At 66.6% G+C, this 54,355-nt stretch carries 44 protein-coding genes and 1 pseudogene (1 of these 45 running past the window's edge); 27 read left to right on the forward strand and 18 right to left on the reverse strand.

Features of this window, described 5'->3' with window-relative positions; all coding sequences use genetic code 11:
- Positions 1 to 571: the 3' portion of a DUF5336 domain-containing protein gene (locus P3L18_RS22255; protein ID WP_276115251.1), read on the forward strand. It extends 77 nt beyond the left edge of the window; 571 of the gene's 648 nt are visible here — the last part of the coding sequence; its start codon lies off the left edge, out of view; the stop codon is at positions 569 to 571.
- A 303-nt stretch (positions 572 to 874) separates the two neighbouring features.
- Here the strand turns inward: P3L18_RS22255 and P3L18_RS22260 are convergent, their stop codons facing one another.
- From P3L18_RS22260 to mdo, 4 genes are all read right to left on the reverse strand, one after another.
- The gene (locus P3L18_RS22260) at positions 875 to 2,164 is read right to left on the reverse strand and encodes an HNH endonuclease signature motif containing protein (protein ID WP_276115252.1); all 1,290 of its coding nucleotides are present in this window, start codon (positions 2,162 to 2,164) and stop codon (positions 875 to 877) included.
- Positions 2,165 to 2,727: 563 nt separating this feature from the next.
- Positions 2,728 to 4,317 (reverse strand): VWA domain-containing protein, encoded by a 1,590-nt coding sequence (locus P3L18_RS22265; RefSeq protein WP_276115253.1) that lies wholly within the window; start codon positions 4,315 to 4,317, stop codon positions 2,728 to 2,730.
- Between the two features lie 13 nt (positions 4,318 to 4,330).
- On the reverse strand, positions 4,331 to 5,506 hold the full coding sequence (locus P3L18_RS22270; RefSeq protein ID WP_276115254.1) for a MoxR family ATPase: 1,176 nt from the start codon (positions 5,504 to 5,506) through the stop codon (positions 4,331 to 4,333).
- Between the two features lie 172 nt (positions 5,507 to 5,678).
- On the reverse strand, positions 5,679 to 6,950 hold the full coding sequence (gene mdo, locus P3L18_RS22275) for an NDMA-dependent methanol dehydrogenase (RefSeq protein ID WP_276115255.1): 1,272 nt from the start codon (positions 6,948 to 6,950) through the stop codon (positions 5,679 to 5,681).
- Positions 6,951 to 7,229: 279 nt separating this feature from the next.
- Between mdo and P3L18_RS22280 the strand changes: the two genes are divergently transcribed.
- Complete coding sequence (locus P3L18_RS22280; protein WP_276115256.1) at positions 7,230 to 8,183, forward strand: L-lactate dehydrogenase; 954 nt, start codon at positions 7,230 to 7,232, stop codon at positions 8,181 to 8,183.
- 31 nt (positions 8,184 to 8,214) lie between these two features.
- Here P3L18_RS22280 and P3L18_RS22285 read toward each other — a convergent pair whose 3' ends face one another.
- The 4 genes from P3L18_RS22285 to P3L18_RS22300 form a co-directional block, all read right to left on the reverse strand.
- Entirely contained in the window at positions 8,215 to 8,676 is a 462-nt protein-coding gene (locus P3L18_RS22285) for a hypothetical protein (RefSeq protein WP_276115257.1), read from the reverse strand.
- 75 nt (positions 8,677 to 8,751) lie between these two features.
- Complete coding sequence (locus tag P3L18_RS22290) at positions 8,752 to 10,320, reverse strand: amino acid permease (protein WP_276115258.1); 1,569 nt, start codon at positions 10,318 to 10,320, stop codon at positions 8,752 to 8,754.
- Positions 10,321 to 10,454: 134 nt separating this feature from the next.
- The gene (locus P3L18_RS22295) at positions 10,455 to 10,775 is read right to left on the reverse strand and encodes a transcriptional regulator (protein ID WP_276115259.1); all 321 of its coding nucleotides are present in this window, start codon (positions 10,773 to 10,775) and stop codon (positions 10,455 to 10,457) included.
- Positions 10,772 to 11,236: a hypothetical protein gene (locus tag P3L18_RS22300; RefSeq protein ID WP_079928952.1), complete on the reverse strand. Its 465-nt coding sequence runs from the start codon at positions 11,234 to 11,236 to the stop codon at positions 10,772 to 10,774. The genes P3L18_RS22295 and P3L18_RS22300 overlap by 4 nt, the downstream gene beginning before the upstream one ends.
- A gap of 141 nt (positions 11,237 to 11,377) precedes the next feature.
- Between P3L18_RS22300 and P3L18_RS22305 the strand changes: the two genes are divergently transcribed.
- Entirely contained in the window at positions 11,378 to 12,220 is an 843-nt protein-coding gene (locus P3L18_RS22305; protein WP_079928953.1) for a DUF2786 domain-containing protein, read from the forward strand.
- Between the two features lie 4 nt (positions 12,221 to 12,224).
- On the opposite strand, the gene P3L18_RS22310 is transcribed toward P3L18_RS22305, so the two are convergent.
- Entirely contained in the window at positions 12,225 to 13,178 is a 954-nt protein-coding gene (locus P3L18_RS22310; RefSeq protein WP_276115260.1) for a hypothetical protein, read from the reverse strand.
- A 75-nt stretch (positions 13,179 to 13,253) separates the two neighbouring features.
- Between P3L18_RS22310 and P3L18_RS22315 the strand changes: the two genes are divergently transcribed.
- From P3L18_RS22315 to P3L18_RS22355, 9 genes are all read left to right on the forward strand, one after another.
- Positions 13,254 to 13,781, forward strand: coding sequence for a TIGR04338 family metallohydrolase (locus P3L18_RS22315; RefSeq protein WP_079928955.1), 528 nt, complete (start codon positions 13,254 to 13,256; stop codon positions 13,779 to 13,781).
- A gap of 9 nt (positions 13,782 to 13,790) precedes the next feature.
- The gene (locus P3L18_RS22320; RefSeq protein ID WP_079928956.1) at positions 13,791 to 14,531 is read left to right on the forward strand and encodes a tyrosine-protein phosphatase; all 741 of its coding nucleotides are present in this window, start codon (positions 13,791 to 13,793) and stop codon (positions 14,529 to 14,531) included.
- Positions 14,532 to 14,640: 109 nt separating this feature from the next.
- Positions 14,641 to 15,561: a LysR family transcriptional regulator gene (locus P3L18_RS22325; RefSeq protein ID WP_079928961.1), complete on the forward strand. Its 921-nt coding sequence runs from the start codon at positions 14,641 to 14,643 to the stop codon at positions 15,559 to 15,561.
- Positions 15,562 to 15,647: 86 nt separating this feature from the next.
- On the forward strand, positions 15,648 to 17,249 hold the full coding sequence (locus tag P3L18_RS22330; protein ID WP_276115261.1) for an AMP-dependent synthetase/ligase: 1,602 nt from the start codon (positions 15,648 to 15,650) through the stop codon (positions 17,247 to 17,249).
- A 185-nt stretch (positions 17,250 to 17,434) separates the two neighbouring features.
- Positions 17,435 to 18,670: an NAD(P)/FAD-dependent oxidoreductase gene (locus tag P3L18_RS22335; RefSeq protein WP_079928958.1), complete on the forward strand. Its 1,236-nt coding sequence runs from the start codon at positions 17,435 to 17,437 to the stop codon at positions 18,668 to 18,670.
- Complete coding sequence (locus P3L18_RS22340; protein ID WP_079928959.1) at positions 18,667 to 19,278, forward strand: GDSL-type esterase/lipase family protein; 612 nt, start codon at positions 18,667 to 18,669, stop codon at positions 19,276 to 19,278. The genes P3L18_RS22335 and P3L18_RS22340 overlap by 4 nt, the downstream gene beginning before the upstream one ends.
- A gap of 68 nt (positions 19,279 to 19,346) precedes the next feature.
- Positions 19,347 to 26,024 carry a type I polyketide synthase gene (locus P3L18_RS22345; protein ID WP_276115263.1) on the forward strand — a complete coding sequence of 2,226 codons (6,678 nt, stop codon included), beginning with the start codon at positions 19,347 to 19,349 and terminating at the stop codon, positions 26,022 to 26,024.
- Complete coding sequence (locus P3L18_RS22350) at positions 26,021 to 28,189, forward strand: beta-ketoacyl synthase (protein WP_276115264.1); 2,169 nt, start codon at positions 26,021 to 26,023, stop codon at positions 28,187 to 28,189. The genes P3L18_RS22345 and P3L18_RS22350 overlap by 4 nt, the downstream gene beginning before the upstream one ends.
- The gene (locus P3L18_RS22355; protein WP_276115265.1) at positions 28,186 to 29,754 is read left to right on the forward strand and encodes a PfaD family polyunsaturated fatty acid/polyketide biosynthesis protein; all 1,569 of its coding nucleotides are present in this window, start codon (positions 28,186 to 28,188) and stop codon (positions 29,752 to 29,754) included. Before P3L18_RS22350 ends, P3L18_RS22355 begins: the two co-directional genes overlap by 4 nt.
- 40 nt (positions 29,755 to 29,794) lie before the next feature.
- Here P3L18_RS22355 and P3L18_RS22360 read toward each other — a convergent pair whose 3' ends face one another.
- From P3L18_RS22360 to P3L18_RS22390, 7 genes are all read right to left on the reverse strand, one after another.
- The gene (locus P3L18_RS22360; RefSeq protein ID WP_006368358.1) at positions 29,795 to 30,568 is read right to left on the reverse strand and encodes a carbohydrate ABC transporter permease; all 774 of its coding nucleotides are present in this window, start codon (positions 30,566 to 30,568) and stop codon (positions 29,795 to 29,797) included.
- A gap of 55 nt (positions 30,569 to 30,623) precedes the next feature.
- Positions 30,624 to 31,514 (reverse strand): sugar ABC transporter permease, encoded by an 891-nt coding sequence (locus P3L18_RS22365; RefSeq protein ID WP_079928965.1) that lies wholly within the window; start codon positions 31,512 to 31,514, stop codon positions 30,624 to 30,626.
- A gap of 152 nt (positions 31,515 to 31,666) precedes the next feature.
- The gene (locus P3L18_RS22370) at positions 31,667 to 32,527 is read right to left on the reverse strand and encodes a metallophosphoesterase (protein WP_276115266.1); all 861 of its coding nucleotides are present in this window, start codon (positions 32,525 to 32,527) and stop codon (positions 31,667 to 31,669) included.
- Positions 32,528 to 32,539: 12 nt separating this feature from the next.
- Positions 32,540 to 33,925 carry an ABC transporter substrate-binding protein gene (locus P3L18_RS22375; RefSeq protein WP_006368361.1) on the reverse strand — a complete coding sequence of 462 codons (1,386 nt, stop codon included), beginning with the start codon at positions 33,923 to 33,925 and terminating at the stop codon, positions 32,540 to 32,542.
- Complete coding sequence (locus tag P3L18_RS22380) at positions 33,922 to 35,103, reverse strand: ABC transporter ATP-binding protein (RefSeq protein WP_014361129.1); 1,182 nt, start codon at positions 35,101 to 35,103, stop codon at positions 33,922 to 33,924. The genes P3L18_RS22375 and P3L18_RS22380 overlap by 4 nt, the downstream gene beginning before the upstream one ends.
- Positions 35,100 to 35,984 (reverse strand): alpha/beta fold hydrolase, encoded by an 885-nt coding sequence (locus tag P3L18_RS22385; protein ID WP_006368363.1) that lies wholly within the window; start codon positions 35,982 to 35,984, stop codon positions 35,100 to 35,102. Before P3L18_RS22385 ends, P3L18_RS22380 begins: the two co-directional genes overlap by 4 nt.
- Positions 35,981 to 36,538 carry a DUF4442 domain-containing protein gene (locus tag P3L18_RS22390; protein ID WP_006368364.1) on the reverse strand — a complete coding sequence of 186 codons (558 nt, stop codon included), beginning with the start codon at positions 36,536 to 36,538 and terminating at the stop codon, positions 35,981 to 35,983. The genes P3L18_RS22385 and P3L18_RS22390 overlap by 4 nt, the downstream gene beginning before the upstream one ends.
- A 191-nt stretch (positions 36,539 to 36,729) precedes the next feature.
- Here P3L18_RS22390 and P3L18_RS22395 point away from each other — a divergent pair, with 191 nt between their 5' ends.
- The 10 genes from P3L18_RS22395 to P3L18_RS22440 all read left to right on the forward strand — a co-directional run bounded on the left by P3L18_RS22395 (position 36,730) and on the right by P3L18_RS22440 (position 46,182).
- On the forward strand, positions 36,730 to 37,686 hold the full coding sequence (locus P3L18_RS22395; protein WP_079928968.1) for a PDR/VanB family oxidoreductase: 957 nt from the start codon (positions 36,730 to 36,732) through the stop codon (positions 37,684 to 37,686).
- Positions 37,683 to 38,183: a DUF4442 domain-containing protein gene (locus tag P3L18_RS22400; RefSeq protein ID WP_079928969.1), complete on the forward strand. Its 501-nt coding sequence runs from the start codon at positions 37,683 to 37,685 to the stop codon at positions 38,181 to 38,183. Before P3L18_RS22395 ends, P3L18_RS22400 begins: the two co-directional genes overlap by 4 nt.
- 38 nt (positions 38,184 to 38,221) lie before the next feature.
- The gene (locus P3L18_RS22405) at positions 38,222 to 39,235 is read left to right on the forward strand and encodes a fatty acid desaturase (RefSeq protein ID WP_276115267.1); all 1,014 of its coding nucleotides are present in this window, start codon (positions 38,222 to 38,224) and stop codon (positions 39,233 to 39,235) included.
- A gap of 137 nt (positions 39,236 to 39,372) precedes the next feature.
- Positions 39,373 to 39,681 carry an acyl carrier protein gene (locus P3L18_RS22410; RefSeq protein WP_014361126.1) on the forward strand — a complete coding sequence of 103 codons (309 nt, stop codon included), beginning with the start codon at positions 39,373 to 39,375 and terminating at the stop codon, positions 39,679 to 39,681.
- A gap of 11 nt (positions 39,682 to 39,692) precedes the next feature.
- The gene (locus P3L18_RS22415) at positions 39,693 to 40,646 is read left to right on the forward strand and encodes a cyclopropane-fatty-acyl-phospholipid synthase family protein (protein WP_006368369.1); all 954 of its coding nucleotides are present in this window, start codon (positions 39,693 to 39,695) and stop codon (positions 40,644 to 40,646) included.
- Positions 40,643 to 41,899 (forward strand): cytochrome P450, encoded by a 1,257-nt coding sequence (locus tag P3L18_RS22420; RefSeq protein ID WP_276115268.1) that lies wholly within the window; start codon positions 40,643 to 40,645, stop codon positions 41,897 to 41,899. The genes P3L18_RS22415 and P3L18_RS22420 overlap by 4 nt, the downstream gene beginning before the upstream one ends.
- Entirely contained in the window at positions 41,896 to 42,720 is an 825-nt protein-coding gene (locus P3L18_RS22425) for an alpha/beta fold hydrolase (protein ID WP_276115269.1), read from the forward strand. Before P3L18_RS22420 ends, P3L18_RS22425 begins: the two co-directional genes overlap by 4 nt.
- Positions 42,717 to 44,531, forward strand: a complete 1,815-nt coding sequence (locus P3L18_RS22430; protein WP_276115270.1) for a fatty acyl-AMP ligase — start codon at positions 42,717 to 42,719, stop codon at positions 44,529 to 44,531. Before P3L18_RS22425 ends, P3L18_RS22430 begins: the two co-directional genes overlap by 4 nt.
- Positions 44,528 to 44,971 (forward strand): PaaI family thioesterase, encoded by a 444-nt coding sequence (locus P3L18_RS22435; RefSeq protein WP_079928973.1) that lies wholly within the window; start codon positions 44,528 to 44,530, stop codon positions 44,969 to 44,971. The genes P3L18_RS22430 and P3L18_RS22435 overlap by 4 nt, the downstream gene beginning before the upstream one ends.
- Positions 44,968 to 46,182 carry a cytochrome P450 gene (locus tag P3L18_RS22440; RefSeq protein ID WP_276115271.1) on the forward strand — a complete coding sequence of 405 codons (1,215 nt, stop codon included), beginning with the start codon at positions 44,968 to 44,970 and terminating at the stop codon, positions 46,180 to 46,182. The genes P3L18_RS22435 and P3L18_RS22440 overlap by 4 nt, the downstream gene beginning before the upstream one ends.
- Here the strand turns inward: P3L18_RS22440 and P3L18_RS22445 are convergent.
- Positions 46,175 to 47,017: an alpha/beta fold hydrolase gene (locus P3L18_RS22445; RefSeq protein ID WP_276115272.1), complete on the reverse strand. Its 843-nt coding sequence runs from the start codon at positions 47,015 to 47,017 to the stop codon at positions 46,175 to 46,177. The genes P3L18_RS22440 and P3L18_RS22445 overlap by 8 nt on opposite strands.
- Positions 47,018 to 47,221: 204 nt before the next feature.
- Between P3L18_RS22445 and P3L18_RS22450 the strand changes: the two genes are divergently transcribed.
- The gene (locus P3L18_RS22450) at positions 47,222 to 48,625 is read left to right on the forward strand and encodes an FAD-linked oxidase C-terminal domain-containing protein (RefSeq protein WP_276115274.1); all 1,404 of its coding nucleotides are present in this window, start codon (positions 47,222 to 47,224) and stop codon (positions 48,623 to 48,625) included.
- Between the two features lie 66 nt (positions 48,626 to 48,691).
- On the opposite strand, the gene P3L18_RS22455 is transcribed toward P3L18_RS22450, so the two are convergent.
- Positions 48,692 to 50,725 (reverse strand): CocE/NonD family hydrolase, encoded by a 2,034-nt coding sequence (locus P3L18_RS22455; protein ID WP_079928977.1) that lies wholly within the window; start codon positions 50,723 to 50,725, stop codon positions 48,692 to 48,694.
- A gap of 595 nt (positions 50,726 to 51,320) precedes the next feature.
- Between P3L18_RS22455 and rplJ the strand changes: the two genes are divergently transcribed.
- The 4 genes and pseudogenes from rplJ to P3L18_RS22475 all read left to right on the forward strand — a co-directional run.
- Positions 51,321 to 51,845: a 50S ribosomal protein L10 gene (gene rplJ / locus P3L18_RS22460; protein WP_006368378.1), complete on the forward strand. Its 525-nt coding sequence runs from the start codon at positions 51,321 to 51,323 to the stop codon at positions 51,843 to 51,845.
- A gap of 74 nt (positions 51,846 to 51,919) precedes the next feature.
- Complete coding sequence (rplL, locus tag P3L18_RS22465; protein WP_006368379.1) at positions 51,920 to 52,312, forward strand: 50S ribosomal protein L7/L12; 393 nt, start codon at positions 51,920 to 51,922, stop codon at positions 52,310 to 52,312.
- 224 nt (positions 52,313 to 52,536) lie between these two features.
- Positions 52,537 to 53,943, forward strand: coding sequence for a glycosyltransferase 87 family protein (locus P3L18_RS22470; RefSeq protein WP_276115273.1), 1,407 nt, complete (start codon positions 52,537 to 52,539; stop codon positions 53,941 to 53,943).
- A gap of 294 nt (positions 53,944 to 54,237) precedes the next feature.
- A pseudogene (locus P3L18_RS22475) lies at positions 54,238 to 54,355 on the forward strand (ABC transporter ATP-binding protein); the annotation flags it as partial.

Raw genomic sequence — 54,355 nt, forward strand, 5'->3', positions numbered from 1 at the left:
CCCGGCACCCACGCAGGGGTTCGGCCCGCAGCAGCCGGGAACGCCATCTGGGCAGTGGTCGACGCCGGGGCAGCAATGGGGTGCCCCGCCCGCTGCACCTCGCAGGCAATTCGACGCCCGCGCGCAGCTTCCCGCGATCTTGCTGGTGGCCGCTGCGGTGTCCGGGCTGATCACCTACCTCATGGGGTTTGTCAGTTGGGTTGTGGTCGACAACAACGTCACTGAGAATCAACTCGACAACTGGGGCCAGAACTTCGAAAACGGAAACTCCGGGGTGCCTGGCTTTGCTTCCTACGAGATCGTGCTCAATCCCGGCAAGTTCCTGATCATTCTGGGGGCGATCGGTGTCGCTGCAGCGGTGGTATTGGTGCCGCGATTCCGTAAGGCCGTGCCCTTTCTCGCCGTGATCGCGGCGGGTGCGTGGCTCGCCTTGTTCTCGGCCGCCGTGACCACGACGTCGGTGCCCGTCATCGGCGTCGGGGCCGGTGCCATCGTCGCGTTGATCTTCGGATTTCTTCAAGTGGCCTTCCTTCTCACCGCCGCGGTGCTCGGTGGTGTGAATCGGAGCTGAGCTTCTGAGGCACGGTGGTCCGAATCCAGCTTCGGCGCAACAGGTCTCGAGGCTCGCCGCACGCGGCTCACACCTCGACCAGCGGTTAATGATGCTCGGGCCGCTCCCCGCCCCGGTGGTCGAGGTGCCGAGGAGCGCCAGCGACGAGCCTCGAGACCCCTTGTGCCGAAAGCATTCCGGGCCACGGTGGCACGCGCACCTCGGCCATCGGGTGGGAACTATCTCTATGGAGTTCTCAAACAACAGATGCGGTCCCGGCCGGGCCGGGTGCAGGGAATCAGGCTTTAGTGGAGGCGCTTCGGGTCAGGCTGCGGTGTCGTCGAGTCGCATGGTGCGTCGGTGATACGACGGCACCGGCCGGCGTTTCGGGTCGATGCTGGCGGGTGGGATCAGCCAGGGGTGTCGGTCGAATCCCATGATGATGTCCCATCCGTGGTGGTGCACATCGTCGTGGCAACTGGTGCAGAGGAGGCAGCCGTTGTCGAGGTCGGTGGGCCCACCCTTACTCCAATGCTCGAGGTGGTGTCCTTGGCAGCGTCCGGCGTGGGCTCCGCATTTGATGCATCCGCGATCCCGCACGAGTAGGGCTTTGCGTTGGCCGGGGGTGAAGAAGCGTTTCGCCTCGCCAACACTGAGTGGTACACCGTTGGGATCGAGCATGATTTTCGTGATGGTGGTGTCACACGACAACATTTTGGCGGTGGCTTCGGTGATGGCACCCATGTTCTGCAAATCGCCGCCGAGCGCCGGGTTGTCGGCTGACCAGGTCCACAACAGTCCGTTGGTGGGTTTGGCCGAGAAGGTGGTGTCGGCCAATCCTTGTGCCGCCAACTCCACGATCGTTTCGAACGCGGCAGCACAGATTTGTTCGGGTGTCCGCGGATCCGGGGACCCATCGGGCTGAGGTTTCGGCGCCGACAAGGTTTCCATCAAAGTACGTGTTTTCTCGCCGGCGATGATGTCGAGGTTCGCCGAGATCTCCAACCGTCCGTCGTCGGTGATGCGGTCGGTGTAGGAGTTGATCGACTTGTCCTCGGCAGCCGGTAACCCACCGGGTGTCTCGGCCGCCAGCTCGTTCCCCAGCTGCCGCGAGTAGAGGTTGATCTCGGCGGGGGTGAAACCGGCGAAGTAGTGCGACAGCAGCTTCCGCAGGTATTCACACCGTTGCACGGTGTCGAGGGGTTCGGGGGAGCGGGTGTCGATGTGGGTCAATCCGCAGACGATGGCATCACTGTGTTCCGACGAGATGGACCCGTCCGCGGCATGTGCCATCAACAGGTCGACATCGGTGGTGGCGGCAACCCGCACGTACCGACCTGCGCCGGCCGGTGCGAAACCCATGCTGATCAACAACTCCCGAAGTCGGGTGGTCTTGTGGTCGGCCACTCCCAGCCGGTCCATCTCGCCGGTGAGGGTGGTGGCGTGGTGATCGACCAGATTGCGAAGCAGCAGGACTTGCTTCATCGCACCGAAAGCCTGCGGTCCGGTCATGTCGGGGTTCCATTGCAGGTCGCTGAGTTGGGTGACGATGTTGGCGAAGACTGCTTCGGCGTCAACGGATTCGGCGTCGAGAATGGTAGCGGTGTCGATCATGGGCCCCTCCCCGGTGGCTGATCGGTGTGATGGCTCCAGTGTACATCGCCAACGTGTTCGACGCAAGGGGTAGTTTGATCAATTCTGCTTGTGGACAACATGTTTCGGCGACGATTTTCTGTCGGTGGGGTGTGGTAGGAGGTGCGTTTTCGTTTGTCTTGCTCTCGATGTGGTTGGGAGGCTGGTTGTCTCACCGGGTCTCGAGGCCCGGCGCTTGGCGCGCCGTGCACCTCGACCATCGGGGGAAGGGCTGGCTTGGCCGTCGGAGTGATGAGTTCGCGGCTTCACTTTGCGGACGCGGCTGGTGCAGCGGGGGCGTCTGCGAGTTCGGCTCGCGGGCGGCGTCTGAGACGGTGGATGTGGTTGGGAGGCGTGTTGTCTCGCCGGGTCTCGAGGCTCGCCGCACGCGGCTCGCACCTCGACCATCGAGGGAAAAGTTCTTGGCCATCGAGGGGAAGGGTTCTCGAACAGCGGGGGGAAAGTTCTTGGCCATCGAGGGGCAGGGTTCTCGACGATCGGGGTCATCGATGGGGTGTCCCGGGAGGGAAGGGGCCTGATGGGTGTCAGCGAAGGGCTGCGGCGAGTTCGTCGACATGGTCGACGAGTTCGGCGCCGTCGCGGGCGCTGATGAAGGCATCGCAGTACTCGATGTAATCGGTCAGGGCGCAACCGGTTTGGTTCCAGTAGCGGCGCGGTTCGGGGGTGATCCAGGCGAGCCGGTGCACGCGGCGGCTCACCTCGGCGAGGAGGTCGGGGCGGGGGTCGAAACCGTTGCTGCGAGCGTCGCCGGCGACGATCACCGATGTGCGGGAGCCGAGCAGGTCGCCGTGGCGGCCGAGTAGTTCGGTCAGCATCGAGCCGTAGTCGCTGGTGGCCGCGAGGTCGAGATCGTCGTCGGCCAGTACTGCCGCGAGTGCGGAATCGTCGTTGCTGCGGCGCAGGGCGTCAGTGACCCGCACCGGCCGGTCGACGAAAGCGATGACCTCGCAGCGCTCGCCGTGACGATGCAGGGTCTGCGCGAGCCGCAACAGAAACCCCGCCACCGGTCGCACCGACAACGAGACATCCACCAGCAAGAGCAGACGGACGGGCCCGGCGTGGGTCGTGCGCCGCCAGAGTTGCACCGGCACACCATCGGTGGCCACAGCCGCACGCATGGTGCGACGCATGTCGAGGCCACCGTGATCGGTGCGTCGAACAAGTTTCCGGGGCGCGCCACGCATACGTTGGACGAGCCGATGACAGGCCCGATCGATGTCGGCTTGATCCGACCACAGGGGACCAGTGGGCGAATCGGCGGAATCGACATCGACACCCGATCGCGCCGCCAGGTCCAGTCGCGCCGCCAGGTCCAGTTGCGCCGCCAGCTCCAGTCGCGCCGCCAGGGCGTCGACAAACACCTCGAGTGCCCGCTCCAACTCGGCGCGTGCAGCTGCGTCGAGGCCGTCGGCGCCGTCGGTACCATAGGCGCGTCGTGCGTCGAAATCGGCGAGGGCGTCGAGGATCGCCTGCGCGCCGGCGACTCCCAGCGGGCTGCCATGTACCCGTGCGGCACTCCCGACGAGTTCACCGACGCTCGATGAATCAGCCTCATCCACCTCGATGGTGTAGGTGACCCCACCCGAGACGGACGCGGAATCCTGGTCGACGCCCAGTGATTCGGTACCCCCCGACACGGTGAAGTCGTTCTCCTCGCGGTGCGCGCTCTCACCGTGGCGTTGTCGGGCGTCGGGGTCGTCGACGAGGAGATCGCCGATGTCGTCGGTGTGCTCGTCCGCCCCGATCCGCCGGCCGGCTCCGGCGAAGTCCTCATCCCACTCGATGTCGTCGGGGAGGTCGGCGACGGCGCCACGCGGTCGGGGGAGCGCGTCGTCTCCGCCGTCGAGCCGCCGGCCGCCGAAGAAGGCGTCAAAGGCGTGATCGAATCCGTCTGTCTCGTAACCGTATTTGACGCTGACCGACCGCAGTGCCGTGCGGAGGCGATCGGTGTCTCCACCGACGATATCGAGTACTCGACGGATCTCGATGACCTCGGCCGGTGAGACTGCGACCCCGGATCCGCGCAGGACGCGGCCGAACAGGACCGCCAGCCGATCCAGCATGTCATCGCGCGGACCGGCCGGAACTCGCGGATGCCGTTGCGGGGAAACCATTGTCGTCGGCCGGTCAGGGGCGCTGAGAAGACTGGCGCTGAGAAGACTGGTGCTGGGAAGACTGGCGCGAGGACGTCTGGCGCTGGGATGTCTGGCGCGTGGAACTGCGGGCACGTCCGGCGCCGAATGCAGTGGCCGTGACCGACCCGGATGCCGCGGTTCCGTCGGTACGCACCTCTGCGTGATCGGAGTTCTCACCCGACGGGGAATCCAGTTCTCGTCGAGCGAGTTCGAGGTCGCTGCCGAATTTGACCAGTAACGACAGGAGTGCGCGATCGGCGACAGCTCGGTTGTCGTCACCGGTGCTGCCGAGCAGCGACGCGGCCCGCGCGGCGTCGATGACCTCGGCGATGGAGGGGCTCTTGCGCAGTGGGAGGTCACGCAGGCGGCGTGCGAGATCGACGACCTCGGCGATCACCGATTGCTCGACGTCGGGTGCGCGCACACCGACGATGCGGCATTCGCGGGCCACGTCGGGATAGCCGACCTGAAAGTGCAGGCATCGGCGTTTGAGAGCGGGCGAGAGTTCGCGAGTGTCGTTGGAGGTCAAGATCACCCACGGCGAGGAGCGTGAGATGAAGGTGCCGAGTTCGGGGACCGTCACCTGTCGTTCGGCGAGGACCTCGAGCATGACCGCCTCCATCGCCTCGTCGGTCCGGTCGACCTCATCGACGAGCAACACCGTCGGTGTTGCCGACCGGATCGCGGCGAGCAGCGGGCGGGCGACGAGGAAGTCCACGGTGTACACGCCGATGTCGGTGCGGGTCAACGCCGCCGAGGCGGCCGACAGATCGGGTTCGGCGGCCAGTTCGGCGCTGATGCGGTCGCGCAACATCTGCACATGTAACAGCTGCCGGGCATAGTCCCATTCGTAGAGTGCCCGGGCCTCGTCGAGTCCCTCATAACACTGTAGCCGGATCAGGTCCCGACCAGACGCTGCGGCAAGGGCTTTCGCGAGTTCGGTCTTGCCGACGCCGGCAGGTCCCTCGAGAAGCAACGGTCGGTCCAGCAGTGTTGCGAGATGGACCACCACCGCGAGATCGGAATCGATGACGTAGCCCTGCTCGTCGAGTCCACGGATGAGATCGTCGACGGTGTCGAAAGCGAGTTCCTCGACGGAGTCGACCGCGAGTTCCTCGACGGTGTCGAGGGAGACCGGTGTGGTGGGCAGGGCCGAGGGTTCGGACATGACTCCTCTTCGTGGATCGGGTTCGTCGATCAGCTTCGTGGGTCGGCTCGGTAGGGCGTGCGGGCGAGGTGCGGGTCGGCCCGGGCGAGGGGACAGGTCTCGTCCCCGCCCGGGCCGACCCACGGTGCGGGAGTTGCTCAGGCTCCCGGTCTGTGTGGCCGGCGACCGACGGTCAGTAGCTCCCCGTCATGGCGTGGGTGACCATCGGGATCAGCGACTCGACGGTGCACTCGCGCGGGTTGCCGGGTGTGCACCAGTCGTCCATCATGTGCTCGGCGATCGCCCGGATCTGCTTGTCGGAGGTGTCCATCGTGTCGCCGCGACCCTCGTACTTGCCGGTGTTCATCCGGTTCTTCTCGTAGCTGCCGACGCTGAGTTGGCCGAAATTGTCTGGGATGCCAAGGTCTTTGGAGAGCCGGATGGCCTCTTCGACGGCGGCGTCGGCGGCCTGCACCGTGGTCATGTTGGTGGTGTCGACGCCGAGCAGCGCGGCGATGTCGGCGTACCGCTCGTAGCGACTCGGCAGGTTGTACTCCCAGACGCGCGGCAACGCGATAGCGTTGTTGAGTCCGTGGTGGCTGTCGTAGAACGCCGAAACCGCATGTGAGAGCGAATGGATCAGCCCGAGACCGCCGGAGTTGAACGCCTGTGCCGCAATGTATTGCGCGTGCATCATGCCGGTCCGTGCTTCGAGATTGCGGGGCTCGTAGACGGCGGTGCGCAGGTGATCGCGAATGAGCTCGATGGAGTACTTGGCGTTGCCCAGCGACGGCGCGAAGTCCAGCCGCGAGACGTACGGTTCGGAGGCGTGTGCCAGCACGTCGAAACCGCAGAACGCGGTGAAATGCTCGGGGCAGCTGTAGTAGAGCAGCGGATCGTCCATGGCCAGATCGACCAGACAAGTGTCGTCGAAGGCCACCCACTTGTGCGGCTTGTTCATGTCGGAGGTGTCGGTGATGACATAGGCCCACGAGGTCTCCGACCCGGTGCCCGCGGTGGTGGAGACCGCGATGTGCTTGGGGTTCTCCTTGTTGGTGGCCTTCGAGAAGCCCTCGAACTCGTTGATGTTGCGGCCGTCGTGCGCGATGACCATCCGGGCACCCTTGGCGGCATCGTGACTCGAGCCGCCGCCGACGGAGATGATGCCGTCGCACTTCTCGCTCTGATAGAGCGCCGCGGCGTCCATGCAGTTGTAGTCCTTGGGGTTCGACTCGACCTTGTCGTAGAGGACGACGTCGACTCCTTGGTATTCGATCTTGCCGATGAGTTCTTCGATGATCCCGGACCCACGCAGACCAGTGGTCATCAGCAGGACACGGCTCATACCGAGGTTCTTGGCCTCGACTCCGAGCATGTCGTGGGCGCCGACGCCGAGTTTCGCGTTGGGGAAGGGATGGAAATCCTTGATCGGGAAGTCCCAGATCTGGTTCAGCTCGATGGCCATGACGGTCGATCTCCTTGCGTCGCTGTGGGGTGACACTTTCGAGGATGTCGTCGGCATCACACCTCACACAAGAACACCTGAACACATAATCAGATGTTCAGTCCAGCAGGTGAGTGGAGAACTGGCCGGACGGACAGGGCGAGCCAGCTGTCGTGGGTGAGTGACCTGCCGACGGGGTGAAGAGCCGATGACGGGTGTGGGCGTTGCACGGCGGCGTCGGGGCCGATGGGATAGGACTGGACACGTACGTTGCCGGGCCCGATCGACGCGGAGGTAGTGATGAACACACGAGGTACCAAGCTGGCGGTCATCGGGGCAGGCGCGGTGGGGACGGCGGTCGCCTACGCGTCGTTGATCCGCGGCGTGGCACGCACCATCGCGCTGATGGACATCAACACCGCCAAGGTCACCGCCGAGGTTCTGGACATGTCGCACGGACTCGAATTCGTCCCGCGCACCGACATCATCGGCGGCGACGCCATGGACGTCGTCGCCGACTCCGACGTCGTGGTGTTCACCGCGGGTGCGAAGCAGAAGCCCGGACAGTCGCGGCTCGAACTCGCCGAGGCGACCATCGGTCTGACGCGGGCGATCCTGCCCAAGGCCGTGGAGGCCGCGCCGAACGCGGTGTTCATCATGGTGACCAATCCGGTCGACATCGTCACCAATGCGGCCCTGAAGATCAGTGGGCTGCCCAACAATCAGTTGTTCGGGTCGGGCACGGTACTGGACTCGTCGCGCCTGCGGTTCCTCATCGCCCAGCACGCCGGAGTGGCCGTGCAGAACGTGCACGCCTACATCGCCGGCGAGCACGGCGATTCGGAGATCCCCCTGTGGAGTTCGGCGGCCATCGGTGGCGTCCCGCTGAGGGAATGGAAGCCGCTACCGGGCTACGAGCCGATCGATGAGGAGGTGCGTCGGCGCATCGCGCACGAGGTGGTGCACGCCGCGTACAAGATCATCGACGGCAAGGGTGCCACCAACTACGCGATCGGCCTGGCCACCACCCGCATCGTCGAGGCGGTGCTCAACAACGAACACCGGGTGCTGCCGGTGTCGACGCTGGCGACCGGATTCGAGGGACTCGACGACGTGTGCCTGTCGCTGCCGTCGCTGGTGGATCGCACCGGATGTGCGCAACGCCTCGACGTCAGCGTCGACGACACCGAGCGTGCGGGCCTGATGGCCTCGGCGGACACCCTGCGGAACATGCAGAAGCAGTTCGGTTTGTGACGGTCGCCGATCGGAAACGGCCAGACCGCGCTCAGGCGAGCGCGGTCTGGATGGCGTTCTGGTAGCGCTTCTGCTGGTCGGCGGAGGTGCCGGCGGGGAAGTCGACGACGACGTTGAGGACCTGGAACGACTGCAGGTGCGCGCCGAGATAGATCTCCGCGCGCCCGGTGGTCTGGAACTGCATCAGGGTGAACTGATCGGTGGCCAGGGCCGAGGTACACCCCGCGCCCGGGCAGACCTGTGCGGTCACATTGTGCTGATTGGTGACGGGTAGTCCCTGCCTCGACACCTCGTCGGCGGTGTTGGTGAGCGTGCGGGGATTGACGTTGTTGTCGACACTGCGCGAGGCGGTGTCGGCGCCCGTCGGGTCGTCAGGGCGCGCGCACGCCGCGGGTAGCAGGGCGCCGCAGCAGATCGCCAGCACGGCCACCGCACGCCGTATCGTCATCGACCCCATGTCGTGCTCCCGTCGTCGCATGCCTGTCTCGGCCACGACGTTACTGGTGCGGCGACGACGGACGGTCGGCGCCCGGGCCGGGCGCCCGGATTGTCGGGGCGGGTGGCCCGGTCAGGTCTCCTGCAGGAGGACCGGATCGGCGGTGACCTGTGTCACCGGTCCGGTGAACCACTTCTTGACCGACAGGTGCCAGTACACGTACAGCGCGACGAGGGCGCCGCCGACCAGCAGCGGCGTGTAGTTGACGTACTTCCATGCGAATCCCGGATCCCACGGCATGCCGCCCAACGACGTCGGGAACATGGCGATGATCGAGGTCAACACGATCTCGGCGAGTGCCAGCGGGGCGATCCACTTGTACTTCGAGCCCAGTGTCCACGAACCGGATTCGAAGGAATCACCTGCGCGCCAACGGAAATAGATGGGCACCGCGAAACACAGATACAGCCCGACGACGCCGATCGAGACCACCGCGAAGAACGCGACCGGGACCGGTGCACCGTTGATGTCGACGGCGACGAGGGCCGGAAGTGTGATGATCGCGGCCACCGCGGCGGTCACGATGACGGCGTATGCGGGAATCCCCTTGGCGTTCACCTGCTTCCAGATCCGGTGGCCGGGAACGGCGCCGTCGCGGCTGAAGGCGAACATCATCCGCGACGCACTCGTCTGGCAGGCGGCCGTGCAGAACAACTGGCCCGCGGTGGAGATCAGCAACACCACACCCGCCCACCGGGAGGTGAGGGCCTGGGTGAAGATCGTCGCCACCGCGCCGCCGCTCTTGGACACCCCGTCGGCGTCCTGTACCGCGAAGAGAAAGCTGAGCAACAGAATCCAGCCGCCGATCGCCGAATAGGCGATCGAGCGCCAGATGCCTTTGGCCGCAGCACCGGCGGCGCCCTTGGTCTCCTCGGAGATGTGGGCCGACGCGTCGTAGCCGGTGATCGTGTACTGCGTCAGGATCGCCGAGATCGGCAGGACGTACAGGATGAATCCGGCGTGTGAGGTGGCACCGCCGAAGATCCCGGAATTGTTGACGGTGCGGGCGAACACGTCGGAGAACGACGCGTGCTGATCCGGCACCAGGAAGAGGATGAGAATCACTGCCGCGGCACCGAAGACGTGCCACCACACCGACACGTTGTTGATCATCGACAGCAGATGCCCGGAGAAGATGTTGATCAGTGCCGCGGCGATGAGAATGATGACGAAGATGATGAACACCCGGGTGAGACTGTAACCGGCCAACCATGATTCGCTGAATGTGCCGATGGTGAGGTCGACGAAGGTCGCTGCGCCGTAGGCCACCGAGGCGAGGATGGCGACCAGACCGATGAGGTTGAGCCAACCGGTGTAGAAGCCGGCCTTGGAGCCGCCGAGTTTGGACGCCCACCAATAGATTCCGCCGGAGGTCGGATACGCCGAGACGAGTTCGGCCATGCAGAAGCCGATGAGCAGGATGAACACCGACACGATGGGCCAGCCCCATGCGATCGCCGCGGGGCCGCCGTTGTTCCAGCCCAACCCGAACGAGGTGAAACATCCGGACAGGATCGAGATGATGGAGAACGAGATCGCGAAGTTGGAAAAGCCCGACCACGAACGGTGCAGCTCCTGGGTGTAGCCGAGCCGGGCGAGGTGGGCCTCGTCCTCGTTGAGAATTTCGTGCCCTTCGGGCATGGCGCGCCTCCATCGTCTCGGCCGAGAGGTGAAGCGCCGTTGCTGCACTGGTGATCAGTGCAGACGATAAGCCCGGGAGTCGAGTACCGCTGCCCGATATCCGATAGATCCGATTTGCCGTTTATGGGGGAGACTCACCTGTCGGGTTCGGCGAGGGGGTCGGCACGCGGCTGGTCGACGATTGCGCGGAGTGCGGCGACGTGCCCGTCGAACGCCTCGCGTCCGGTCGGGGTGAGCCGGGCGCGCACAGTACGGCGTCGCCCCGTCGACGGTCGCTCGGTGCTGACGTAACCGGCTGACTCGAGAGTGGTGAGTTGTTTGGACAGTGCCGAATCTGACAGTGCCAGAAGCTCTTTCAGGTAGGAGAACTCGGCCCAGTCGGTGGCCGCGAGGGTCGCGACGAGGGACAGTCGGGTGCTGGGGTGGATGATCTCGTCGAAGCGTGGCACGGTCACGGCAACACCCGGTGACGGATCGTGGTGAAGATGGTGTTGCCGCCGAAGCCGATTGCGGCACCGACGATCACCGCGGCCCAGGTGGCGGCATGGGTGGCGCCGTCGGCGTCGAGGCCGAATCCGAGGCCGATGGTGCATGCCACGGCGACGAGCAGGATGGCGATGACGATCAGCGGAATGCGGCGGTCGGTGACGGAGCGGCGCAGTTGCACGGTGCGTCGCGCGCGTCGGCCGTCGAGCAGGCGGGAGGCGGCGATGGAGTGTCCCACGGCGAAGGCCACGGTGGCGACGGTGGCTACCCACACCGGGGAGAAGTCGGTCAGGATGCCGAGGACGATCCATCCGAGTCCCATGATCGACCAATAGATCTGCGGCAGGCCGACCTCGTCGGCGACGCGCCGACGAGCGGAATCGACGTCGGTGAGTGCAGCTCGTGCCTGCTCGGGAGTGATGTCGGACATGGCGGCCTGCTTTCGCTCATGGGTTTCCTGCCTGGAAAGTAGTTTCCACTTTCCTACTGGGAAAGTCAATGGGTGACCGACTCGACCGAAAAAACTCGGCGCCGAGTGGAACCGATCGGCCGTCGAAATAGTCTGATTCATATGCGCGACGACAAACTGCTCACCCGAATCGCGGGGCTCCTGCGGCAGGCGGAGAACACCGACAACCCACACGAGGCCGAGACGTTCATGGCTGCCGCACAGCGGCTGGCCACCGCCTCGGCGATCGACCTGGCGCTGGCGCGGGCCCACGACCCGGCCGCCCGAACCACGACCCCGATCTCGCGGCAGATCGCCATCGGCGAGACCGGCAAACGCGGACTGAAGACCTACGTGCAGTTGTTCGTGGCGATCGCGCGGGCCAACGATGTCACCGTAGACGTCGCCGGCAACTCGACGTTCGTCCTCGCGTACGGTTTCGAATCCGACATCGACACGTGTGAGGCCCTGTATACGTCCCTGGTGGTGCAGATGGTGACGGCCAGTGATGCCTACCTCCGCTCGGGCGACTACCGCAACGAGACGTCGGCCCGGGTGGTGCGGCGCGGTCAGGGCTGGCACACGCGGAAGGTGGTGGAGCGAAAGCCCTTGGCCCCCATCACCGCGCGGCTCAATTTCCAGTCGGCGTTCGCCGAGCGGATCGGCGTCAGGTTGGCGCAGGCGCGTGACGAACAGCGACAGGAGGCGATCGCCGCCGACGCGGAGTCGACGCCCCCGGGTGACGGCCGACCGTCGACGTCGACGGCCATCGTGTTGCGTAACAAGGAGATCGAGGTCACCGACTTCTACAAGAGTGCGTCCCAGGCGCGCGGCACGTGGCGTCCCACGAGTGCCTCGGCCGGATACTCCGAGGGCGCTCGGCGCGCCGGAGACCGAGCGGGACGGCGCGCCAAGATCGGCGCCGACCCCGAATTCGGGGCACCCCGAGGAGCTCTCGAACGATGACGCGTCACGGATGTCGATCTTCGGCTGCCGCCGGCTGATCGGGCAGGGCGAAGGGGCTCGGTGGCACGGGCACGGGGACGGGGACTCCGGTGAACGTTCCGACGCGTCTGCCCCAGACGCCGTCGTCGGTCGCGACGGCGTGCACGACGGTGGCGCTCACGACGAGGATCGCGGCGTAGAAATACAGCCAACTGATCGCGAGGAACACCATGCCCAGCGTGCCGAACCGATTGACTGTTGCGGGGACGGTCTCGGGCAACACGATTCGGCTGCCGATGAGGTACACCGTGATCAGCGCGCCGGTGAGGGCGCCGTTGACCGCGAGCAGACGCATCGGCACCTGATGCGACACCATCAGGCGCGGCACCACGGTCCACAGCGCCCACCACGTCACGAAGCTGGCGAGGACCACGATCGTCAGACCGAGCGGCCCGACACCGTGATAACGGACTCCGAAGATGCTGATGTCGCCGAGCGGGGTGATCAGACCCTGCACCATCACCGCGACCGGAATGAGGAAGATCACCGCGACCCACCGCCACCAGCCACGCCACGAGAGTTTGTTCACCCGGAAGGTTTGCATGTACATCCGCCCCAGAGCCCGGGCCAGCGACGTCGCACCGGCGATCGTCATCAGCGCGCCGATGACACCGAATGCGGTGGTCGTCGAGGTCGACAGAGAAGCATCGAGGCGAGTGGGGTTGACGCCCAGGTTGTTCAGGGCTTCGTCGAGATAGGTGCGCCCGACCGGCAGGGTGGTCAGCAGGATGACGATCGGCAGCACCGACGTGAACGCCTGCGCCGACAGCGTCATCGACCGATCCGACAGGCTCGCCGTCGCCAGCTCGCGCGTGATCCGCAGGATCACCGACGCGCCGGGCAGTGCGAGGGCCCGATCGGTGAGGTCGCCGGCACGCCCACGCCATCGCTCGTCGCGGCCGGACACCCCTGGCTTCATCGGCCGTCCTCCCTCATGTCGTGGCTGTGGAGATCGTAACCGTCGGCGTGCGGGGGTCCGGTTAGCATCGAGTCGATGACTGCGCGTGATTCGGGTCGGTCCCGACTGTATGAGGCCGAGCGGCTGGTGCACCGGATGTTCGATCGGGTGGGCTCGGCCCGAACCGTGCAGATCGCCGGCACCGAGCTGACCCTGCCCGCCGAGGCGCTGTTCTCCTCGGTGGAGTCGGTGCGCTCCTACGTCGAGCGGGTGTTGGCGATGAACTCGGTGCGACAACGCTTTCCGCGCGCATCGGAGCCGGTGACGGTCCGGGCCAGGGGAGGATACCGGGCGGCGGAATACCGGCGCGACATCGGTGAGATCGCCATCCCGGACTCCCGGGAAGGGCGCTGGGCGCTCCGGGAATTGGTCATCCTGCACGAGGTGGCACATCACCTCGACGACGCGACCGGACCGGCGCATGGCCGGGGTTTCGTGGTCACCCTCACCGACCTCGTCGGTGGGGTCCTCGGGCCGGAGGCGGCCTTCGTCTTTCGCGTGGTGCTGACCGACTCGGGTGTCGGCGCAGGACGCCGGAACGACAGCCCGCGGCGCATGCCTTAGCGTGAGTTCATGACGGTTTCTTCTCCCGGTCGGATCGAGCTGCCCGGTTCCTTCAACGTGCGCGACGTCGGGGGTCTGCCCACCGCTGACGGCCGCACGGTCAATGGCGGACTGTTGTTCCGCTCGGCGCATCTCGGCCGGCTCGACGACGCCGGCCGGGCAGCGTTGGACAGTCTCGGCGTCGACACGGTCATCGACCTGCGGTCGGGCCGAGAGTGTGAGGCAGAGGGCGCCGACGCGCTGCCCGATCACATCGAGGGGCTGGTTCTGCCGTTCCATCAGAATCCGGTCATCCCGACGTCGTCGCGGACCTTCTCGGCCGATGCTGCGCGCGAGCACCTGATCGAGGTCTACGGCACATACCCGACACTCGAGGGGGCCGGGCGGGCGATCCGAACGATCATCGGATCGGTCGCGCTCGGACGAACTGTCCTGGTGCACTGTTCGGCGGGCAAGGACCGCACCGGGTGGGCGGTGGCTGCCGCATTGCGTGCAGCGGGTGTCGTCGAGGACGCCATCGAATCCGACTACCTGCGCAGTAATGACGCGGTCGAGGATCTGCGGGCGATGCTCGCGCGCCGGTATCCCGACGCGGACATCCCCGCCGATTATCTGGGTGTGCGCACCGACTATCTGCGTGCGGCCGACGAGGCGATGATCGCCGCACATGGTGATCCGGCGGGCTACCTGGCTGCCTGTGGCGTCGACGCAGACACGCTCGGGCGGTATCGGGAGCGCGTGGTCATGTGACCTGAACCACGCGATATCCACCAGCTGTTGTGGCCTGCTGTTCACCGCACGTTACTACCTCTCGCTACGGTTGATCCGAATCGACTCCGGACACGTGAGGGGTGGCATCGTGGAGTTCAGACACCTGGCCTCGTTCATCGCCATCGCCGAAGAACTCCACTTCGGCAAAGCGGCAGCGCGCCTTCATCTCACGCAACCCTCACTGAGCGCTCAGCTCCAGAAACTGGAGAAGTCTCTGGGGGTGCAGCTCGTCGTTCGAAACTCGCACGAGGTCCGACTGACCTCCGCGGGCGAGGACTTCGAGGCGCACGCGCGACTCATCATGCGGCAGATGGAGCAGGCGGCCAGCTCGGCGCAGTCGACCGCGGCCGGACTGTGCGGCTCGTTGAACGTCGGCTACAACATGCCCGCGGGTCGCTACATCCTCCCGTACGCGATGGCACGGATGAGCAGGGAGCACCCCGACATCTCGATCTCGCTGTGGGAAAAGCGAACCGGGCCCCAACTCGCCGGTCTCGTGGACCGGTCGCTCGATCTGGCGCTGGCCTATGGGCGTCCGCACGGGGCGCACTTCCGGCACCGCCGACTTCTTGCGAACATCCCGATCGTGGCCATCGTCGGCCGCAGCCACCGCTGGGCCGGCCGCAAGGTGGTCCGCTTCTCCGATCTGGCCGGCGAACAGTGTTTGATGTTCGGCCGTGACCAGACCCCGGCGATGTACGACGCGATCTTCAATGCGGCCGCGGATTGCGGCATCGAGGTCAGCGTCGCCCAGTCGGCCGACGATCCGGGTGCCACCGCCCACATGGTCACCGCCAAACCCCTCGTGGGGTTCGCGTCGTTGCCTCGTGCTGTTGCGGTCGGGCTCGGTGCCACCGGACCGGACCCCGTTGCGGTGAAACTGGTCGATCCGGTTCCGGTGCTCGACCTGTATGCGGTGTGGCGTGCGGAGGAGACGAACGCTGCAGTGGCACATTTTCTGGATTGCATCGAGGTGAACGGTCCCGAAGAGCACCGCATGGTGGGCTGAATTCGTCCACGACGATAGGCGATTTCGTTCGCGCGGTAGCTGTTTGGCCGTTGCCCCACCGTCGGGATACGACGAAAATCGGTGGTATGAAACCTATTTCGTTCACCGGCCCGGGACTCGAATTACCCGACCCGTGCTCGTTGTATCCGATGGTCGCCAAGGTGTCCAGCCGTGGTCTGGATCAGCTGTCACTCGGTGACGGCCGGCGTCGTCACAGTCGCGCAGAAGTGATTGCCGACGTGGAGCGCGTCGCGAGCGCGCTGTTGCATTGCGGTGTCGGAGCGGGTGATCGGGTTGCGGTGCTGGGACGCACGGGACTCGACTGGGCGATCATCGATCTGGCGGTGCTCGCTGTCGGAGGCGTGATCGTGCCGATCTACCCCACTTCGTCGGCAGCGCAGATCGCGCACATCGTTGCCGACTCGGGGGCGACCGCGTTCTTCGGCGAGACCGACGACGATCTCGAACGGCTCAGGGTTGCCGGCGCCGGGCAACCGTGGCTGTTCGCCGAGGTCTCCGCCTGGAAGCCCACGCGGCATCCCGAACTGCTCGAACGGATCGGTGCGGTGCGCGCCGACGACCTCGCGATGATCGTCTACACCTCCGGGACCACGGGCGCGCCCAAGGGCGCAATGATCACACACCGAAACATGTATGCCTCCGCGGCAAACACCGTCAAGCAGACCGAGGGCATCTTCGACGGCGTGACCGCACTCGGACTCCCGCTGTCCCACGTATTCGGCCAGACGATCCTGTTCGCGTGTCTACTCGCGGGCACCTCGACTCATCTGTTTCCCGGAATTCCGCAACTGATCGCCGGGCTCGACTCGATTCGGCCCGATTTTCTCGCTCTCGTACCGTATGCGCTGGAGAAGATGCGCAAGGCCGACAACGGTACCCCGTCGACCGACCGATGGGGTTCTCGTTTGCGCTTCGTGATCTCCGGAGGTGCCTCGCTCGACGAGTCCACGGCGCGATTCTTCGCGCAGCACGGAGTCACGATACTCAACTGTTACGGCATGACCGAGGCGGCCACCGCTGTCACGGTCAGCGCACCGTCGACCAACAGGATCGGTACGGTGGGTCGCCCGATCCCCGGCACCGAGGTGGCGATCGCCGACGACGGCGAGGTGCTGGTTCGTGGCGCGAATGTGAGTCCCGGGTATTGGGGGTCGGCATCGGTGCAGCACATGGTGGATTCCGAGAAGTGGTTGCACACAGGTGATCTGGGTCGAATCGATGATGGCTATCTGCAGATCACGGGTCGGCGCAAGGAAATCCTGGTGACCTCCGGTGGCAAGAATGTTGCACCGACGGTCCTCGAGGACCGGGTCCGGCTGCATCGGCTCGTCAGCAATTGCATCGTGATCGGCGACGGCAAACCGTTCGTGACCGCTTTGATCACGCTCGACACCGCTGCGCACGAACGCTGGTGCGCGGCCACCGGCAGCGGTCCGGGCCTCGACGACGACGATCTGCGCGTCGAGCTGCAGCAGGGTGTCGACGACGCCAACTCGTTGGTGTCGCGGGCCGAGGCGATCCGTGGCTTTCTGGTCGTACCCGGTGATTTCACCGTGGAATCCGGTCTGCTGACGTCCTCGCTCAAGCTTCGGCGGGCGGCGATCGAGGCCGCGTACTCCGACGCCGTCGACGCCCTGTACGGGACGGCCACCGGACGGACGGCCTGACCGTCCGTGGTCGGGGCCACCGGGTGTCCTCCGAGGGAACGATAGAGCGCAGCAATGGTGCGATGGGCAAGCGTTGTTCGTCCGGGCCTGCCCATTCCGCCGGAGGCATGCTGTGGGCATCACCCTACCGGCCTGGACCGAACGAGCCGAGGGCGACCAAAACCGAACAGCGAAAGGACTTTCCGATGTATGACGTCATTGTGGTAGGCGCCCGGGCGGCAGGTGCACCCCTCGCGATGCTGCTCGCTCGCCGTGGGTTCCGCGTGCTGGCGGTCGACCGGGCCCGTTTTCCGAGCGACACGATCTCGACCCATTACATTCACCAGGCCGGACTGGCACGTCTGCGTGACTGGGATCTGCTGGATACGTTGGTGGCCACGGGATGTCCGCCGGTCCGTCATCTCAACTTCACCTACACCGACATCACTCTCGCCGGTTTCGCCGACCCGATCAGCGGGATCGACGCCGTGTACTGTCCGCGTCGCACCGTTCTCGACGAGATACTCGTCGACGCGGCACGACGCTCCGGCGCGGAGGTGATGGAGGGATTCACCGTCACCGACCTCCTCGAGGAGAACGACTCGGTGGCCGGAATCCGTGGCCGCGACGGTGACGGGCGATCCGTCGAGTTCCGGGCGCCATTGGTGATCGGCGCCGACGGAGCGGGATCGACCGTGGCCAAACTGGTTGGCGCACAGATGTACAAGCACGCTCCTGCCGGATGTTTCATCTTCTACTCCTACTACAGCGGCCTGGACTGGGGCATGCAGCACCGGACCGGATTCGGCGAGCAGCAGTTCGGGTCGTGGCCCACCAACGACGGTCTCTCGCTGGTCGCGGTGATGCGCCGCCGCGACCGATTCCGGGACTTCCGTGCCGATCCCGATGCCGGTGTGCAGGAGATCGTCGATGCGGTTGACCCGGTGTACGGCGAACAACTGCGCGAGAACGGTGAGCGAGCCGAGCCTTTCCGGCCGATGCTGTACCCCGACAACTACTTCCGTCGTTCCCACGGACCCGGATGGGCGTTGGTCGGCGACGCCGGTTACCACAAGGATCCATTCACCGGTCTCGGTATCACCGACGCGTTCAAGAACGCGGAACTGCTCGCCGATCGGATCACCGAGGGCTTCGGTGGCGCGCGGCCGATGGCCGAGGCGCTCGAATCGTACGAACTCGAACGTGATGCCGCGAGCGTGCACAGCTTCGATTTCACCGTCGCCATCTCCGACCTCTCCCTGACGCCGTACCACGACTCGGTGTTCCGCGCCGCCAGCCACAGTCCTCGGTACACCAAGAAGTTCTTCGGCCACATCGGTGGCGGGATCTCCGCGGAAGAGTTCTTCGATCCGGAGGCACTCGCGGAGCTGTACCGCGAGGTGGACCTGCCCGAGGCCGACCGGCATCTGGTGCCGGCATGAGTGGCGCTGGTGTGGTGACCCTCGGCGACAGTTTCGTCGAGGGGCGAGGAGATCTGCGCGGCAACCTTTTCCACGGTTGGGTCCCGAGATTCGCGGGGCAATTGGGGGTACCGGCATCGCGTGTGCTCAACCTGGGTGCCCACCAGGCGACCACCACCACGGTGCTCGACGAGCAACTCGGGCATGCGGTGCGCCAACTCGCCACCCATGCCGCCGTCGTCGGGGTGGTGGTGGGTGTCAACGATCTCGTCAGCGACTACGACCCGCGACGGTTCGAACACAACCTGCAGACGATCTTCACTCGCCTCGCCGCGACGCGAGCTGTGGTGTTCACCGCCAACTATCCGGATATTCCTGCGCGACTGCCGGTACCCGACCGATTCCGGGACCTGCTGCGTGCCCGCTTCGCCGAGGCCAATCATCTGTTGGCCGGTGTCGCCGCGACAACCGGTACGGAGTTGATCGATCTCGCCGCCGACAGCGCGTGGACCCGTGCGGAGATGTGGAGTCCCGATGGGCTGCATCCGAGCCCACGCGGGCACGCCGACTTTGCCGAACAGGCCGTCGCGGCGGTGTCGGCGCGTACCGGCACGATCGTCGCCGCCTGACCAACCCGCACCGCGCATGCCCCGGCGTGCGCGCGTTGACCTGCACTCACTTTCGCCAAGGAGAACCCGTGACCACCGTGCCTTCCGCCGATGTCGGCGCGCCCACCGGCGCCGACACCGATCGTCATGTCCAGCGCAGACTCGCGCGCAATCCCATCGCCATCGTCGGTATGTCCGGGCTGTTGCCGCAGGCGGCCGATCTGGGCCAGTACTGGCAGAACATCGTCGACGGCGTCGACTGCACCACCGAGGTGCCGGACTCACGGTGGAGCCTCGACGACTACTTCGATGCCGATCCGTCCGCTCCGGACAAGACCTATTCGCGACGCGGGGCCTTCTTGCCGGATGTTGCATTCGATCCGTTGGAGTTCGGGCTGCCCCCCAATCAGCTCGAGGTCACCAGCACCATGCAAACGCTGAGTCTCGGTGTGGCGCGCGATCTTCTGCTCGATGCGGGCGCGCCCGGCTCCGAGTGGTACGACCCGAGCCGTACCGGTGTGGTGCTCGGCACCACCGGGCCCGTTCCGCTGATGCATCCCTTGGCCGCACGGTTGTCCACCCCGGTGCTCAGAGAGGTGGCGCGTAGTTGCGGGATCTCCGACGACGATGCCGATCGTCTTGCCGAGAAGTTCACCGCGGCGTTCGCGCCGTGGGAGGAGAATTCGTTCCCGGGGCTGCTCGCCAATGTGGTGGCCGGGCGTATCGCCAACCGGCTCGGTCTCGGCGGAATGAACTGTACCGTCGACGCCGCATGCGCTGCGTCTCTCGCCGCGATCCGTACCGCGGTGGCCGAATTGGTCGACGGACGCGCGGACACCATGATCACCGGTGGCGTCGACACCGAGAACTCCATCTTCATCTACATGTGTTTCAGCAAGGTCGGCGCGCTGTCGAAGACCGACGCGATCAAGCCCTTCTCCGACAACGCCGACGGCACCCTGCTCGGCGAGGGCATCACCATGCTGGCGCTGCGCCGGCTGTCCGACGCGCAGCGCGATGGCAACCGGATCTACGCCGTCATCCGTGGTCTGGGGTCCTCCAGCGACGGCCGGTCCAAGAGCATCTACGCCCCGCGCGCCGAGGGACAACTCGTCGCATTGCGGCGCGCGTACGCCGATGCCGAATGCTCGCCGACGTCGGTGGAGCTGTTCGAGGCGCATGCCACCGGAACCGCGGTCGGGGACCGCACCGAACTCACCGCTCTCGGCGAGCTTCTCGCCGACGGGTCGGAGACCCGGTTCGCCGCCGTCGGAAGCGTGAAATCGCAGATCGGCCACACCAAGGGGGCAGCGGGCACCGCGAGTGTGATGAAACTGGCTCTCGGACTGCATCATCGGGTGTTGCCGGGAACCATCAACGTTGCCGCACCGAACGCCGCGATCACCGCCGACAGCCCCTACTACGTCAACACACGTACCCGGCCGTGGATTCGTGACCCCCACCGGCCGGTACGGCGTGCGGCCGCATCGGCGATGGGGTTCGGTGGCACCAACTTCCACGTCGTACTCGAGGAGGCACCCGGTTCGCTCGGCGCGACCCGACCACTGCACTCGGTGGCTCGCGCACACCTGTGGCATGCGCCGGACGTGGCCACCTTGATCGACCGGGTGCGCACCGAGTCGCCGGTGGACGGTGACGTCCCGGCGGACGAGGTACGCGTGGGTTTCGTCTCGTCCGACGACGCGAACGCCGAGTATCTGCGGGAGGTGACCGTCGAGCAACTCATCGCGCAGCCCGGCGCGTCGTCGTGGCGGCACCCGGAGGGGATCTACTACGCCGCCGCGGCGATGCCCGACCTGCGGGTGGCCGCGCTGTTCGCCGGTCAGGGCAGTCAGTACGTGGACATGGGTATCACCGCGGCACTCAACGTGCCCACGCTCGCCCGTGCCTTCGATGATGCCAATGCCGTCTTCGCCGGCGCTTCGACGAGACTGGGCTCGGTGGTGTATCCGCCGCCGGCGTTCACCGACGAGGACCGGGAGGCGCAGGAAATCATGTTGCGTCGCACGGAATTCGCGCAGCCCGCCATCGGTGCCCTCGCTGCGGGGCAGTTCGGGTTCCTGGCCGAGCTCGGTCTGTCCGTCACCGACTTCGCGGGACACAGTTTTGGTGAACTCACCGCGCTGTGGGCGTCGGGATCGTTGAGCGACAACGATTTCCATGCACTCGCGCGCGCCCGTGGAGCGGCGATGGCACCGTCCGGCGACGGCGATCGAGGAACCATGCTCGCCGTTCCGACCGACCGCGACCGGGTGGAGGAGATGCTCGACGGTCGTGACGACATCTGGCTCTGTAACCACAACGCACCCGACCAGGTGGTCGTCGGAGGCGGCACGGACGCGGTCGAGCGCTTTGCCGCCGACGCGCGCGATGCGGGTCTCAACCTTCGGCAGTTGCCGGTGTCGGCGGCCTTCCACACCCCCTACGTCGACCATGCGGTCGATGCCTTTCGCCCGGCGGCCGAGGCTGCGACGATCGGTGCTCCACACGGAGTTGTGTACGCCAATTCGCCTGGCGCGCACTACGGGGATGACATCGAACACAACCGCGACACCCTGGTCGGCCAGTTGCGCCGGCCGGTCGAGTTCGCCGCGGCGTTGTCGGCGATGGCCGACGCGGGGTGCAATGTCTTCGTCGAGTTCGGCCCCAAGAAGGTGCTCACGTCACTGGTCGACCGCACTCTCGACGACGTTGTCGCGATACCCACCGACGCGGGTCCGCTCGGTGACAGTGACGTGGCACTCAAGCGTGCCGCTGTTCACCTCGCGGTGCTGGGTGCACCCCTGACCGGTATCAACCGTTACGCCTCCGATCCGGTGGCGCCGCGACCGTCGACGGGCATGACGGTCACCCTGTCGGCGCCGGAATACGTTCCCGCCGTGCGCAAGCAGGCTTATAAAGATGCGCTCCAGGACGGCTTTCGCATCGGTGCCCAACCAACAGCGGCCCAGTCAGCGGCAGCACAGTCGACGGCGGGCCGTCCGAACGGAACCGCCGTCGACGTCTCGTCACAAGCGCCGCCGATCGCTGCCACCACGCTCGCACAACCCACAGAGAGTGACATGACCATGGAGATCCCCTCTGCCCCCGACGTCACCGTCAATCCGACACGGCCTGCCGCCGAGAAGGTCGCAGCCCCGGCGGGTGACCTCGGTGCGCTCCTGGCCGATCACCTGCACACCCACCGCGGCTATCTGGAAGGGCAGCTGACCCTGGCTCGCGAACTGGCGCAGGCGGTTGCGCAACCCCACGCCGACCCGGCGACGCTCGCCGCGATCGGCGCGGTCAGCACGCACGGAATTGCCATCAGCGAGGGGCACATTCGTGCCAGCGAGGTCATTGCCGAGATCGTCGCGCTGGACCAGGGGGCCGCGCCGACCGTTCCGATGCGCACCTCGCCCGCACCGTCGATGGACATCATGCGGGAGGAGTCGAGCCCGGCGGCCCTCGCCCCGTCGGCGGTGCAACCGACTGTGTCGCAGGCGCAGGGTCTCCGGACCACCGACGCGCCGTCCGTCGGTTCACCGGCCGGCCCCGAGGAGGCGCCCCCTGAACGGACCTCGCCGGAGCCGACCTCGCCGGAGCCGACCTCGCCCGAGCCCACCTCGCCCGACCAGGCTGCTGTGCAGACCGCGGTGACCGCCGACGATGTGCGGTCGGCGCTGCGGGAGGTGGTGGCCGAGCGGACCGGGTATCCGGTGGACATGGTGGATCCGGCAATGGATCTCGAAGCCGATCTCGGGGTGGATTCGATCAAGCGGGTGCAAGTTCTCGGGGAGGTGCAGGCGCGGTTCCCGCAGCTGCCGAGCTTGGGTCCGGAACAACTCGGTACGGCCCGCTCCCTCGATCAGATCGTTGCGCTCCTCGCGGTGGACGCGGCGACCGCGGCGGCGCCGGATCATCCGGTCCCGACGCCACCGATGGCGCAGGAGGATTCGGCCGAAACGACCGTGGTGACCGCCGACGATGTGCGGTCGGCGCTGCGGGAGGTGGTTGCCGAGCGGACCGGGTATCCGGTGGACATGGTGGATCCGGCAATGGATCTCGAAGCCGATCTCGGGGTGGATTCGATCAAGCGGGTGCAAGTTCTCGGGGAGGTGCAGGCGCGGTTCCCGCAGCTGCCGAGCTTGGGTCCGGAACAACTCGGTACGGCCCGCTCCCTCGATCAGATCGTCGCGCTGCTGACCACCGGTGGTGATGCCGACCCAAAAGGTGAGGCCCCGCGTGACGGGGCACCGACGTCGGACCCCGCTGTTCGGCGTCACTTCATTGCGACGGCGGAGCTGCCGCCGATCGATCGCGCCGTCCGCCCATTCGGCGATCAGCCCGTCGCCGTGGTCCTCGGCATCGGGGTCTTCGACGACCGGGCGCCAGCCATCGCCGAGGCATTGCGGGCCGACGGCTGGCGGGTCGCCGAGTCGGCCCGACCGTTCGTCGACGCCCCCGACGCCCCCGACGCCCCCGACGCCACCGACCACTCGGGCGCCCCGAGCGACGATTCGGTGGTGCGGGAACCGATGGACCTGTGCGTGATGGTGTTCCCCACCGGGACCGATGAGGATGCGTCGGCGATGGGTGGACTGGCCGAGACGGCCGCCCGGCTCGAGGAGGCGATTCTCGCCGCCGGCACCGTGGTGGAGGGGCTCGTCACACAGGCCGAGCGCACCGGACGTCGTGCCGGGCTGGTGACCGTCACCGCGGTGGACGGTCACCTCGGGCTCGCATCGGCCGACGTGCTGCGCGGCTGCGGCCCACTTCCGGACGCGGTGTCGGCGAGTGTCGCCGGAGTCGGCGGTCTGGTGAAAACGGTTGCGGCCGAACATCCTGCGCTCTTCGTCCGGGCGCTCGACGTGGATGAGCGGCTCGACGCGCAGGGGTGTGCGAGACACGTGCTGGCCGAGATCACCGACGGCGCGACCGACGTCGTCGAGGTGGGGATCGACGCAGCGGGGCGGCGGCGCACCCTGGTGCCGCACCGGGGCCACCACCGACACTCGTCGACGCCGATCGCGGAGAACCCGGAGGTCGATCAGCTCACGGCCGACGACGTGGTGGTGGTCAGTGGTGGTGCACGTGGCATCACCGCGCTGTGTGTCGAGGCGCTCGCCGAACGCTGCGACGCACGGTTCGTCCTGATGGGCCGCACCCCCTTCGCGGACGAACCAGAATGGGCGCGGGGTGTCGCCGACACCGGGCTGCGTGCCGCAGCCATCGCTGCAATGGCCTCCTCTCGTCCGACACCGGCCGAGATCGGGAGGTCCTGTGCCGCAGTGCTGGCCGGACGTGAGATCGCCGCGCTCCTGCGCCGACTCGGCACCGACGGCTCGTCGCCTCGGGTGCGCTACGTCAGTGCCGACATCGCCGATGCGGAGTCGGTTTCCGCCGCACTGGCCCCGCTCCGAGCGGAGATCACCGCTGTCGTGCACGGTGCGGGAGTGCTCGCCGATGCACCTCTGATGTCGAAGACACGCGACCAGATCCGCTCGGTGTTCGCGCCGAAACTCCTCGGTCTCGGTGCCCTCCTCGATGCGCTGGGTGCCGATGCCGACGACTCACCACTGCGGAGCCTGGTGCTGTTCACCTCGGTCGCGGGCCTGTACGGCAATGCCGGACAGGCCGACTACGCCGTGGCGAACGAGGCGCTGGTGCGCTTCGCCGCGCGGTGGAAGGCTCGCCACCCCGACCGTCACGTGACCGCGATCGACTGGGGAGCGTGGGACGCCGGGATGGTCGACGAGACGCTTCGTGCCCACTTCGTGGCGCGTGGGGTGACCCTACTACCGCCGGAGGTCGGCGTGCGTGCCTTCACCGAACAGTACGGGCAGCACCGACGCGACGACACCGCGGTCCTCGTCGGGGAAGACGCATCCCTCTGCCCCACAATCGAACCCGACCGGTCGGTGGAGGTCGTTCGTTCGCTCACCGAACTCGCGCGGCAGCCTGTGCTGCTGGCACACCGCATCGGTGCGCATCCGGTTCTGCCTGCGACCTTCGCCATCGGTGCGATGATCGGCGTGGCCGAACGAAGTGCGCCGGGACGGACAATCCGCCGCGTCGAGGGATTCGAGGTGTTGCGCGGCATCGTGTTCGACGATGCTCCACTCGAGGCGCCGAACGTCGAGATCGTTCCCGCACAGGGCCGGCTCGTCGCATCGATCACCACCGCCGCCGACCGAGGCCCGGTACCGCGGTATCGGGCGAACCTCTTCGATTCGGCACCCGGACCGGACCTATCGGTCGTGGCCTTGCCCGACGACTTCGGCACAGGGGCCTCGGGCAACGAATTATATTGCGATGCAATCCAATTCCACGGGCCCGCGCTGCAGGGCATGCGGCAGATCTGGCGGCCGTCCCCGGACACGGTGATCGTCGAGTGCTCACGTCCGCAACCGGTCGATCCACCGGACGATTCGGTGATCATCGACGCCTACCGAGGTGCTCTGCACGATCCCGTACTCGCCGATCTGGTGCTGCAGGTACCGCCGGTGCTGGGCCATCAACTCCGTGGTGGGGCCTGGTTGCCGCTCGGAGTGGGTGCGTGGACCCACCTCCACCCACTGCCCGATACCGACCCGTTCCTGGTGGTCGCCGGCCACCCGAGGGTCGCCGACACCCAGGTGATCTGTGACGTCACCGTCTACGACACCGCACACACGATGCTCGCGCACCTCGGTGACGTCACGGTGGTCACCACCGCCGATCTCTCCGACAAGTTCAGTGACTCAGTGAGGCAATGGAATCCATGACCACTTTTGACGAGACCACTTTTGACGAGACCACTCTTCATGAGACCACGGTCGACCAGACCGATTTCGACGACAGCACATTCGACGACGACGCCGCTCTCGACCTGATCGCCTTTGACGGCCCGGTGTTCGACCCGTTCTCCGGTGGTTCGCCGCAGGCGCCGAGGGACGCCGAACCGGTCGAGCCGGTACCCGCCCGGGTCGCCCCGATCCCCGCGGCCCGTACCGGTCCGGCGGGGGGAGCGGGCCCGGTGGGTGCGCCGGGGCTGATGACGGGTTCGGTCGCCGACCTCGCCGCCGGGGTGCTCTCGGCACATCGCGCGGCCCTACGGGCACAGACGGCATTGCAGCGCGCCCTCGTCGATCGCGCACTGTCCGGACATCGATTCTCGCGCAGTGCTTCTGAACCACCGTCGCCGGCGTCGGGCGACACACACGGGTCGGGTGGCAACCATCGGGCGGGAGCACTCACGAGTGCGCCGGAAGGCGCGTTCAAGCCTCTCACCCGTCCCTCGGCGACAACCCTGCGTCCCGGCGAACTGCCCGCACTGCTCTCGCGGGCCGGATACCCCGGACCGGTGGCCGTCGACGTCGTCACCGACATCTCCGTGCGTGGTGGCTCCCGCGGCCTGGGCGCCCTGAGTGCCACACCGGCCCGCCGAGCCGCGCCGCAGGATGCGGTGAAGGTCGCGGCGGTGATCTTCGCGGCTCTCGTCGGATTGCCGGACTGCCTGCCGAACCCGACCGCTCACGTCGCCCTGAGGTCGTCGCACGATCTCCCCGCCGGGCCCTTCCGGCTCGAGATCCGCGAGATCGATCTGCTTCCGCGCCCACATCTCGTGGCCGAGGTCGTGGCGGCTGACGCCGGGGTGACCGACGCCGGGGTGACCGATAACGGAGTGGCCCAGGACGATCACGGTCAGGTCGAGGTCCTTCTCCGCGAGGGCCCCGGAACCCACGTCGGTCCCCGAGCCGGTGGCGGTGCGCCGTCCCCGTCGGCCCGGACCAGTCGGGACGGTCGTCATGTCCTGCTCAACGAATTCCACATGGCGCACCTGTCGCGTGGGGACCAGGCACTCGCGCTCGGTCCCGAGTTCGGCGTGTACACCGGCCGTCGCGCCACCCGATTGCCCACCGGGGGTCTGCTGCTGGTCGACCGGGTCGTCGACTACTCGGGAAATGAGAACAGCAGGCAAACAGCGGAATTCGGTCCTGCGGCGTATAACACCGAGTACGACGCGCCGGCCGACTCGTGGTATTTCGCCGACACGGCCAACGAGTCGATGCCGCATTTCGTCTTCATGGAGACGTCCCTGCAGGCGGCCCTGTTGATGGGGTACTACGCCGGGCCGACGCTCGTCGACCCACACGCAACCGCCAGTCTGCGCAATCTCGGTGGGACCGCGACACTGCACCGTCAGGTCGACCTCCGCGACAAGACGATCTGTCAACACTCGCGATTGCTGTCCACCACGATCCTGCCCGGATCGTCGTTGCAGACCTTCGATTACACGCTGAGCGTCGACGGCGAAACCCTCTACAGCGGCGAGACGCTGTTCGGCTACTTCAGCGACGAGGCGCTGGCCACCCAGACCGGGCTCGATGCCGGCATCACTCGTCCCAGCTGGATTGCCGCGCAACAGGTCCGGCCGCGCACCCGGCGCATCGACATTGCCGCGCGCCGCGGCGCCACCGACCGGATGCCGCGTTCGGTGGGCAAGCTCGCCCTGCTCGACTGGGTCGACGTCGTCGACGGCGGCGGCGAATTCGGCCTGGGCTGTCTTCACCTGATCCGGCCGATCGACCCCCACGATTGGTACTTCGAGCGGCACTTCCACCTCGATCCGGTGATTCCCGGATCACTCGGAGTGGAGACGGTCGTCCAGGCCGTTCAGGAATGGATGATCGACGCCGGCCACGGGAGCGATTACGCAGAACCCGGATTCGCCATCCCCACCGGAGTCGCGTTCGGCTGGAAGTACCGCGGACAGTTCCTGCCTTCCGACGAACACTGCGAGGTGGAGGTGCACATCAAATCGGTGCACGTCGGTGAGCACGCGGTGGTGGTCGTCGTCGACGCCTCCCTGTGGAAACCGGGATTGCGCATCTACGAACTGACCGATCTCGGAATCGAACTCCATGACCGAAAGGCCATCCAGCGATGACCCTCACCACACATTCCGGCGTGCCGTCGGGCACCGACGGCACCATCGCCCACACCACGGCGACGATCCGAGCCGTTCTGCACGACCTCGAGCAGCCGTGCCGGATCGTGCGGGGTACGCGCGGCCTCGGTGCGACATCGGCCGCGACAGACGCGCAGGTGCTGGCAGCGGTGCCGCCACTGCCGCCGCAGATGCTGGGGGACAGCGAGTTCCGACGATTCCACGGCGTGCGGTCGGCATACGCGGCGGGGTCGATGGCCAACGGGATCTCCTCGGTGTCCATGGTGGTGGCGATGTCGCGCGCCGGTTATCTCGCCTCGTACGGCGCGGCCGGCGTGCTGCCGCGACGCGTGGACGCCGCGCTGGCCGAGTTGTCGGCAACCCTCGGTGACTCTCCCTACGCGTGCAACCTGATCCACAGCCCCAGCGAGCCGGCTCTGGAGGACGCCATCGTCGATGCCTGCCTGCGACACGGGGTGCGCTGCGTCGAGGCGTCGGCATTCATGTCGCTGACCCCGGCGATCCTCCGGTACCGATTGGCCGGACTCCACCTCGGCCCCGACGGGGTGACGCCACGACATCGTCTGATCGCCAAGGTCTCCCGCTCGGAGGTCGCCGAATTGTTTCTCCGTCCGGCGCCACCGACGATGATCGACGCCCTCGTCGCCGACGGCCACATCACGGCCGAACAGGGGCAGTGGGCGCGGCGCATCCCGGTCGCCGACGACATCACCGCCGAGGCCGACTCCGGCGGACACACCGATCGTCGGCCGCTACCGGTATTGCTGCCCGACCTCATCGCGACTCGGGATCGCGTGGCATCGGAGTTCCCCGCCGCCGCCTCGGTCCGAGTGGGTGCCGCAGGCGGGCTCGGAACCCCGACCGCGCTGGCCGGCGCGTTCGCGATGGGTGCAGCCTACGTCGTGACCGGATCGATCAACCAGGCATGCGTCGAAGCCGACCAATCGGCAACGGCCAAGCGTTTTCTCGGCACCGCCGATGTGGCCGATGTGGCGATGGCCGCCTCATCGGACATGTTCGAGATGGGCGTGCAGGTGCAGGTCCTGCGCCGCGGAACGATGTTCGCGGCCCGGGCCAACCGGCTCTTCGAGTTCTATCGTGACCATGACGGGATCGAGTCGATGCCGCCCGAGACACGCCGGGAGATCGAGGAGACCATTCTCCGACGCCCGTGTGACGAGGTGTGGGCAGAGTGCGTCGACTACTTCACGCAACGAGATCCACGCCAACTCGCCGGCGCCGCAGACGACCCGAAACTACGGATGGCGCTGATCTTCCGCTGGTATCTGGGACTGTCGTCGGGCTGGGCGATCCGTGGCGACGCCGAGCGGGTCGCCGACTATCAGATCTGGTGCGGTCCGGCGCTCGGGGCGTTCAATCGCTGGGTGGCCGACACCCGGCTCCGTGATGTCGGGGAACGGAGGGTCGCCGAGGTGGCCGCAGAGCTGATGCGGGGCACCGCGATCGTCACGCGGGTGGCGGCGCTGCGCACCGCCGGGGTACGGCTGCCCGGATCGGTGACGGCGGTACGGCCGCAGGTGTGAGGCGTCGCCGCACTCGCGGTGACATCGCTGGCGCTCGGGTCTACTTCAGGCCCGAGCGCACGAACGCGTTGACGATGTGGCGCTGCAACAGCAGATAGAGTACGAACACCGGCAGGCACGACATACCGGCGAGTGCCATCATCGCGCCCCAGTCGGTGCCCTCGGCCGTCATGAAGCTCCGAAGCCCGAGCTGGACAACCGAACTCGTACGCTGCAGGACAACCGCAGGCCAGAAGTACTCGTTCCAGGCGTTGATGAACAGCAGGATCGACAGGGCGGCGAGAGCCGGCCGGAGGTTGGGGACGACGACGGTCCACAAAATGGTCCACGACGTACGGCCGTCCATGCGGGCCGCGGCGATCAATTCCTTCGGGAACGAATCCATGTGCTGGCGCAACATGAGTACCGCCAGCGCCGAACACAGGGTGGGCATCATGACGCCGACAAGGGTGTTGAGCATGCCGAGCTGCTGGAGCAGAACGTAATTGGGGAGCATGGTCACCTGGAAGGGGACCAGCCAGGTCCCGACGAAGGCAACGAACAGCAGGCGCTTCCCGCGGAACTCGTACATCGAGAAGGCGTAGGCGGCCAGCAGGGCGATGAGCAGTTGGGCGATCGTCGACCCGGCGGCGACGGCAAACGTGTTGGCCAGCAGGGTGACCACATGTGTTTGCGCGGCGGCATCGGCGTAGTTCTCCAACGAGAGCGGCCAGGGTACCGGGCGCAGGGAGTACTGGTCCTCGGGGCGGCGCAATGACGTCGCCACGAGCCAATAGATGGGGAATCCGCACACCAGCGCGATACTCGCGAGCACGAGATGTCCGCGCACGCGGGCACCGGTGCCCCGGTCGTGGTGTGGTGTGGTGTGACTACTTGTCGTCATGGAAGGTGGCCCGTTCGGAGAGGCGGACGAGGATGGCGGCGAGGACGCCGAAACACAAGAAGACAACGATCCCGACCGCCGCGCTCATGCCGGCGTCGAAGGTCTGGAAGCCGTACTCCCACAGCAGGTAATAGATGTTGGTGGTGGCTCCCGATGGGCCACCCTGGGTGAGCGTGTCGACCAGTGGGAAGGTCCACTGGGCGCTGAGCAACACGGTCAGCAATGCCAGTAGGACCAGCGACGGCGACAACAGGGGCAGGGTGATCCAGCGGTCGATCTGCCCGCGGGTGGCGCCGTCGACCCGGGCGGCGTCGTGGTAGTCGGGGTTGATGCCGGAAATGCCGGCCGAGACCACGAGCACCGCGAAACCGAGGACATGCCAACCGGTGATGACGATGATCGCCAGCTGCGCGGTGCGGGTGTCGTTGATCCAGTTCACGTGCAGACCGAGAACGCGATTGATCGCGCCGGACTCGGGCTCGCCCAGCCAGCGCCACACCGCGGCCGAGGCGACCGGCGCGACGAGGAACGGGGCGAAGATGATCGCCTGATAGAACACCCGCATCCGGCCGGTCACGTGACGGGTCGCCAACGCCACGATCACCGGCAGGATGAGTGAGAACGGAAGCAGCCCGACGATGATCTCCACTGTGCGCCAGAGTGAGTCGCCGACCTCCGGCACATCGACGAGGCGTCGGTAGTTCTCGGTGCCCACGGCGACCATCGGGCTGGTGGGCAAGAGGTTCCAGGAATAGAAGGACAACTGCACGGCCTGCGCCAGCGGCCGGTAGGTCCAGATCACCAGCATCGCGAGCGCGGGGGTGAGATACAGATACGGGGTGGCCGAACCGATCACGCGTCGTGCGCGCGCGGACACCCCCGAGCGCCTTCCTGCGGAACCGGCGCCAGGGACGGAGTCGGCGCCAGGCGCGGGATCGGTGGGCGCGGGATCGGGCCGGATGTCCGTGGGCCGGGTGTCGGTGGGTTCTGAGGTGCTCGGCGCGGGCGGTGACTCGACGAACACTCTCCTCACACCTCGTGCGCGAGTTCGCGCAGTGTGGCCAGTGTCTGCTCCTCGTCGGTGTCGTAGACGGCGGTGGTCGGCGTCTCCTCGACGGCGGTCGCCACCACCGAGCCGTCGAGTACATCGACCCTGGTGAATCCGTAACCGACCCAACCGCGGTGCCGACCGAGTGGAGCGAACGGATCGATCCGGTACGACATCGCCGGACCGATCCAGATCGGAACACCCGCCAGCGCCCCGGTGCCGGTGAGATGTGCGTGGCCGCACAGGATCATCCGAACCTCGCTGCCGGCGATCACCTCGGCGAGATCTTCGGGATCACGCAGTCGCAGCGCGTCGATGGGATCGATCGCCGATCGCAGCGGCGGGTGATGCATCGCGAGCACCGTGGTGCCCGAGCGGCTCGGTGTTGCCAATTGTGCTGCCAGCCACGACAGTTGATCGGCGCTCAGTCCGCCGTCGTGTCGGCCCGGAAGGGTGCTGTCCATTGTGATCACGCGCACGTTCGCGAGGTCGTGCACGGTGTCGAACGGGATCTCAGACGGGTCGCAGCCGCTCGTCTCGGGTGCCAGTTCGGTTCGAAAAGCACTGTGCGAGTCGTGGTTTCCCAACGCATAGATGATCTGTGCGTCCAATGTCGCGGCGGCCGGTTCGACGATCTCGCGAAGCCGACGATAGGCGAGTGGATCACCGTTGTCGGTGAGGTCGCCGGTCAGCAGGAGCACATCGACAGTGCGCCCGGTCGCGATGATGCGATCGAGGACGGTGCGAAGGTTGTCCGCGGTGTCGACGACATCGCGGACCAGGCAACCCGGCGCGACGATATGGGTATCGGTGAGGTGGACGATGGTGCAGTCGGGTGTCATCAAAAGCCGTCCTCAGCTCGCCGGGAGAAGGCGCGTCGATTGGTTCTGGGCGTCGGTGAGCACGACACGTGGGTCGGCGCCCTGATACACCGACGACTCGACCGCGGTCATCAGATTGGTCTGAATCTGTTTGTAGCTGTTGCCCGGCATCGACATCCAGGGCTTGATCTTCTCGAGTTGCTCCAGATTCGGGGTCAACAGCGCTCGATTCTTCGAGGCCCAATCGGCGAGGTAGGCAGGATCATTCACCAGTCCGGTGCGCAACGGAAGGTAGCCGATGCCCTTGGCGATCGTGGTGAACGCCTCATTGCCGGTGAGGTATTCGATCAGTTCCCAGGCAGCGCGCTGTTTGGCCGGATCCTTCGCAAAGGTGTACAGCGCCACACCGGAATTGGTGGGTACCGGCGTGTGTCCGGCGAAGGCCGGCAGGGGGGCGGCGCGTAACTCCCACTTGCCCTTGGCACCCTTGAGGAAGGTGGCCTGCAGCGAACTGCTCTCCAGGATCATGCCCATGTCGCCGCGCGCGAAGGCCTCGTATCCCTGCTGTTGCGTGTAGACGGGGGTGGCACCGGACTTCACCATGTTCTGCGCCATCGTGGTCACGGTGAGTGCGGCGGGATCGGCGAACGACAACGTCTTGCGGTCGTCGGAGATCACCTGTCCGCCGGCGGAGCGAACGAGGCTCTGGTAGCACCAATCGGTCGCCGACTTCGTCAGGCAGTCGAGGTAGGCGCCACCCTTTCCGGTTTTGGTGGCAATGGCTTTGGCGTCGGCGGCGACCTCGTCCCAGGTGGTGGGCGGCTTGGCCGGGTCGAGCCCGGCGGCTCGGAACAGGTCGGCGTTGTAGTACAGCACCGGTGTGGACATGACGAACGGGATACCGTAGGTGACCCCGCCGGAGTCGCCCAACGTCCGCACCGCCGATGCATACGGGTACTTGTCGCCCTGGAAGTTGGCCTGCACGGCTGCCTCGCCGAAGAGCGTGGACAACGGCTTCGCGCCGAGCTGATGGATGGTGAAGTCGAAATCGCCGAAGCCGAGTTGGGCGACGTCGGGCGGAGAACCGGCGACGGTCTGACTCTGCACGCTGGACACGGCGTCACCGGCCGGATTCGGGCTGTTGCCCTGCGGCTTCTGCGCCTTGACGGTGATGTTGGGGTGTTGCTTGGTGAAATTGGCGATCAACGTGTTGAAGGTGTCGGTCCAGGCGCCGGCCAGACCGTAGTTGTAGCTCTCGAAAACGATGGAGACCTTCTGATCGGGACCGAGCTCGGGGACGGCCGAGGTCGTCGTGTCGTCCGACGAACTGCCCATGCTGCAGGCGGAGGCGAACAGCGTCACCGCCGAGCACACGGCGACGGCACTCACCAGATGACGAAGGGGGAGATGGGTTCTCATGACAGTGCTCCTTGGGAGACGAATGGTGTGGCGGGTTCGGTGAGATCGGATGTCCGGGTGGGTGGAGGGCAGGGGGTGGGGTCCCAGTGCAGTCGGCGTCCCGACACCCGGTCGAAGAGGTGCACGTCTTGCGGGGCGATGGCGAGCCGCACGGAATCGCCTTCCCGGACGCCGCACGGACGCGCGACGCGAGCCTGCAAAGCCGTGGATCCGACGCGTAGGTGCACGACCTCGTCGCTGCCGAGGTTCTCGATCGTTCCGACGCGCGCACCGACCTCGATCGCGTCCGTCGGTCGCGGTGCTGCCGCGGCGATCAGCCGTATGCGTTCGGGTCGGATGCCTGCGGTGACCGGTTGCGCGGAGTAGTCGGTCGGTGCGGGTAATTCGAGCGGAACCGTCAGGCCGCCGGCGGCGACGACGACCCGGCCGTTGCGGCCGCCGGCGACGGCGTCGAACAAACACATCGGAGGAGCGCCGAGAAAGGCTGCCACAAACGAGGATTCGGGACGATCGTACAATTCCGTCGGCGTTCCCACCTGTTCGACCCGACCGGCATTGAGCAGCACGATGCGGGTGGCCATGGTCATGGCCTCCACCTGGTCATGGGTGACGTAGAGAAACGTCGCCCCCATGCGGCGATGGAGGTCGATGAGCTCGCCACGGGTGGCCGAGCGCAACTGGGCGTCGAGGTTCGACAGCGGTTCGTCCATCAGGTAGGCGCCCGGCTTCTGCACCATCGCCCGGGCGAGGGCCACCCGTTGGCGCTGGCCGCCGGACAGGTCCGCCGGCCGCCGGTTGAGTAACGGTGTCAGTTGGAGCGACTCGGCGGCGTCGGCCACCTGCGCGGCGATGTCGGAACGTCGAAGCCGCCTGGTACGCAGCGGAAAGCCGATGTTCTTCGCGACGGACAGATGCGGATAGAGCGCGTAACTCTGGAAGACCATCGCGAGGTTGCGCTCGCGCGGCGACGTGCCGGTGACATCGCGTCCGTCGATCCGGACCGAACCCGATGTCGGCTCGGAGAGCCCCGCGATCGTCCGCAGCAAGGTGGACTTGCCGCATCCGCTCGGCCCGAGGAAAACGATGAACTCCCCGTCGCCGATCGTCAGATCCACCGATTCGAGTGCCCGCGAATTGCCGAATGCCTTTGTCAGGGAGTCCAGCTCGATTCGGCTCACTGCTGCTCCGGTCGGCGCGTACCGATTGCCGTGTCGAACCACCCGGCAACCTGGGTGGCGAGCGCGGGTGAATCCTTCAGCCAGGCGAAATGGTCGCCGGAGCGGATGGGTGCGCTGCCGGACACGTGCCAGTGGCTCACCGAGGCCGCAGGCATCCGGCGGGCGAGATGGTCGACCGTGCTCTTGGGGCCCAGCGGATCACCGGCGAAGGAGATCATCAACACCGGGCGCTGCAAGGTGCGCAACGCGGCGTTGTAGTCGATATCGGAACCACGGACCCGGTACCGACCGGTCAACGCCTGCATCGACCAGTCGGTCATCACGCCGCCCGCCATGGGGGCCGGTATCGCCACACCACCGGGCCACCGTTTGGTGGTGCGCGAGACCGCCCCGATCCACTGGGTCTGCCACAGGATCTCGAACCGGCGGCGGCGATCGAACGCCTGCCAGAACACCGTTCCCGTGGCGACAACGGTGACGCTGCCGATCGCATCCGGATGGGCGGCGGCGTACAGCAGTGACAACTGGCCGCCGAGGCTGTGGCCGACGAGGTGGACGACGTCGGTGCCGGTGTGCTCGCGGAGGCGGTCGATGATCGCCGGGAGATCGATCTCCAGCATCTCCCGATACCCGAAATTCGGTGCGTCGGCCAGTGCGGGCCGGGACTCGCCCTGGGCACGCAGGTCGCACGTCGCGACGGCAAAGCCCTGTGCGGCAATCGCATCGGCAAGTCCGCGATAGTGCTTGCCCTTCATGCCCATCGCCGGGAGCACCAACACCGTCGGCGCGCCCGGGTCGGGCGACAGATGCAGCCGGAACGAGGTGCCGTCGGTCGTGACGACGTCGAGGACCTCACGGGTTGGTGCCGGTGCGCTGGTCATCGGCTGTTCCCGGGGGTGGCCGCAACGACGTCGCACACATAGTCGAAGACGAGCTTCGCGGTGACGACCCCGGCGTCGTCGAGGACGACCGCCTTCGCGGTGATGTCATGGCGCCCGCCGTCGTCGGCGGTGAGCACCGATCGCAGTTCACGCTCGTCGATGTGGGCAACCGCGCGGATCGCGCCGAGCGCCGGACGGCGATAGGTGACGGTGGCGGCACGCAGGACCAGACGTTCGATCGTGTACAGCCGCGGGGCGGCAGCCCCGATGAAGGCCAACGCGCCGGCGATGTCCGCTGCGGTGAACTGGGCCCCCGCATGGACGGTCCCCATGTGATTGGTGACCGACTCACCCGCTGCGATGGTGACCACGGCCTGCTCCGCCGAAATCTCGGTCACGGCGGTGCCGACGAGCTCACCGAAGGGGACCAGGGCGGTGGCAACCGAGCGCAGGTACTCGTAATCGGGTGCGGTGAAGTCGAGTTGGGGGAAGGCCGCGGCGAAGTCGGTCAACACGCGTCCTTCCCCGGATTCAGTCGCGGTCTCTGCGGTCACAGCAGTCCTCCTTGGGACGTTTCCGGTCGGGAACACAGATCAGTGTCGGCGGTCGGCCGCCGCCGGCGGGTGATCGATAGAGACTGCCAATCGCGCGAACAAAGGGCAGCGCTCCGTGATGCGGCCGTCTCGAATCCCGGTCACCGTGGTGATGTCGCCAATCGGCGAATGTCGCCGGTCGAGGAGATCCGATGCCCCCGCAATCCACCGCCAACGCAGCCCTGTCCGTGGTGGTCGAGACCCGTCGCCGGCTGACGCCGGACATCGTCGAGCTGGTCCTGACCCCACCCGGCGGATCGGCTCTGCCGACGTGGGCACCGGGCGCCCACATCGACGTCGACGTTCCCGGCATCGGTCCGCGGCAGTACTCCCTGTGCTCGTCGCCCGCCGACAGTGACAGATATCGGATCGCGGTACTCCGCGAGATCGACGGTAGGGGCGGCTCGATCACCCTGCACGAGAGCGTCGTCGTCGGCGACGAGTTGCGTATCTCGATGCCGCGTAACAACTTCGCGCTCGCCGACGCCGATCGCCACGTCTTCGTGGCCGGCGGCATCGGCATCACCCCGCTGTTGCCGATGATCGCCGATCTCGCCTCACGGGACTCGGAGTGGGAGCTGCATTACGGCGGACGGTCCGAAGAATCGATGGCCTACCTCGACGAACTGAGGGACCACGGGGCCCGGGTGCGCGTTCGTCCACAGGATCGACTGGGGCCGTTGCCGGTTGCCGACATCCTTGCCGACGCGGGCCCGGGTACCCGGGTCTACTGCTGCGGCCCAGCGGGTTTGATCGCAGCGGTCGAGGACCTCGCGGGTCCCGATGTCGCGGTGCACACCGAACGGTTCACCCCGAAGCAGATCGTCGAGGATGACGGCGCCCGGGCCTTCACCGTGTGCCTGGCCAGTTCGGGGCTCACGGTCGACGTCGGCGCCGACCAGAGCATCCTCGATGCGCTGGAGGCGGTGGGGGTGTCGCCGGTGACCTCGTGCCGCGAGGGCACCTGCGCGAGCTGTGAGACCGGGGTACTCGAGGGTGAGATCGTCCATCGGGATTCGGTGCTCACCGCCGCGGAGCGGCAGGCGGGGCGATCCATGATGGTCTGCGTGTCGCGCGCAGCGTCGGAGAGGCTGGTGCTGGATCTATGAGCTTCTTCGGCAAGGCCTATGAGCCGTTCGTGCCCTTCGGAGGCTCGGATCCCGATTTCGCCAAGTTGCGGGAGGTGGCCAACGGCCTGGCTCCACATACCGAACACAACGACATCCGCATCATCGACCTCGATGCCGAGCGCGCGGTGGCGCAGATCCCCGATGTGACGCATCTGCACAACCATGTGGGCACGGTGCACGCCGCCGCACTGTATCTGGGTGCCGAGTTCTGTGCTGCAGCAGCGTTTGTCGGCACCGCTGCCGCCCACCTGGAGCGGGTTGAGTGGATGGTTGTGCGGGACTGCCGCGCGGTCTACACCCGCCCGGCGACCGGAACCATCACCGCCACCGCCACCGTCGACCTCCGTGCGGTCCGGGAACTGGCCGCCCGTGGCGAACCCGGCCGCCTCGACGTCGATGCGAAAGCGGTCCTGCGCGACCCGGGCGGCGCAGTCGTCGGCAAGGTCTATTTCGACTATGTCTGCCAGATTTCCTGAGAACCCATCCACGCAGTGATCAACGAGGTGAATCCGTCATGGTCCACTCCGCCGCGTCGTCCGAGAACATCGGCGTGCCGTCCTCGACACCGCCCGAACCGAGAAAGAAGACGATCAGCAACCCCTACATCCATCGGTTGCAGCGCAGGCACTTCCTGCTGTTCGACGTCCTACCGATCATCGGTACGGCCGTCGCGGTCGGCTTGCTCTGGGTGATACCGGTACCGACCTCGGCGTGGGTCTCACTCGGTGTGATGTGGTTGCTGACCGGACTCGGCATCACCGTCGGGTACCACCGTCTGTTCACCCATCGCACCTTCAAGGCCGCGCCGGGAGCGGTTGTCGCGCTGGCGATCGCGGGCTCCATGGCCGGACAGGGGCCGGTGATATCGTGGGTCGCCCTGCACCGGCGCCACCACGAGTGCAGCGACCGCGACGGTGATCCGCACTCGCCCAACCTCTCCGGCGACGGATTCCGGGGTGCGCTGCGGGGGCTCGTCCATTCGCACTTCCTGTGGATGCGGCGTCACGAGTACCCGAACGTGATGCATTACGCCCCCGACTTGTTGAAGAATCGCGCACTGTTGCGTATTTCCCGCCACTACCACCTGTGGGTGGTGCTCGGTCTGGTCATCCCGGCGGCGATCGTCGGCGTGATGGAATGGAGCCTCGCCGGCGTACTGATGGGCTTCCTGTGGGGCGGTCTCGTCCGGATATTCGTCCTCGAGCACATCGTCTGGGCGATCAACTCCTTTCTCCACATGTACGGCACCCGTCCATACGAGTCACGTGAGAACAGCCGCAACGGAGGGGTTTTCGCGCTCGTCACACTCGGTGAAGCCTGGCACAACAATCACCACGCGTTTCCCGACTCCGCATCGTTCGGATTGAACTGGTATCGCGTCGACCCCGGTTACTGGCTGATCGTCGTACTGTCTGCGTGCGGTCTGGCCACCGATGTGGGGGTGCCGTCACCGCAGCGGCGTGCCGCCAAACGTATCCGGACGACGCCGGCGGGGGCGGACGCGGGCGACGTCCGCGGTGGCGACTGATCAACTCTGCACCCTCAGTTCCATTCGTGTCCAGAAGTTTTCGCTCCAAGAGCACCTGCGCTCCAAGAGCACCTGCCCCGTCCCGCACCCTGCGGGCCTGCGCAATCCACTCGAGCCTGCTGAACCCAGGAGGGACCATGAACATGCCGCAGCCCGACGGACCGATCGACACCGCGCCGTCGTCGGAGCCGATCACGCGCGAGAGCATCGTGCGCTGGTGTCGCGAGTACCTCGCAGACCTGCTGGAGACCACGCCGGAATCGGTCGACCCGGATGCCGGATTCGATCGGCTCGGGCTGGATTCGGCACACGCCGTCGCCCTGCTGATCGAGGTGGAAGCGCGCTACGGAGTCGAACTCCCGTCCGAGGCCTTGTTCGACAACCCGACCATCAGCGCGGTGTCGAACCATCTGTTCGAGCACCTCGATGCGGCGGCGGGGCAATGACCGGTGCGGAAATGACCTGTGGGGAAACGACCCTGACGCCCGGCACCGGCGCAGTGACCGGTGAGCGCAGGCGTGGCGAGGCCGCCGAGGCCATCGCGTTCCACTACGACGTCGGCAACGACTTCTATCGCCTCTGGCTCGACGCGGATCAGAGTTATTCCTGTGCCATGCCCGAGAGTCCGGGTGACGACCTCGACGCCGCGCAGTCGCGCAAGGTGCGATATCACCTCGACGCGATCGGAATAGGGAACGCGCACCGGATTCTCGACATCGGATGTGGCTGGGGCGCGCTGCTGCGCCAGGCCGTAACGCACCCCGGAGTGACCGAGGCGATCGGACTCACGCTCAGCGTGGAACAGGCCGCCCACATCCGCGCACTCGGCGAACCCCGGATTCGCGCCGAGGTCACCGATTGGGCAGAGTACCGGCCGCCGCATCGTTTCGACGGCATCGTGTCGGTGGGCGCCTTCGAGCACTTCGCGCGGCCCGATGAGAACATCGAGACGCGCCGCGCGGTTTATCGAGCATTCTTCACCCGATGCCGCGACTGGCTCAACGATGACGGAGCTCTGTCGCTGCAGACCATCGCGTATGCGAACATGTCTGCGATGCAGGCGAGTTCGTTCATGCAGCGGGAGATCTTCCCGCACGCCGAACTGCCCACCTTCGCCGATATCGCGGTTGCCGCGGACGGCATCTTCGAGATCGATCGCGTGACCAACGGTCGCCTGGACTACGCCTGGACCTGTGCGCAGTGGGCGCACCGGCTGAGGCAACGACGCGACGAGGCGACCCGCATCGTGGGCGAGGACACGGTCGATCGTTACCTCCGTTACCTGACGATGTCGGCGCTGGGGTTCCGTATGGGGAAGATCTGTCTGCTGCGCTTGGTGTTACGGCCGTACCGGCGCAGCTACTTCGTGTCGGAATCCGCACCGCGACATGACCTGGACGTGGACAAGTGACGGCCACGACTCCGCGTTTCAACCCGCTTGCACCGGGATTCCGGATGGACCCCTACCCGATGTACGCGGCGCTCCGGGCAGCCGAACCGGTACACCGCACCCTCGGGATGTGGGTGTTCACGGCGCACAACGACATCCGTCACCTCCTGCGCGACAACGGATTCAGTTCCTCGTTGATTCCCGATGAGGTGGCCGGACGGATCGATCGACTGCCACCGCACGCACGGGCGGACGCCGCTCGGATCGTTGACCTCGGACGGACCTCGTTGGTGTTCACCGACGACCCCGCACACGCGCGGTTGCGCGCGCTGGTCAACCGGGTCTTCACCCGTCAACGAATCGAGGGGTTGCGACCGGTCGTGGCGCAGCGGGTGGACGACATGCTCGATCGCCTCGATATCGGCGTCCAGACGCTGACCTTCGATCTCATCGCGAGTCTCGCGAGCCCGCTGCCGAGTGCGGTTCTCGTCGACTGGATGGCGTTGCCGCCGTCGCTCGCCTCGGTGGCACCGGAGTGGACCCACGAGGTACGCCGGTTACTCGAGCCGGGACGGATGTCGGTCGCCGACCTCACCCGGGTGGGACGCGTCGTCGGTCACTTCGCCTCGGCACTGCGCACGCTGGTCGACGAACGGACCGATCAGCACGGCGACGACCTGATCAGCGAGCTCGCGCGGGTATCGGTGGGCCACGGCGATCGTCTCTCGCAGACCGAGCTCGCCTACATCTGCATCATGTGTTTCGTCGCGGGTACCGAAACCACAACCGCCCTGTTGGGCAACGCCGTTGCCGCGCTGCTCACGCATCCGGAACAGTCGGCCAAGCTCGCCGCAGCACCCGAGCGTGCCGGAGATGCCATTCGCGAGACGCTGCGCTACGACAGCCCGTTGCAGATGACCAAACGGGTCGCACGCGCCGAGAGCCGATACGGCGGACAGGTCATCGGATGTGGAGACCAGGTGTTGTTGTGCCTCGGTGCAGGTAACCGGGACCCGGAGGTCTTCGACGCCCCGAACGAGTTCAGTATCGACCGCGGAGCCGATATGCGCTCGGCTGCCTCACATCTGGGGTTCGGACACGGAATGCACGGTTGTCTCGGCGCCGCTCTCGCCCAACTGATCGCCCAGACGGCACTGGAGCGGGTGTGGCGGCGCTTGGAGCTGACGCCGACGGGCATCGCGCCGACCTGGCAGACCGAGAGCTTCATCATGCGCGGACCGAGCGCGTTACCCGTGAGGGGAAGATCACGATGATGTCCACCATCTCGCATCACATCGAGGAGCCGCCAGGACTCTGGCTGCGGCCGATGCCGGACACGCACCGTGTGAACCGTGGGCGCGCCCACACCAGAGTGGTGATGGTGCCCCACGCCGGCGCGGGCGTGTCGACGTTCACCCGTTGGGGCGCTTGCTTCCCCGCCGGTCTCGAGGTGTTGCGAGTGCAGTTGCCGGGGCGGGAGGATGTGCGTCATGCGGCCCGGGCGACCTCGGTATTCGCCGCAGCCACCACCCTGGCCGGCCAGCTGTTGGCGTTGCCCGAGATACCGACGGTGGTGTACGGGCATTCCATGGGTGCGGTCATCGCCTTCGAGCTCACCCGGTGCCTCTTCGCTGCCGGTCGGTCGCCGATCCATCTGTGCGTCTCGGGGCGGCGCGCTCCTCACCTCCCCGCCAGCCGCCCGCCGCTGCACGAACGCGACGACGAGGAACTCCTCGCCGGGCTCGCCGAACTGTCCGACACCTGGCACCTATTGGCTCGAACGCCGGAATTCCTCAGCGACGCCTTGGACCTGGTGCGATATGACCTGGCGATGGTGGAGCAGTACCGATACGTCGCCGGACCGATCCTCGAGGACGGTGGGGTGGTACCCCTCCCGGTACCGATCACGGCGTGCCACGGCAACCGTGATCCGCTCGTCGATGCCGACGAGGCATGGTCGTGGTCGGCACATACCGCATCGGGTTTCGCCGGGCACACGTTCGCCGGTGACCACTTCTTCCCGCAGCAACACCGGGACCGTCTGACCGCACTGTTCGTGTCGCCGCCATCGACTGCGGAGCCGGCGGGGACATGATCGGCCACGATGATCCCGAACGTCGGGGCGCGTTCCTGCCCGACGTGCTCATGACCCGCGCGCGGACGGCGCCGGACCGGGTTGTCTATGTGTTCGTCGACCAGTCCGGTACGGAGGTCGATCAACTCGACCACGCAACCCTGCACCGTCGTGCCGTCCGGATCGCGGAACGATTGCGGCGGCAATGTGTGCCCGGCGACCGAGCCCTGCTGGCGTTCCTTCCCGGCCTCGACTTCATCGCCGCCTTCTTCGGGTGCATGTATGCGCGTGTCGTCGCGGTACCGGTGGCGCCGCCGCTGCCCACCCCGACCGCAGAGCCGAGCGCGATCCGGAACGTGGTCGCCGACGCCCAACCCGCAATAGTGTTGACCGACAAGGTATCCGACGAATTCTTCGGCGCGACGTTGAGGACGCTGTGTCCGGTACCGCCCATCTGTGTCGATGACCTGACCGACAGCGATCTGACCGACAGCGATCTGACCGACAACGGGGTGGTCGATGACGTACCCGCCGATGAACGATCGGCCATCCCGTATGACTCCACGCACGTCGCGGATCCGGTGGACGCCGACGACGTCGCACTCCTGCAGTACACCTCGGGCTCAACCGGTGCGCCCAAGGGAGTGATGGTGACGCATGGCAACCTGTGCGCCAACCAAGAGATGATCCGGGATGCTTTCGGTCATGACGAGACATCGGTGGTCGTTGGTTGGGCCCCCTTCTTCCATGATCAGGGCTTGATAGGAAATGTGTTGCAGCCGCTGTATGTCGGCGCCCGAGCGGTTCTGATGTCGCCCACGACCTTCATCCGTCGGCCACTGCTGTGGCCGACGCTGATCTCGCGGTATCGGGCCACCACCAGCGGAGGGCCGGACTTCGCCTACGCGGCCTGCGTGGCGCATGCCCGTCGTACCGGATTGCCGGCCGATCTCGACCTGACGAGCTGGACCGTCGCCTTCAATGGAGCCGAGCCGATCCGCTCCGACACGATCCGCAGCTTCGCGGCGGAGTTCGCGCCCCACGGATTCGACGCTCGCGCACTGTATCCGTGTTACGGGCTCGCCGAGTCGACCCTGTTGGTCACGGCGTCCCGTCCGGGTCGTGGGCCGCACACGCTGCGAGCGTCCGCAGCGGACCTACAACATCGGCATTACCGTCCGGATACGGCCGGGACCGAAGTGGTGGGGTCCGGAACAGCGGTGCGGGGCAGCGTGATCCGCATCGTCGACCCGGACAGCCGCGTCGGCCTCCCCGACGGCGTCGTCGGGGAGATATGGGTCTCCGGTGAGCATGTGTGTGCGGGCTATTGGCACAATCGCCCCGCAACCGACGCGTTGTTCGGGGTGATCGTCGGTGGCGGTGATCCGATGCTGCGCACCGGTGACCTCGGGTTCGTCGTCGCGGGCGAACTGTACGTGGTGGGACGCATCAAGGACATGATCGTCATCCGCGGTCGCAACTTCTATCCCACCGACATCGAAAGAGCGACTGTGGGAGCACATTCGGCGCTCCGCCCCGGCGGCTGCGCGGCGTTCGGGTGGGCCGAGGAGTCATCGGGTGGTGACACTCCTGCCGAGGAAGTGGTCGTGGTCGCCGAGATCCGGGCCACGCACCGAGACCTCGACGCGGCGGAGGTGCGTACGGCGATCCGTGCGGCGATCCGGGCCGACCTCGGGATCACGGTGCTCCGTATCGGACTCATCGCCGCCGGCGAGTTGCCCAAGACGACCAGCGGAAAGGTGCGGCGCCGAGCGGCACGTGCCCTCTACGAGAGAGACGGGTTCACGCCCGTCGGAACGGAGTATCGATGACCACCACCACGACGTCCGACTCGCCGGATCCCACCGCCGCCGAGGCCATCAGAGCCGTCCTGGACGCGATGCCGGCGGCACGTGCGCTGGGCTTCGCGATCGAGTCACTCGGAACCGGCGCCGCCACGCTTCGACTGGCGGTTCGCCCCGATCACACCCAGCACACCGGACACGTTCAGGCGGGCGTTCTCGGCGCTCTCGCCGATTACGCAGCAGGCGCGGCGGTGGCGACGTTGCTGCCGGCGGGCTGGGCGAACGTCACGCTCGACTACACCATCAAGATCGTGGCGCCCGCCCCCGGCCCGCAACTGAGCGCGCAGGGAACCGCGGTGTCGGCGGGTCGAACCATCTCCGTCGGTCGCGCCGACATCTTCGATGAGGACGGAAATCTCTGTGCGACTGCGTTGTCGACGTTTCGTAACGTTCGGTTGATCCGGTGAACACGCGCATCGATGCCGGCGGGATGGATCTGTTCGACCCGGCGTTTGCGGTCGATCCACATGCCGCGTATCGGAGGTTGCAGGCCACCGCTCCGGTTGTCGTTCACCCGCAGGGATTCTGGCTGCTGACCCGCTACGCCGATGTCGCGGTGCTACAGCGGTCCGGACACTCCGTGCAAGAAAGCGCACTTCGCCATATTCCCGGCTTCAAGAGCGACAGCACCCGACTGGGCGATGAGAACCGCATGATGCGCGGATTGTCGTTGCTCGATCGCGACCCGCCGGACCATTCCCGACTCCGGCGGCTGGTCGGTACGCCGTTCACCCGATCAGGTGTCGCCGCACGAATGGACCGGATCAGCCGACTCGCCGATCGCGCGCTCGACCGGGTGGCCGCTGCGGGCACCATCGATCTGATGCAGGAAGTCGCGTTCACCATGCCGTACGAGGTGATCTCGGAGATCCTCGGGGTGTCCGGAGTCGACACCGAACGGTTCCGCGAACACATCGGCACTCTCGTGCTCGGGCTCGAACCACTTGCCGAGCCGGCCACCCAGGCCCGGATTCGAGCGGCCAACGACGAGTTGACGATGATGACCCGTGATCTGGTGTGGCGCAGGCACTCCGATCCCGGCGATGATCTGTTGACCGCCTTGATCGCGGCGGAACGCGCGGGTGAACTCACTGGTGACGAGTTGGTCGCCCAGGTGATGTTCGTCCTGATTGCCGGCCATGAGACCACGGTCAACCTCATCGGCTCCGCGGTGGCGACACTACTCGCGCATCCGGACAGTATTGCGATGGTGCGGCAGCGACCCGACCTCGTCACCAATGCGGTGGAAGAGGTTCTGCGGTTCGAGCCGTCGGTGCACCTGATGCGGCGGGTCACGACCGCGCCCCTCGACGTCGAGGGAGTGCGAATCCCTCTGGGCTCTTTCGTGATCGGCGTCATCGCCGCGGCCAACCGGGACCCCGCCTTCTGGGGTGGGGATGCCGCGACGTTTCGTCCTGATCGGCCGCTGGCGCACCGTCATCTCTCGTTCGGTGCCGGGATTCACCATTGTCTGGGCGCGGCGCTGGCGCGGGCCGAAACCGCGGCGTTCCTTTCCGGATTCATCGAGCGGTTCCCCCGCGCACGGCTGGATTCGTTGTCCTGGAACGGGCGACGCAACATCCGCGGCCCGGAATCGGTTGTGGTGACCGTCAGTTGACCGAACCGAGGTGATCGGCCAAGAGCGCCGAGACGATGTCCGGTTGCTCGAGAACGCTGCTGTGGCCACACCCCGGTAACAGGTGCAGTGTGGCCCCCGGAATGGCCGCGGCGACCCGGGAGGCCTCCACCGGAGGTGTTGCCACGTCGTTCTCGGCGCCGATGACCAGGGTCGGGGTGGTGATCAGCGGCAGCTGGGAGGCCACGGCATCTCGTACCACGACACCCGCCACGACGCGTCGCAGGGTGGCCCGGCGGGCCGTGGACTGTTGGGTGGTCACGAGTCTGGCGAACCATTCGTCACCGATGCGCTTGCCGCGCGCGGTGTCGACGAACCCACGACCGAAGAGCTTGGACTCCAGCAGGTGTCGAAGTGGCCGAACACCGGTCACCTGTTGCATCCAGGCCATGGCGGTGTAGTCGACGACGGATCGCGCCGATTCGTTGCGCGCCATGGTGTTCAGCAGGGTCAGCGAGCGGAGCAGTTCGGGATGACGCAGGGCGAGCCGCATCCCGACGTAGCCACCCATCGACAGTCCGACGTAGTGCACGGGACCCGTTGCCAGGTGCTCGATCACCCCGAGCGTGTCGTCGGTGAGCGTATCCATGTCATAGGCGGAATGGTGGCTCACGCTGGCACCCTGGCCGCGCCAGTCCGCGCGGATGCAGCGGAACCGGCCGCGCAGTGCGGCCACCTGATCGTCGAACATGGTGCCGTCGAACAACAGCCCGTGACCGAAGAGGATCGTCTCCGTCGGGTCCGCGGTCCGCGGCGTGCCGGAGTCCCGATAGGTGATCGTCGCGTTCGGCATGTCGATGGTGTGCACGGTGTCCACCGGGAGAGTATCGCGTGCCGAGGAGACGGCGTGCCGCATCGATCGGCGTCGTGAACGCCCCGATCGATCCGGGCTATTGCCGGAATACCGGGTGACTCCATCGAGCCCGTCCCGGATGGGTGGTTGCGTACCGCGCGCGGTCAGAGTTGGCCGTTGACACCGGACTTCGGTCTCGACCGGATGGCGGTGGCGTTAGGGTGGGGTGTGGATTTCACCGCCGACGTCGCACCCGATCTCCGGGCAGATCTGATCGCCGCACTGGAGGCGGCGGTCACCCCCGGTGCGGTGGTGCGCGATCCGGATGTGATGGCCAGCTACGCCCACGACGACGCGGAGTGGGCGCTGCACCAGATGCCGATCGCCGTGGTGCGTGCGCGTACGCCCGAGGATGTGGTCGAGGTGGTGCGCGCGTGCCGTGCCCGCCAGGTCGCGGTGATCCCCCGCGGAGCCGGGACGGGCCTGTCCGGCGGTGCCAACGCATGGGCCCGCAGCGTCGTCCTCTCCTGTGCGGCGATGACCGAGATCTTCTCAGTCGATCCGCTCGAACGCATCGCGGTCGTGGCGCCCGGGGTCGTCAACGACCATCTGCGAGCAGCCTGCGCGGAGGTGGGTTTGTGGTACCCGCCCGACCCGGCGAGTTCGCCGTGGTCGACCATCGGCGGCAACGTGGCGACCAACGCCGGCGGTGTGTGTTGTGTGAAGTACGGGGTGACACGCGATTACGTGCTCGCGGTGCAGGTGGTCACCGGTACCGGCGAACTGGTGCGGCTCGGGCACCCGACGGCCAAGGGGGTCGTCGGGTACGACCTGGCAAGATTGATGGTCGGCTCGGAGGGGACGTTGGGGATCGTCACCGAGATCACGGTGAAACTGCGCCCCCTGCAACCACCGTCGCGAACCATCGCGGGCTATTTCGACTCGTTGATCGACGCCGGACGGGCGGTGTCTGCGGTCGGGGCGAGTGGATTGACCCCCGCCGCACTGGAACTCGTCGATCGGCAGTGTCTGCTCGCGGTGGATGCGTGGAAGAACATGGGGCTCGCGGTCGACGCGAACGTCGTGCTGCTCGGCCGGATCGACACGCCCGGAATCGAGGGTGAGCGTGAATCCGAGCGCTTGCGTGAGTGTTTCGACGCCGCAGGCGCCACGTGGTCGGCGGTGTCCGCCGACGAGCAGGAGGCGCAGGCGCTGTTCGCGGCGCGACGCCTGGCCTATCCGGCGTTGGAGCGACTCGGTCCCGTACTCACCGAGGACGTCTGCGTCCCCAAGAAGCATGTGCCGGCGATGCTGGCGCGCATCGAGGAGATCGGCATCCGCCACGACATCGTCATCGCCAACATCGCCCACGCCGGTGACGGCAATCTGCATCCACTGCTGATCGCCGACGAGGGACACGCCGCCGCGCGTGGCCGGGCGCAGCTCGCCTTCGGTGAGATCATCGATGCCGCACTGGAACTCGGGGGCACGGTCACCGGCGAGCACGGCGTCGGTGTGCTCAAGCTCGACGGCGCGCGCAAGGAACTGTCACCCGCCGTGCTCGACATGCACCGTGCGGTCAAGCACGCTCTCGACCCCGACGGAATCCTCAATCCCGGCAAGGCATTCTGAGCACGATCGATGGATTCGAGCGCCCGGTCGATTAGGATCGACGCCCGATCGATGGGCTGAGCGGGCTCAGGCGAGCCCGTCGCCGGCCAGGAACGTCAGGTAACTCGGGTGCTCCGGGTCGAGAACGAGACGTTGCTTGCGTCCGCGGGCCTTGATCAGGTCGGGGACCACCGTGAGGTAGCGGGGGAAGCTCGCGGCGTAGACGTCCACCCGCAACCGGTGACCGGGTTCGAGCACGGCGTCGGTGGGCACGAGATCGACGTCGATGCGGACCGGCTCGTCGGCGGGGACCGGCAGTTTGCGCTTGCGGGAGAGGTAGTGATGGGCACCGAGGAGATGCCCGTCCGCGGTGAATGTCGACATCGACCGGTCGAGGGCGCGATTGGTCGCCGAGAGCGCGCCGTTGGTGAGAACGGTCGAGGTGCCATCGGGCGCAACATCATTGACGGTCACCGCCCAGATACCCTCGTGTGCGGTGGTCGCCACGTTGAGGCGGAGGTTCATCGCTCCGCTGAGGTGGGTCGCCTCGGTGACCGGGGCGCTGGTGAACGACAATCCGCCGCGCTCCTGAAAGCGTGCGTCGGTGGTGAATCGATTGCCGAGAACCATCGACGCACCCGCGGTCACCTGCGTCATGTCCCGGGACACCATGCCGCGCAGGTCGGGCCGGATGTGCAGTGACGAAACACCTTGTGCCGGAGCTGTGCTCAGCGATCCGTCGTGCACGGCGTGATCCGCGGTCGTCGACGGCTCCTCGGTGAGATAGAGCCGCCGGGGTCGCACGCCCGGTCGCGGGAACGCCGCGCCGGACGTCCACGAACCGCCCTGCTGCATCATCGTGACCGGCCCGTAGTGGTCGATACCGTTGCGGTGGCCCTTGAGCCAGCGATCGAACCAGGCGCGCTCGAGGACATCGAGACGCGGAGGGGCGGAGCTGGATCCATGGCCGGTGCCCACGTCGAAGTGATACCCGTCGCCGACGAGCATCTGCTTGCGGCCGGGCTCGAGACGGAGCCGCTCGTAGATGCCGGTGGCGCTGCGCCCGAAGAGATCGTGCCACCCGCCGACGGTGAAGGTGGGCGCGGTGATCCGGTCGATCTGCGGATCCCGCTCGTCGAAATAGGGGTCGTCGAAGATCCGGTCGTCGCGGGCGGTGAGGAAACCCCACAGCAACGACGGGATCTCGGTCGCCGGGGAGGCCACGCGATCGCGCAGCCAACGCAGAGTGTCGCCGCGCATCACATCGCGCAGGTACGTCGACGGATTGGGTACCCACTTGAGCACGTTGACCACCGACAGCCACATCGGGATGAACGCCGACGGCATGCCGCCGGTGATGTAGACGTCGCGAACGATGTCGTCGCATCCCTCGACCGCGAAGACCGCGCCGAGTTCGGCCGGCCGTTTGTCGGCGGCCTGCAGCGAATTGATCGCCGAGTACGACCAGCCGGCGAGTCCGACCTTGCCGTCGCACCACTCTTGTTCGGCGGCCCAGGAGATGACCTCCACCGAGTCCTGTTGCTCGCGCGCGCCGAGGATCTGCCATTTGCCGCCGCTGGCCCCGGTGCCCCGGACATCGACGATGACCTGGACGTAACCGCTGCGCACCAGGGTGCGATTGATGCCGAAGACGTCGAGGATTCCGCCGGAGAGCGTGCCGGTCAGGCGGGTGAGCCCGCCGAGCGCGGTACCCGTCGCATCGATCGACGACGACGCGACCCGCAACGCACGCCCGAGTACCGGCGCGTGGGTGGTGGTGTCGATGAAGTCGACGGCCGCCCGGTTGTAGGGGTTGATGTTGACGATCGCGGGATAGGGGGTGAGCACGGTCTGGCCGAACCGGTTGGCGGGGCGGACCACCGTGGCACGCAACGTGACACCGTCGCTCATGGTGAGTTTGACGTCCCGGTCGACGACCACTCGGGGATAGAGCTGGGCGCCGTCGACAGCTTCCCGCCACCGGATACCGTCGGCACCGCCGGTCGGATCACCGAGGGGGAGGGTGCCGAAATGGGGAGTGGCGCGACCGCCGTCGGGCCGCGACGGGGCCACCTGGGGTCGTGACATCCCGGGGGAGCCCGGGTCCAACTGGTACGTCATGGTGCCTCACCCTGCCTGGGGTGTGACCGGACGCCGGACCCACCGGCGTCACCCACACCCCGTCGTGTTCTCGGGCCGTGAGTGAAACCCCGCTTACACTTTGTGGGCCACATCACTCCCGATGGCCGACTGTAGTGCATCGTCGATCTCGGAACCGCATCGAGGTGGGGTCCATTTGGGTCACGACAGTGAATCTGCAGTTCAAAGCCGTGTGTGACCTGGGAAACCCTCCGTTCGGTCAGGTGACCCTGGGACGTGGGGTCGGATTTGGTCGACGACGTCGAGCTCGGGTAACCTCGTTCTCGGTGTGACGCGCTTGCACGCGTCGTATCGGTTCAACCAGAGACCGTTGGTCATCGGGAGCGATCCCGATCGAAGGGCGACAGCAATGTCGGCGGCCCACGCAGGGAGAACGAGGAAGAAGCTCGAGCATGCCCATTCGGCATGATCGCCAGTGTGACGCCCCGTGCCTCTGTGTGCCGGGGCGTTTCGTCGTTTCGGGGGCTATTCGCCTTCCGCGGCGCGGCGTCTTCCGAAGGTTCCCTGCGTTGAACTCTGACCAACTCAACTCGAGTGATGAGGAAGGAGGCGAAGTATGGCCAAGTCCGACAAGGTCGCCGCAGTCGCGGAGATCGCAGAGCAGTTCGAGGGCGCAACGGCGGCGGTCGTCACGGAGTACCGTGGCCTGTCCGTCAGTCAGATCACCGATCTGCGTCGTTCCCTCGGTGAGGGCGCAACCTACTCCGTCGCCAAGAACACCCTGGTGAAGCGTGCCGCCGAGAAGGCGGGCGTGGAAGGGCTCGACGAGCTGTTCAGCGGTCCGACCGCGATTGCCTTCATCGAAGGCGAACCGGTTGTGGCCGCCAAGGCGATCAAGAACTTCGCCAAGGACAACAAGGCTCTCGTCATCAAGGGCGGATACATGGACGGCCGTGCGCTGTCCGTGGCCGAGATCGAACAGATCGCCGACCTTGAGACCCGCGAGGTCCTGTTGGCCAAGCTCGCCGGTGCCATGAAGGGCAATTTGGCAAAGGCTGCCGGCCTGTTCAACCAGCCGGCATCGCAGGTGGCGCGTCTCGCCGCGGCCCTGCAGGAGAAGAAGAACGAAGCCGGCGAGTAACTCGCCGCACCACAAACATCCCCACGGGGATCACCACGACCCCGTGTGGGGCTTGAATAGGAAGGACGCCAACCATGGCGAAGCTCACCGCTGACGAGCTCATCGATCAGTTCAAGGAACTGACCCTGCTGGAGCTCAGCGATTTCGTGAAGAAGTTCGAAGAGGTCTTCGAGGTCACCGCGGCCGCTCCGGTCGCCGTCGCCGCTGCCGGTGCTCCGGCTGCCGGTGGTGCCGCCGAGGCCGCTGCCGAGCAGGACGAGTTCGACGTCGTGCTCGAGGCTGCCGGCGACAAGAAGATCCAGGTCATCAAGGTCGTCCGTGAGGTCGTCTCGGGCCTGGGCCTCAAGGAGGCCAAGGATCTCGTCGAGGGCGCTCCCAAGCCGATCCTGGAGAAGGTCGACAAGGACGCCGCCGAGGCTGCCAAGGCCAAGCTCGAAGAGGCCGGCGCCAAGGTGTCCGTCAAGTAAGCTTGCTTACTTGCGCAGTGTGACCGTCAAGTAAGCTTGCGTGCCTACTTGTGCGGTGTGACCGTCGACTGACGGTGCATGTCCCGAACCCGGGGCGGAGAGATCCGTCCCGGGTTCGTTGCTGTCACGGGCCGCCGGGGCGTTGGGAGGCTTGGGGCGTTGGGAGATCTGGGGCGGTGGGAGGTTTGGGGCGGTGGGACCAGGACGGACTAGTATCACCCCGCGTGACTGCTCCTGTGTCCCGTCGTGCGTTCACGGCGATCAACGTCGTCGGGGCCGTGGTGCTCGTCCTGGGGGTGTGCCGCGTCTTCGGCCAGCCGTGGCTGGTGCACCTCGGGCCCACCAAGTACTGGGGTCCGCCGGTGGATCTGCAGATCTACCGCTATGGCGGCCAGTTCCTCCTCCACGGGCAGCACCTCTACGACGGGCCGATGCCGCAGGCGAACGACAGCATCCTGCCGTTCACCTACCCGCCGTTCGCAGCGGTGTCCTTCGTGCCGATGAGCTGGATGCCGGTGCGGTTGCTCTCGGTCATCTTCCTGATCCTCGGATGCCTCCTGACGTGGTGGCTGATCCGAATCCTGCTGCGTCGTGTCGGATGTGGTGACCTGCCGATCGGCTGGTCGATGATCCTCACCGGCGTGGCCTTCGAACTCGAACCCATCCGCATCACGCTCGATCTCGGTCAGATCAACCTGATCCTCGCCGGCCTGGTCATCGCCGACACCCTGTGGGACCGGCGCCCCGCGTGGGCCGAACCGTATCGGGGACTGCTGGTCGGTATCGCCGCGGCGATCAAGATGACCCCGGCCGTCGTCGTCATCTATTTCCTCGCGCGCCGGCAGTGGCGGGCGGCGATCAACGTCGTCGTCGGCTTCCTGGTGGCGACTGGTATCGCGTGGGCGATCACGCCGTCGGACACGTGGAAGTACTGGACGTCGACGGTATTCGATCCAGAACGCATCGGCGGACTGGCCTTCGTCTACAACCAGGGCATCGCCGGGGTGCTGGCGCGCACCGGGATGAGCGACAGCGATCGCTCACACTGGTGGTTGCCGCTGTGTGCGATCGCAGGGCTTTATTGTCTGGCGCTGGCGTGGCATCTGGCCAAGCGTCGCGAATACGAGTTGTGCTTCCTGGCGGCGTGGGCAGTGGCCCTGCTGGCCACCCCGGCCGCCTGGATTCACCACTGGGTCCTCACGTCGGTGTACATCCTGGTGTTCGTCACCATCGGAGTGCGAGCACTGCGAGCCAGGCGCGGCGACCGGCGGGGTGCGGTCTTCCTCGGGCTGGGCATCCTCGGCCTGATCGCGCAGCTCCCCGGACCATCGCTGTCACTGCCCAGCGCACAGCTCAACGAACTCCGGTGGGGCTGGTGGGAGATCATCTACGGCAACTCGTCGCTGATCTGGCTCGTGCTGATCCTGCTCATCTCCTGGTGGTTGCCGCTCACCCGGGTGCGCGAGGCATGGGAGCCCGGGGCAGACCAGCCGGAGTCGGTCGAGCCCGGGTCGGTGGAGCCCGGGTCGGTGGAGCCGGAGTCGGTCGAGCACGGCCACACCGAGAGCGTCGTCGGCGGCGCCGACACGGGGGCCTTCGACGACCGCGAAGAGGGCCTCGCGCGGTCCTGACGCCGTGCGCCACGCCACCGCACCGGGGACAAGGAGTGCCACCGCACTCGGGTCCCGACGATGGAACCGCGCCCACTTTCCTTCGGACCGTTTCATCGGCTAGTGTCATCGCCCGAGGGTAAGTTACCGGTTGGTAGATTTCTTTCGCGTCCACGCTGTGGGTCTTCGGTTCACGTGTGTGGGGGGTGCTGTTGCGGTGGTCGGATACAGTGACCCCAACCACACATGTCACCGAGGGGTGGACTCTCGCACCGGCGGGAGCTCATTGGGGGCAGCGAACTTCTGGAGGAAACTGTGGGTGTTGAGGTCAGCGTTGAGGGGCTCACCAAATCGTTCGGTTCGCAGAATATTTGGCGCGATGTGTCGTTGACCTTGCCCGAGGGTGAGGTGTCGGCCCTGCTGGGTCCGTCGG

It is taken from the genome of Gordonia sp. N1V, assembly GCF_029269935.1.
In the GTDB taxonomy this organism is placed as follows: domain Bacteria; phylum Actinomycetota; class Actinomycetes; order Mycobacteriales; family Mycobacteriaceae; genus Gordonia; species Gordonia polyisoprenivorans.

Coding starts and splice junctions, on each gene's coding strand:
- rplL (WP_006368379.1), top strand. CDS start 51,920: ATGGCGAAGCTCACCGCTGACGAGCTCATCGATCAGTTCAAGGAACTG.
- P3L18_RS22375 (WP_006368361.1), bottom strand. CDS start 33,925: ATGAGAACCCATCTCCCCCTTCGTCATCTGGTGAGTGCCGTCGCCGTG.
- P3L18_RS22265 (WP_276115253.1), bottom strand. CDS start 4,317: ATGGTTTCCCCGCAACGGCATCCGCGAGTTCCGGCCGGTCCGCGCGAT.
- P3L18_RS22335 (WP_079928958.1), top strand. CDS start 17,435: ATGTATGACGTCATTGTGGTAGGCGCCCGGGCGGCAGGTGCACCCCTC.
- P3L18_RS22330 (WP_276115261.1), top strand. CDS start 15,648: ATGAAACCTATTTCGTTCACCGGCCCGGGACTCGAATTACCCGACCCG.
- P3L18_RS22355 (WP_276115265.1), top strand. CDS start 28,186: ATGACCCTCACCACACATTCCGGCGTGCCGTCGGGCACCGACGGCACC.
- P3L18_RS22300 (WP_079928952.1), bottom strand. CDS start 11,236: ATGTCCGACATCACTCCCGAGCAGGCACGAGCTGCACTCACCGACGTC.
- P3L18_RS22370 (WP_276115266.1), bottom strand. CDS start 32,527: ATGACACCCGACTGCACCATCGTCCACCTCACCGATACCCATATCGTC.
- P3L18_RS22430 (WP_276115270.1), top strand. CDS start 42,717: ATGATCGGCCACGATGATCCCGAACGTCGGGGCGCGTTCCTGCCCGAC.
- P3L18_RS22315 (WP_079928955.1), top strand. CDS start 13,254: ATGACTGCGCGTGATTCGGGTCGGTCCCGACTGTATGAGGCCGAGCGG.
- P3L18_RS22455 (WP_079928977.1), bottom strand. CDS start 50,725: ATGACGTACCAGTTGGACCCGGGCTCCCCCGGGATGTCACGACCCCAG.
- P3L18_RS22310 (WP_276115260.1), bottom strand. CDS start 13,178: ATGAAGCCAGGGGTGTCCGGCCGCGACGAGCGATGGCGTGGGCGTGCC.
- P3L18_RS22340 (WP_079928959.1), top strand. CDS start 18,667: ATGAGTGGCGCTGGTGTGGTGACCCTCGGCGACAGTTTCGTCGAGGGG.
- rplJ (WP_006368378.1), top strand. CDS start 51,321: ATGGCCAAGTCCGACAAGGTCGCCGCAGTCGCGGAGATCGCAGAGCAG.
- P3L18_RS22400 (WP_079928969.1), top strand. CDS start 37,683: ATGAGCTTCTTCGGCAAGGCCTATGAGCCGTTCGTGCCCTTCGGAGGC.
- P3L18_RS22435 (WP_079928973.1), top strand. CDS start 44,528: ATGACCACCACCACGACGTCCGACTCGCCGGATCCCACCGCCGCCGAG.
- P3L18_RS22280 (WP_276115256.1), top strand. CDS start 7,230: ATGAACACACGAGGTACCAAGCTGGCGGTCATCGGGGCAGGCGCGGTG.
- P3L18_RS22320 (WP_079928956.1), top strand. CDS start 13,791: ATGACGGTTTCTTCTCCCGGTCGGATCGAGCTGCCCGGTTCCTTCAAC.
- P3L18_RS22290 (WP_276115258.1), bottom strand. CDS start 10,320: ATGCCCGAAGGGCACGAAATTCTCAACGAGGACGAGGCCCACCTCGCC.
- P3L18_RS22260 (WP_276115252.1), bottom strand. CDS start 2,164: ATGATCGACACCGCTACCATTCTCGACGCCGAATCCGTTGACGCCGAA.
- P3L18_RS22410 (WP_014361126.1), top strand. CDS start 39,373: ATGAACATGCCGCAGCCCGACGGACCGATCGACACCGCGCCGTCGTCG.
- P3L18_RS22415 (WP_006368369.1), top strand. CDS start 39,693: ATGACCTGTGGGGAAACGACCCTGACGCCCGGCACCGGCGCAGTGACC.
- P3L18_RS22305 (WP_079928953.1), top strand. CDS start 11,378: ATGCGCGACGACAAACTGCTCACCCGAATCGCGGGGCTCCTGCGGCAG.
- P3L18_RS22405 (WP_276115267.1), top strand. CDS start 38,222: ATGGTCCACTCCGCCGCGTCGTCCGAGAACATCGGCGTGCCGTCCTCG.
- P3L18_RS22385 (WP_006368363.1), bottom strand. CDS start 35,984: ATGACCAGCGCACCGGCACCAACCCGTGAGGTCCTCGACGTCGTCACG.
- P3L18_RS22425 (WP_276115269.1), top strand. CDS start 41,896: ATGATGTCCACCATCTCGCATCACATCGAGGAGCCGCCAGGACTCTGG.
- P3L18_RS22395 (WP_079928968.1), top strand. CDS start 36,730: ATGCCCCCGCAATCCACCGCCAACGCAGCCCTGTCCGTGGTGGTCGAG.
- P3L18_RS22350 (WP_276115264.1), top strand. CDS start 26,021: ATGACCACTTTTGACGAGACCACTTTTGACGAGACCACTCTTCATGAG.
- mdo (WP_276115255.1), bottom strand. CDS start 6,950: ATGGCCATCGAGCTGAACCAGATCTGGGACTTCCCGATCAAGGATTTC.
- P3L18_RS22270 (WP_276115254.1), bottom strand. CDS start 5,506: ATGTCCGAACCCTCGGCCCTGCCCACCACACCGGTCTCCCTCGACACC.